At 70.0% G+C, this 56,886-nt stretch carries 59 protein-coding genes and 1 pseudogene (1 of these 60 only partly in view); 20 read left to right on the forward strand and 40 right to left on the reverse strand.

The genetic code is table 11. The features are described 5' to 3' along the window. From Aru02nite_RS28595 to Aru02nite_RS28610, 4 genes are all read left to right on the forward strand, one after another. Positions 1-571: hypothetical protein (locus Aru02nite_RS28595; RefSeq protein WP_203662881.1), on the forward strand; the 571-nt coding region annotated here is incomplete at its 5' end. A gap of 113 nt (positions 572-684) precedes the next feature. Further along, positions 685-1,272, forward strand: a complete 588-nt coding sequence (locus Aru02nite_RS28600) for a hypothetical protein (protein ID WP_203662883.1) — start codon at positions 685-687, stop codon at positions 1,270-1,272. Between the two features lie 140 nt (positions 1,273-1,412). After that, positions 1,413-1,583: a hypothetical protein gene (locus tag Aru02nite_RS28605; RefSeq protein ID WP_203662885.1), complete on the forward strand. Its 171-nt coding sequence runs from the start codon at positions 1,413-1,415 to the stop codon at positions 1,581-1,583. A gap of 82 nt (positions 1,584-1,665) precedes the next feature. Further along, positions 1,666-2,100: a hypothetical protein gene (locus Aru02nite_RS28610; RefSeq protein ID WP_203662887.1), complete on the forward strand. Its 435-nt coding sequence runs from the start codon at positions 1,666-1,668 to the stop codon at positions 2,098-2,100. A 1,108-nt stretch (positions 2,101-3,208) separates the two neighbouring features. Here the strand turns inward: Aru02nite_RS28610 and Aru02nite_RS28615 are convergent. The 16 genes from Aru02nite_RS28615 to Aru02nite_RS28690 form a co-directional block, all read right to left on the reverse strand. Further along, positions 3,209-6,004, reverse strand: coding sequence for an AfsR/SARP family transcriptional regulator (locus Aru02nite_RS28615; RefSeq protein WP_203662889.1), 2,796 nt, complete (start codon positions 6,002-6,004; stop codon positions 3,209-3,211). A 313-nt stretch (positions 6,005-6,317) separates the two neighbouring features. After that, on the reverse strand, positions 6,318-6,758 hold the full coding sequence (locus Aru02nite_RS28620; protein WP_203662891.1) for a pilus assembly protein TadG-related protein: 441 nt from the start codon (positions 6,756-6,758) through the stop codon (positions 6,318-6,320). Then, positions 6,755-7,189, reverse strand: coding sequence for a TadE/TadG family type IV pilus assembly protein (locus tag Aru02nite_RS28625; RefSeq protein WP_203662893.1), 435 nt, complete (start codon positions 7,187-7,189; stop codon positions 6,755-6,757). The genes Aru02nite_RS28620 and Aru02nite_RS28625 overlap by 4 nt, the downstream gene beginning before the upstream one ends. Then, entirely contained in the window at positions 7,186-7,605 is a 420-nt protein-coding gene (locus tag Aru02nite_RS28630; RefSeq protein ID WP_203662895.1) for a TadE/TadG family type IV pilus assembly protein, read from the reverse strand. The genes Aru02nite_RS28625 and Aru02nite_RS28630 overlap by 4 nt, the downstream gene beginning before the upstream one ends. An 18-nt stretch (positions 7,606-7,623) precedes the next feature. Beyond that, positions 7,624-7,860, reverse strand: a complete 237-nt coding sequence (locus Aru02nite_RS28635) for a hypothetical protein (RefSeq protein ID WP_203662897.1) — start codon at positions 7,858-7,860, stop codon at positions 7,624-7,626. A 66-nt stretch (positions 7,861-7,926) separates the two neighbouring features. Continuing rightward, on the reverse strand, positions 7,927-8,634 hold the full coding sequence (locus tag Aru02nite_RS28640; protein ID WP_239077014.1) for a type II secretion system F family protein: 708 nt from the start codon (positions 8,632-8,634) through the stop codon (positions 7,927-7,929). Between the two features lie 194 nt (positions 8,635-8,828). Then, the gene (locus Aru02nite_RS28645) at positions 8,829-9,725 is read right to left on the reverse strand and encodes a type II secretion system F family protein (protein ID WP_239077015.1); all 897 of its coding nucleotides are present in this window, start codon (positions 9,723-9,725) and stop codon (positions 8,829-8,831) included. Continuing rightward, a complete protein-coding gene (locus tag Aru02nite_RS28650; protein WP_203662898.1) occupies positions 9,713-11,086 on the reverse strand; it encodes a TadA family conjugal transfer-associated ATPase in 1,374 nt (457 codons plus the stop codon). Before Aru02nite_RS28650 ends, Aru02nite_RS28645 begins: the two co-directional genes overlap by 13 nt. Next, positions 11,083-11,709: a hypothetical protein gene (locus Aru02nite_RS28655; RefSeq protein ID WP_203662900.1), complete on the reverse strand. Its 627-nt coding sequence runs from the start codon at positions 11,707-11,709 to the stop codon at positions 11,083-11,085. Before Aru02nite_RS28655 ends, Aru02nite_RS28650 begins: the two co-directional genes overlap by 4 nt. 290 nt (positions 11,710-11,999) lie before the next feature. After that, a complete protein-coding gene (locus Aru02nite_RS28660) occupies positions 12,000-12,677 on the reverse strand; it encodes an SAF domain-containing protein (protein WP_203662902.1) in 678 nt (225 codons plus the stop codon). A gap of 74 nt (positions 12,678-12,751) precedes the next feature. Next, positions 12,752-13,393 carry a hypothetical protein gene (locus Aru02nite_RS28665; protein WP_203662904.1) on the reverse strand — a complete coding sequence of 214 codons (642 nt, stop codon included), beginning with the start codon at positions 13,391-13,393 and terminating at the stop codon, positions 12,752-12,754. A gap of 266 nt (positions 13,394-13,659) precedes the next feature. After that, positions 13,660-14,265: a hypothetical protein gene (locus Aru02nite_RS28670; RefSeq protein WP_203662906.1), complete on the reverse strand. Its 606-nt coding sequence runs from the start codon at positions 14,263-14,265 to the stop codon at positions 13,660-13,662. A 62-nt stretch (positions 14,266-14,327) separates the two neighbouring features. Further along, complete coding sequence (locus tag Aru02nite_RS28675) at positions 14,328-15,365, reverse strand: 2-keto-3-deoxygluconate permease (protein WP_275408736.1); 1,038 nt, start codon at positions 15,363-15,365, stop codon at positions 14,328-14,330. Next, positions 15,353-16,525 (reverse strand): 3-deoxy-7-phosphoheptulonate synthase, encoded by a 1,173-nt coding sequence (locus Aru02nite_RS28680; RefSeq protein WP_373325003.1) that lies wholly within the window; start codon positions 16,523-16,525, stop codon positions 15,353-15,355. The genes Aru02nite_RS28675 and Aru02nite_RS28680 overlap by 13 nt, the downstream gene beginning before the upstream one ends. A gap of 367 nt (positions 16,526-16,892) precedes the next feature. Further along, entirely contained in the window at positions 16,893-17,966 is a 1,074-nt protein-coding gene (locus Aru02nite_RS28685; RefSeq protein WP_203662912.1) for a tryptophan dimethylallyltransferase family protein, read from the reverse strand. Positions 17,967-17,978: 12 nt separating this feature from the next. Next, positions 17,979-18,677: a hypothetical protein gene (locus Aru02nite_RS28690; protein ID WP_203662913.1), complete on the reverse strand. Its 699-nt coding sequence runs from the start codon at positions 18,675-18,677 to the stop codon at positions 17,979-17,981. Positions 18,678-18,996: 319 nt separating this feature from the next. Here Aru02nite_RS28690 and Aru02nite_RS28695 point away from each other — a divergent pair, with 319 nt between their 5' ends. Continuing rightward, positions 18,997-21,399 (forward strand): ATP-binding protein, encoded by a 2,403-nt coding sequence (locus Aru02nite_RS28695; protein WP_203662914.1) that lies wholly within the window; start codon positions 18,997-18,999, stop codon positions 21,397-21,399. A 622-nt stretch (positions 21,400-22,021) separates the two neighbouring features. On the opposite strand, the gene Aru02nite_RS28700 is transcribed toward Aru02nite_RS28695, so the two are convergent. From Aru02nite_RS28700 to Aru02nite_RS28725, 6 genes are all read right to left on the reverse strand, one after another. Next, complete coding sequence (locus tag Aru02nite_RS28700) at positions 22,022-22,270, reverse strand: hypothetical protein (RefSeq protein WP_203662915.1); 249 nt, start codon at positions 22,268-22,270, stop codon at positions 22,022-22,024. A gap of 79 nt (positions 22,271-22,349) precedes the next feature. Then, positions 22,350-22,901 carry a hypothetical protein gene (locus Aru02nite_RS28705; RefSeq protein WP_203662916.1) on the reverse strand — a complete coding sequence of 184 codons (552 nt, stop codon included), beginning with the start codon at positions 22,899-22,901 and terminating at the stop codon, positions 22,350-22,352. Between the two features lie 159 nt (positions 22,902-23,060). Continuing rightward, positions 23,061-23,504, reverse strand: a complete 444-nt coding sequence (locus Aru02nite_RS28710) for a hypothetical protein (RefSeq protein ID WP_203662917.1) — start codon at positions 23,502-23,504, stop codon at positions 23,061-23,063. Between the two features lie 65 nt (positions 23,505-23,569). Further along, positions 23,570-24,187 (reverse strand): GNAT family N-acetyltransferase, encoded by a 618-nt coding sequence (locus tag Aru02nite_RS28715; RefSeq protein ID WP_203662919.1) that lies wholly within the window; start codon positions 24,185-24,187, stop codon positions 23,570-23,572. Next, entirely contained in the window at positions 24,184-25,704 is a 1,521-nt protein-coding gene (locus Aru02nite_RS28720; RefSeq protein WP_308446283.1) for an APC family permease, read from the reverse strand. Before Aru02nite_RS28720 ends, Aru02nite_RS28715 begins: the two co-directional genes overlap by 4 nt. A 44-nt stretch (positions 25,705-25,748) precedes the next feature. After that, the gene (locus Aru02nite_RS28725) at positions 25,749-26,741 is read right to left on the reverse strand and encodes a GOLPH3/VPS74 family protein (RefSeq protein WP_203662923.1); all 993 of its coding nucleotides are present in this window, start codon (positions 26,739-26,741) and stop codon (positions 25,749-25,751) included. 1,021 nt (positions 26,742-27,762) lie between these two features. On the opposite strand from Aru02nite_RS28725, the gene Aru02nite_RS28730 reads away from it, so the two are divergent. The 5 genes from Aru02nite_RS28730 (at position 27,763) to Aru02nite_RS28750 (ending at position 32,296) form a co-directional block, all read left to right on the forward strand. After that, positions 27,763-28,653: a helix-turn-helix domain-containing protein gene (locus tag Aru02nite_RS28730; protein ID WP_203662925.1), complete on the forward strand. Its 891-nt coding sequence runs from the start codon at positions 27,763-27,765 to the stop codon at positions 28,651-28,653. Next, positions 28,650-28,859, forward strand: a complete 210-nt coding sequence (locus Aru02nite_RS28735; RefSeq protein ID WP_203662926.1) for a DUF397 domain-containing protein — start codon at positions 28,650-28,652, stop codon at positions 28,857-28,859. Before Aru02nite_RS28730 ends, Aru02nite_RS28735 begins: the two co-directional genes overlap by 4 nt. 883 nt (positions 28,860-29,742) lie before the next feature. Next, positions 29,743-30,168 carry a hypothetical protein gene (locus Aru02nite_RS28740; RefSeq protein WP_203662928.1) on the forward strand — a complete coding sequence of 142 codons (426 nt, stop codon included), beginning with the start codon at positions 29,743-29,745 and terminating at the stop codon, positions 30,166-30,168. 442 nt (positions 30,169-30,610) lie between these two features. Next, positions 30,611-31,186 carry a hypothetical protein gene (locus tag Aru02nite_RS28745; protein ID WP_203662930.1) on the forward strand — a complete coding sequence of 192 codons (576 nt, stop codon included), beginning with the start codon at positions 30,611-30,613 and terminating at the stop codon, positions 31,184-31,186. A 24-nt stretch (positions 31,187-31,210) separates the two neighbouring features. After that, positions 31,211-32,296, forward strand: a complete 1,086-nt coding sequence (locus Aru02nite_RS28750) for a S1 family peptidase (protein WP_203662932.1) — start codon at positions 31,211-31,213, stop codon at positions 32,294-32,296. A gap of 124 nt (positions 32,297-32,420) precedes the next feature. On the opposite strand, the gene Aru02nite_RS28755 is transcribed toward Aru02nite_RS28750, so the two are convergent. Beyond that, positions 32,421-32,633 carry a hypothetical protein gene (locus Aru02nite_RS28755; protein WP_203662934.1) on the reverse strand — a complete coding sequence of 71 codons (213 nt, stop codon included), beginning with the start codon at positions 32,631-32,633 and terminating at the stop codon, positions 32,421-32,423. Between the two features lie 148 nt (positions 32,634-32,781). On the opposite strand from Aru02nite_RS28755, the gene Aru02nite_RS28760 reads away from it, so the two are divergent. The 3 genes from Aru02nite_RS28760 (at position 32,782) to Aru02nite_RS28770 (ending at position 34,453) form a co-directional block, all read left to right on the forward strand. Continuing rightward, positions 32,782-32,961 (forward strand): hypothetical protein, encoded by a 180-nt coding sequence (locus Aru02nite_RS28760; RefSeq protein WP_203662936.1) that lies wholly within the window; start codon positions 32,782-32,784, stop codon positions 32,959-32,961. Positions 32,962-33,015: 54 nt separating this feature from the next. After that, the gene (locus Aru02nite_RS28765) at positions 33,016-33,618 is read left to right on the forward strand and encodes a hypothetical protein (protein WP_203662938.1); all 603 of its coding nucleotides are present in this window, start codon (positions 33,016-33,018) and stop codon (positions 33,616-33,618) included. A 244-nt stretch (positions 33,619-33,862) separates the two neighbouring features. Further along, positions 33,863-34,453, forward strand: a complete 591-nt coding sequence (locus tag Aru02nite_RS28770; RefSeq protein WP_203662940.1) for a hypothetical protein — start codon at positions 33,863-33,865, stop codon at positions 34,451-34,453. A gap of 91 nt (positions 34,454-34,544) precedes the next feature. Here Aru02nite_RS28770 and Aru02nite_RS28775 read toward each other — a convergent pair whose 3' ends face one another. From Aru02nite_RS28775 to Aru02nite_RS28830, 12 genes are all read right to left on the reverse strand, one after another. Further along, entirely contained in the window at positions 34,545-34,967 is a 423-nt protein-coding gene (locus Aru02nite_RS28775; protein WP_203662942.1) for a hypothetical protein, read from the reverse strand. A 329-nt stretch (positions 34,968-35,296) separates the two neighbouring features. Further along, positions 35,297-35,533 (reverse strand): DUF4926 domain-containing protein, encoded by a 237-nt coding sequence (locus tag Aru02nite_RS28780; protein WP_203662944.1) that lies wholly within the window; start codon positions 35,531-35,533, stop codon positions 35,297-35,299. A 33-nt stretch (positions 35,534-35,566) separates the two neighbouring features. Further along, positions 35,567-35,968 carry a hypothetical protein gene (locus Aru02nite_RS28785; RefSeq protein WP_203662946.1) on the reverse strand — a complete coding sequence of 134 codons (402 nt, stop codon included), beginning with the start codon at positions 35,966-35,968 and terminating at the stop codon, positions 35,567-35,569. Positions 35,969-36,072: 104 nt separating this feature from the next. Beyond that, positions 36,073-36,480, reverse strand: coding sequence for a hypothetical protein (locus Aru02nite_RS28790; RefSeq protein WP_203662948.1), 408 nt, complete (start codon positions 36,478-36,480; stop codon positions 36,073-36,075). Positions 36,481-36,892: 412 nt separating this feature from the next. After that, positions 36,893-37,423 (reverse strand): hypothetical protein, encoded by a 531-nt coding sequence (locus Aru02nite_RS28795; RefSeq protein ID WP_203662950.1) that lies wholly within the window; start codon positions 37,421-37,423, stop codon positions 36,893-36,895. Between the two features lie 211 nt (positions 37,424-37,634). Then, positions 37,635-38,117, reverse strand: coding sequence for an SLOG cluster 4 domain-containing protein (locus tag Aru02nite_RS28800; protein ID WP_203662952.1), 483 nt, complete (start codon positions 38,115-38,117; stop codon positions 37,635-37,637). Between the two features lie 220 nt (positions 38,118-38,337). Then, entirely contained in the window at positions 38,338-39,267 is a 930-nt protein-coding gene (locus tag Aru02nite_RS28805) for an inositol monophosphatase family protein (RefSeq protein ID WP_203662954.1), read from the reverse strand. Positions 39,268-39,512: 245 nt separating this feature from the next. Beyond that, positions 39,513-40,676, reverse strand: coding sequence for a methyltransferase domain-containing protein (locus Aru02nite_RS28810; RefSeq protein WP_203662956.1), 1,164 nt, complete (start codon positions 40,674-40,676; stop codon positions 39,513-39,515). Beyond that, positions 40,669-41,631, reverse strand: coding sequence for an ATP-grasp ribosomal peptide maturase (gene tgmB, locus Aru02nite_RS28815; RefSeq protein WP_373325001.1), 963 nt, complete (start codon positions 41,629-41,631; stop codon positions 40,669-40,671). Before tgmB ends, Aru02nite_RS28810 begins: the two co-directional genes overlap by 8 nt. Before the next feature lie 26 nt (positions 41,632-41,657). Then, on the reverse strand, positions 41,658-42,056 hold the full coding sequence (tgmA, locus tag Aru02nite_RS28820; RefSeq protein ID WP_203662960.1) for a putative ATP-grasp-modified RiPP: 399 nt from the start codon (positions 42,054-42,056) through the stop codon (positions 41,658-41,660). A 246-nt stretch (positions 42,057-42,302) separates the two neighbouring features. Further along, on the reverse strand, positions 42,303-42,866 hold the full coding sequence (locus Aru02nite_RS28825; protein WP_203662962.1) for a GNAT family N-acetyltransferase: 564 nt from the start codon (positions 42,864-42,866) through the stop codon (positions 42,303-42,305). An 8-nt stretch (positions 42,867-42,874) separates the two neighbouring features. Further along, positions 42,875-44,194, reverse strand: coding sequence for an NsdA family TPR-like regulatory protein (locus Aru02nite_RS28830; RefSeq protein WP_239077016.1), 1,320 nt, complete (start codon positions 44,192-44,194; stop codon positions 42,875-42,877). A 527-nt stretch (positions 44,195-44,721) separates the two neighbouring features. On the opposite strand from Aru02nite_RS28830, the gene Aru02nite_RS28835 reads away from it, so the two are divergent. The 3 genes from Aru02nite_RS28835 to Aru02nite_RS28845 all read left to right on the forward strand — a co-directional run bounded on the left by Aru02nite_RS28835 (position 44,722) and on the right by Aru02nite_RS28845 (position 47,130). Further along, the gene (locus tag Aru02nite_RS28835) at positions 44,722-45,030 is read left to right on the forward strand and encodes a hypothetical protein (protein WP_203662964.1); all 309 of its coding nucleotides are present in this window, start codon (positions 44,722-44,724) and stop codon (positions 45,028-45,030) included. A 242-nt stretch (positions 45,031-45,272) separates the two neighbouring features. Then, a complete protein-coding gene (locus Aru02nite_RS28840; protein WP_203662966.1) occupies positions 45,273-46,388 on the forward strand; it encodes a methyltransferase domain-containing protein in 1,116 nt (371 codons plus the stop codon). A 175-nt stretch (positions 46,389-46,563) separates the two neighbouring features. After that, positions 46,564-47,130, forward strand: a complete 567-nt coding sequence (locus Aru02nite_RS28845) for an HD domain-containing protein (RefSeq protein ID WP_203662968.1) — start codon at positions 46,564-46,566, stop codon at positions 47,128-47,130. Here Aru02nite_RS28845 and Aru02nite_RS28850 read toward each other — a convergent pair. Both Aru02nite_RS28850 and Aru02nite_RS28855 read right to left on the reverse strand, forming a co-directional pair. Continuing rightward, positions 47,127-47,594, reverse strand: a complete 468-nt coding sequence (locus Aru02nite_RS28850; RefSeq protein WP_203662969.1) for an NUDIX hydrolase — start codon at positions 47,592-47,594, stop codon at positions 47,127-47,129. The genes Aru02nite_RS28845 and Aru02nite_RS28850 overlap by 4 nt on opposite strands. Next, positions 47,591-48,370, reverse strand: a complete 780-nt coding sequence (locus Aru02nite_RS28855; protein ID WP_203662970.1) for a helix-turn-helix domain-containing protein — start codon at positions 48,368-48,370, stop codon at positions 47,591-47,593. Before Aru02nite_RS28855 ends, Aru02nite_RS28850 begins: the two co-directional genes overlap by 4 nt. 247 nt (positions 48,371-48,617) lie before the next feature. Here Aru02nite_RS28855 and Aru02nite_RS28860 point away from each other — a divergent pair, with 247 nt between their 5' ends. Then, positions 48,618-49,016, forward strand: coding sequence for a hypothetical protein (locus Aru02nite_RS28860; RefSeq protein WP_203662971.1), 399 nt, complete (start codon positions 48,618-48,620; stop codon positions 49,014-49,016). A gap of 95 nt (positions 49,017-49,111) precedes the next feature. On the opposite strand, the gene Aru02nite_RS28865 is transcribed toward Aru02nite_RS28860, so the two are convergent. Beyond that, positions 49,112-50,032 (reverse strand): hypothetical protein, encoded by a 921-nt coding sequence (locus tag Aru02nite_RS28865; protein WP_203662972.1) that lies wholly within the window; start codon positions 50,030-50,032, stop codon positions 49,112-49,114. A 231-nt stretch (positions 50,033-50,263) separates the two neighbouring features. After that, complete coding sequence (locus tag Aru02nite_RS28870; protein WP_203662973.1) at positions 50,264-50,542, reverse strand: hypothetical protein; 279 nt, start codon at positions 50,540-50,542, stop codon at positions 50,264-50,266. Positions 50,543-50,951: 409 nt separating this feature from the next. On the opposite strand from Aru02nite_RS28870, the pseudogene Aru02nite_RS37640 reads away from it, so the two are divergent. The 3 genes and pseudogenes from Aru02nite_RS37640 to Aru02nite_RS28880 all read left to right on the forward strand — a co-directional run. After that, positions 50,952-51,206: pseudogene (locus Aru02nite_RS37640) on the forward strand (DUF6283 family protein); the annotation flags it as partial. A gap of 117 nt (positions 51,207-51,323) precedes the next feature. After that, complete coding sequence (locus tag Aru02nite_RS28875; protein WP_203662974.1) at positions 51,324-52,922, forward strand: tetratricopeptide repeat protein; 1,599 nt, start codon at positions 51,324-51,326, stop codon at positions 52,920-52,922. A 584-nt stretch (positions 52,923-53,506) separates the two neighbouring features. Continuing rightward, positions 53,507-55,540, forward strand: a complete 2,034-nt coding sequence (locus Aru02nite_RS28880; RefSeq protein WP_203662975.1) for an Hsp70 family protein — start codon at positions 53,507-53,509, stop codon at positions 55,538-55,540. 1,028 nt (positions 55,541-56,568) lie between these two features. Here the strand turns inward: Aru02nite_RS28880 and Aru02nite_RS28885 are convergent. After that, on the reverse strand, positions 56,569-56,886 hold the 3' portion of the coding sequence (locus tag Aru02nite_RS28885; protein ID WP_203662976.1) for a prepilin peptidase. The gene runs 351 nt beyond the window's last position; 318 of the gene's 669 nt are visible here — the last part of the coding sequence; its start codon lies beyond the right edge, outside the window — the gene reads right to left on this strand; the stop codon is at positions 56,569-56,571.

Genomic DNA, 56,886 nt, shown 5'->3' on the forward strand with positions numbered 1-56,886 from the left:
AACCCCCATGTCGAACCGCGCGGTGCTCCACATCTGCGACGACATCGGCGCCAGTCGCCGGCTCTACGCCGCCTGGGCCAGCCCGCAGTTTCAGGTACCGCTGGTCGCCGAGATGGTGCGTCACCTCGACCAGCACGGCCGGGACCTGACCGTCGCCAACGTCTTGGCGTGGGGCATCAGGCATCCCGGTCTGCCGGACGAGGACATCACCCAGGCGGGCTGGTTCGCCTCCCCGGACGACTGGGGTGATCTCAGCTACCGGTACGAGCTGACGCTGTCGGCCGCCGAGCCGGGCGTCCGCTACCTGATCCGCACGCGGCAGGACAACCCGCTGCTGCCCGCCGGCTTCGAGCTGATCGAGGGCCGCACCGAGCTGTACACACGGGCCGCCGAGTACAGCGAACGCATGATCGGTCACCTGCGCCGCCGGGGCGGCCCGGAGCGGACCTACCTGCCGGAGTGGGAGTCGCGCCGATCGGCCTTCCGCTGGTGGATCCGCACACCCGCCCGCCGCCGCACCGCCCCGTCGCCCGACGACACGGCGCGTCAGGCGGCCGGCCTCGCCGACTGAGTCGCCGTGCACGGCCGCTGGCGGTGCCGCGGTCCCCCGTCTGCCGCTGCACCACGTGCCTTCATCCCACCATCCGCGGCGCCCGCGCTGCACACAGTGAAAGGACATCGACCGTGACCGACTTCTCCCTGCCCCAGCTGCGACTGCTGGCCGGGCACACCAGCCCCGACACCGCCCACAAGGTCGACGACTACCCGTACGGCCGCGTGGCCCGGTGCCAGATCCGGTACTGGGTCGAGACCCCGACACAGGGCGCGCACCGCGGCCGACAACGGTTCGTCTACCAGACCACCAACCCCAACCGCGGGCACCGGTGGAACACCCCGCACGCCGGGACCTACGGCGAACAGGTCCTGCTCTACCTCGACGCCAACACCCACGTGCAGCACGTGAAGCTCAGCGTCTACGACCCGCGACCGGCCACCGACGCGTGGCTTCAACTGACCGGTCTCTACGACCAGCTCGACGAGTCCGCCCGGTCCCAGTACGACGCGCTGCGGCGTATCGCGCAGAAGGCCGACGGCCGGACCTGGCAGCGGTGGGCCGAAGCTGTTGTCCACATTGGACAGCTGATGCGCGACGGGCGGCGGCTCCCGGAACCGGTCAACGGCACCCTCGCCATCGACGACCGGCTGCTGATGGTCAGCGACCGGGACTACGACACCCTGCTCGCCGACGCCGCCGCGCAGGGGTCGGCATGACACCGTCCGATGCGTCGCCCGAATGCGGGTTTCGATGTGGCACCGCACGGCGAGGGCCTGGTCGCGCGCCGCGAACCCCGCGAGGTCGCGTGGCGGACCCGCGCGGTGGCCGGAGTGACGGTCACCGTGGTCGTGCTGCAGTGGCCGACGGCAGGGTCAGCGTCGACGTGTACGACGGTCCGCGGTGCCTGACCGACGACGAGTCCTTCGACGCGGATCCCACCGACGAGCAGATCGCGCTGCTGATCGCCACCGCCACTCCGCCGCTGCTCGACCGGAGCCCGGCATGGGGCACCGACTCGGCTGTCTGACCCGCGCCCGCATGTCCCTGCGCGGCCCGTGCCGCCGCCTCGGTGGCACGTGCCGCGCCCTGTTTGCGAAAGGACCACACTCATGGGAACGTCCGCCCTGCTGGGCATGCACGCCGGGCACAACGCGCTGACAGCGACGTGTCTGCACTTCGACGGGGTCCCGGGCGCGGTCGTGCCGGCCCTACGCCAGATCTGGGCCCACACGTTCAGCCGAGACCTCGACCGCATGCTGGAGGTTCTGTTCACCGGACCGGGATGGCTCTACCTCGATCCCGACACTCCGACACAGCTCGACCCGCCACGGCCCGAGGACATCCCCGTGTGCGGCGTCGGGGTCCGGATGCGGGAGGACAGCGGCCCGTTCACCCTCACCGTCGACAGGTTCCTCGACACCGTCGGCGGGTGGCTGATGGTCCTCGACCCTCAGCCCCTTCCGCGTGTGCTTGCCTACACCGCCGAGTTGCCCGGACCGGTGAGCCTGCCACTCGACGAGAAGGCCTCACCGGCAAGCGTCTGAGCGTGCCCCGGTAGCCGGATTGGCCTGGGGTGGGTCTGCTGGGTTCCAGCAGACCCACCCCAGCGCGACCGGCAACCGGCCGCCGCCGCCCGCGGCGTCGGTGCCCCCGATCGAAGTGTCATCGATCCTCGACTGCGCGCGACGAGTCCTTTTCTCGTGCCCGAATACGCCGCGGTCGCCGGCGCCGAGCCAGTGGCGTACCGCGCTGGTCCCGATCCTCGGGCGTCTCGGGCCCATCCCTCGGGCCCGAGCTGGACCCGGGCTGGGGATCGGCGCGAGCATCGAGCCCCCGCACACGCCCGGGAGGGACGCGGTGCGGCCCCGATCGCTGTCGTCACACCGGAAGGGCATGCCATGACCACAACGCTGACCGCGCCGATGCCCCGCCCGCGCCCGCGCATGGATGCCACGATGAGCCCAGGCACGGTGCGCAGGCCGCCGTCGCCGCCGCCGGAGGTCAGCGACCGGCTGTTAGCCAATCTGGCGGCGGGGGTGTTGGCCGCGCACCAGCGCGACCGCACCGGCCGCTGCGGGAATCTGCAGTGCACCGGCGCACCCTGCTACTCGTGTCGGCCAGCTGCCCTGGCGATGCGCGCTCTGCGCCTGGCCCAGGCAACCGGACCCGCGCCACGACGCGCACCCCGCCAAACACCTACACCACCAGCGGCAGCAGCGGGTCGGCCGCCGTCGCCGTCGCGCCACTCGACGACCGCGCGTCACACGCCGATGCCGAGCGTGCGGCGGCCGGTTCTGTCGGCGCCACAGCCGATCGGGGTGCCACGCACGAGCGGGGTGTCGGAATGGTGCGGGTGGTTCGGGCAGCCGCCTGCACCGCCGAGCGGCCCGGGACCGGCGACACGAGCAGGCAGGATCCGACGGCTGCGGCGTCGAGCGTTCCCGTTGTCCCCGACCGCGGCAGGACACGACCCGGTCTGGCCGTCACCGGCGCAGTCCGGCCGCAGACTCTCGATGCGCCCGGCTGATCCCCAGCACGGCCGTCGGTCCGCGCGGCTTGTCGGCCCGCACCGCCACGCCGCGTCGACGGGGCCGCTGCCCCGTGCGGCGTGATCCCCCGGCCGCCCCGGGCGCCCCGCCGGCCATCGTCGGGTCAGGGGCGGGTGGCCGGTTGCGGCGCCCGATCGGGATGCAGCAGATGCTCGACCAGGTGGCGGGTCTCGCGACTCGGCTGGGTGTTCAGCGAGGCGAGCTGGCGGGTCAGGGCCCGTTCGGCGGCGCGGACGGCGTCGGCGTCGCCGAGCGCGGCGTGGATACGCATCCGCCGCTGGTACAGGGCCTCGGTGAACGGCGCCCAGCCGATCGCATCAGCCAGCATCCGCAGCGCCCGCTGCGGATCGGTCTGCGCGTAGTGATCGGCCACGCTCATCGCCGCATCGAGCGCGGCGGTCAACACCGCCTCGCGCTGTTCCTGTGCCCACAGCTCGTCCATGCCGGTGAGTACCTGCCCGTCGAACCCGGCCAACGCCGTCTCCCACTGCCGGGCCCGTTCCCCCGGATCGGCGCAGCCCGCCGCGGCGTCCAACTCGTCCTGCAGGTGCCACAGGTCCACATCGACACAGGCGGTGTCGATCCGATACCGGCCGCTGGCCCGGTTCAGCACCACCCAGGCGCCTGCGACGCTGTCGGTGACCGCGGCCGAGGTCGCCAGCGCCTTGCGCAGGCTGGCCAGGTCGGTGGCGCGTTTCTGATCACCGCCGCCGCGGTGTTGGTCAGCGCCCATCGTGTGGGCCCGAATCTCATCGGAGGTGGAACCGGTCCGGCGACGCGTCGCCAACCACGCCACGATCGTCAACGCCCGGGCCCGCTCCACCGCGACCACCCGGCCGTCCTGGCCGACGACCGCCGGGACACCCAGCAGCCGCACCCGGGCGTGACCCGCCCGCGGCGGAATCGCCAAGCTCAGCACATCATCCTGCTGCCCCTCGCTCCCCGGCGTGTCCGGGCTGTCCGCGGCCCCAACGGCCGGCAGGTCGACCGGAGGCTGCACCGGTGTGGCCGGGCCGGGCGCCGAGCTCGCAGCATCCGGTGTCGACAGGTCGGGGGCCGGCTGCCGCGATGCTCCTGGGTCCCTGGCCGCAGCTGGATCGGTGCCGGTGTCGATGCCGGGGCCGGGGCTGGTGTCGACGTCGGTGTCGGGGCCGGGGCCGGGGCCGACGTCGGTGTCGGTGCCTGTGATCGCCTCGGCGGCGAGGCCGGTGTGGGTGTCGCTGTCGGGCCGGGTGGTCGGTGACGCCGGCCCGTGTGCCGGTTTCGGGTTCTCGCGATCGGGCTGTTCCGGGCTCGTGGGTGCGGGGCCGGGTGGGACCACGTGGAGGCGCGGCCGGGCCACGCGCTCCGGACGGGTCGAGGCGCTGGCATCGGCGGATTCGTCGGGTGGGCTGTCCATGGGCTGGTCGGGGGCCATCGACAGCGCGGCGAGGATCGTGCGGGCGTCCTCGGCGCTCACCAACTCCGCGCAGTCGTCGGTGTCGTCGACCGTCCCGTCGACATCGATGTCGATCGCGCCGGCGGTGGTCGCGCCGTGCAGGCCGGTCACCGTGAACATGCCGGGCTGGGCGAGCAGCGCCACGCACCGCTGCCAGTGCTCGGCCGGGATCCGGTCGCAGAACAGCACACTGCGTGCCCCGACCGCCGGAAGCCCGCCAGCGTGATCGTCGTCGTCGTGCTCGGCCCGGCGCATCAGGTCGACATCGAGCACCGTCAACGCCTCGGCGACACCGTCCACCACGGTCAGATTCCGTGCCTCCGGCACCGTCTCGTCCGCTCCGGTCTGCAGCAGGTGACGGAGATGGTCGGCGACCGCCACCACATGGGTACTGCCGGCATGCTCGACCAAGCGCCGCACCAACTCCCCCCGTGTCGCATCCGGTGCGCCGGGGCCGGCCAGGACCAGCAGCGGCCGGTCCCGCCAGCCTGCACCCGTCTCGCCGCTGTCCGGACCGGGTGGGCTGGTGGAGGGCTGGTCGAGCAGCTGCTCGCGGAGCTCGCCGACAATCTCCGGCACGACCGGCCCCTCCGGCGACGCCGATCGGGCATCGGCAAGGTCCCGGGACAGTTCACCGGGTTCGGCGCGCCACGGCCGGGGCCGGTAGCTGCGCCGCCAGCGCAGCACCGCCGCCGTGGTCACCGCAGCGACCAGCAGGCCCGCCAGCCCTATCGTGATCGTGCCACCACCCGGGAGAAACACCGGCTCATCCCGGCGCTGCGTACCGCGCTGGCCGTGCCCGGCGTGTGGAGTGGCCGTCGAGCCGCCCCCTTCCGGCGGTGTCGAGCGGTGCGCGGGGCCGGTCCTGTGGTCCCGCCGATGCGGCTCCGGCTGGGTGTGCTGCGGCGGTGTGCTGGTCTGGGCGACGGGCAGCTGCAGCCGCCAGCCCGGCATCAGCCGGTTCGCGTCGGTGAGCATGCCGCCGCCGGGTTGAATGGTGCCGCGGTTGGCCTGCCAGATCTGCCGCCAGTTCAGCGGGTCGCCAGTCATGCGCTCGGCGATGCCCCACAGCGTGTCGCCTTGGCGCACGACATACTCCCGTTCAGCGGCTTGGCTGTGGCGGGCACCGGTGGGGTCAGTGTGCACTGGCGCGCTGGCCGTGTACTGCACTGGCCGCAGGGTGAGCGGGCCGGTGTCGTCGAGCAGATCATGCGGGTTCGCCAACGCGACGGCCGCCGGGGCGGGGCTGGGCGGCCCGGCGGAGGCTTTCGCCGCGCCGCCGAGGCGGGTGGTGATCGCGAGGATGGTGCCGATCAGGAATGCCAGCAGGATGCGGGTGGCGGCGCGGGTGGGGCTGTCGGTGACCTCCAGCGGGATCCGGCGGACGGCGCCGACGATGACGGCGCCGATGGTCCACAGGGTGTCCAGAACGAGGATCGCCCAGGCGATCCAGCAGACCACCGCGGAGATCTCCAGGAAGAAGTGCGGGTCGTTCCAGGCGCCGGAGGTGAAGTAGTACCGGACTTCGACCGTGTCGATGTGGTGCGGGATCGTCACCGGCGGCCAGCTGGCCAGGTGCAGCATGAGGACCGGGATCCCGACCAGGAACGCGCCGAGCAGCAGCAGCGCGCCGATGTCGGCCAGCGCGTTGCGGACCCGCTCACCCATCGTGGGTGCCGGCTGGTAGAGCCACGGCTGGGTCTGCCGGGCGTGCCGGTAGGGGTCGAAGCTCATCGCAATCCACCTCCGCGGTCAGGCTGCGTAGATGAGGACGTCAGGGTTGTTGTTGGGCGGTCGCGGCGCCGGCCGCGCGCACGGTGAAGGTGTCGATGCCGATGACGCCGAGCAGGCGGGTGTGGCCGGTGCCGGTCACCTGCACCCGCACCCGCGTGGGGGTCGCGGTCGCCGTGCCCGACAGCCCGTTGCTGCGGATGACCCGCAGCGCGGCGGCGCGGGCCGCGGCCGGGTCGATCGGAGCTCGGGTGGTGTCGTGGGCGCGTAGGGCGGTCAGGTCGAGTTGCTGGGCTCCGGTGCGGGCGGCGGACTGCGCGAGGTCGACCGCGCGGGTGTGGGCGGTCAGGTAAGCGCCGCCGTCGAACACCAGCCCGCCGAAGACGAGCAGCAGCGGCAGTAGGGCCAGGACGAACACCGTCGCCTGACCGGAGTCATCACGCAGGCGGCGCCAACGCCTGCCGCGGATTGGACGGCCGGTCATGGGGAGACTCCGCGAAATCTGTCGACCGGGCTCGTGGATGAGGCGGTGATCGTTCCGGGAAGCGCTCGGGCGGCCGGCAGATCCGCCAGCCGGATGTGGCAGGTGAGAATGACGGTGACCTGACCGCCGGGCAGAAACCGGCTGGTGTCCACCGCGGTGTGCAGCCGAGGGCAGGCCGCGTGGCCCTGCCGCACCGATGCGGTGGCGCTGCGCTGCGCGTCGGCCCGGGCCGAACCGGGGCTGCGGGCCAGGCTCGCCGCGCGCGCCGCCTCGTGTGCGGCGCTGGTCAGCATGGTGGATGCTCCGGTGGCGCGGCCAAACGCGACGACGATGCCGAGCAGCACCAAGAGGATGACCACGGCGTAGATGGCCTCGATCGTGGTCGCACCACTGTCGCCGCGCAGCCTCGCCCGAAGAGTCTTCGTTTTCATCGCGCACCGTCCGGCGTGTATCGCTCGACCGGGGCTGTGGCCCGGCGCGCGATGTGCAGGTCCAGTAGCGGCAGCAGCGTCGGGACGCGCCCCTCGACGGTCACGGTGACCGTGTCGGTGCCGCGCTGCACCTCCAACCGGGGGTCGCGGATCCGGCCCAGCCCGCCGCCCTGCAGCAACTGCTGGCCGGCCGCGCGGCCGGAGGCGGCGCTGCCGCCGTCCACACGTGCGGAGTCCAGCGCCGCGCTCGCGGCGGCCTGCGCGGTGTGCTGCGCCAGCAGCCACACCGACACCTGGGCGATCAGCACGATCCCGAGCAGCAGCACCGGCATCCAGATCACCGTCTCCACCGTCGACGACCCGCGATCGCCGCCCAGCTGGCCCCGGTGGCAGCGTCGGATCAATCTCACGACCACGGCACTCACCTCCCCCGGTCAGAGGGCCGACAGGGCGGCGGAGGCGATCCGGTGTAGCTCCGGGCCGAGGAACTTCCACACCGCGATCGCCACGCCAGCCGCGAGGGCGATGCCGACGACGATCTCGGCGGTCTCCGCCCCTTGGTCCGGATGAGCACGCAGCCGAGCGATCCGGGCGGCCAGAGCGGCCGTCAGCGCCGCCCACATGCCGATCGCGATGCGAGTCGAGGCGCGGTGTGCTCGATGCTGTGCCATGAGAACCCCCGTTGGTTGATGGCAACTGCCGATGGTGTCCCTACTCGATGTCGATGTCGGTCGCGATCAGGGCAGCCCGGTGCCGATACCGGCGATGCCGGCCAAGGCGGGAAACGCGATCAGCAGCACGAATCCCGCGGCGAGCAGGAACATCGGCAGGGTCATGCGTTCGGTGGCCCGGTTGGCCACCTGCTCGGCGTCGGCAAGCTGCCGAGTGCGGAGTGCTGCGGCGCGGGCCGACAGCGACGTCCGAACCCGCGCACCTTCCGTGCCCGCCAGCGCCGTCGTGGCGGCCAGCTCCACCAGTTCCGGCACCCCGACCCGCTGCCCCAGCTCGTGCAGCGCGCTCCACGGGCTCGTACGGGTCAGCCGGGCAGTGTTGAGCGCGGCGCGGATCTGGCCGGCGGCCCAGCCGCGACACACGTCCGCGGAGTCGGTGAGCGCCTGATCAACACCCGCCCCTCCATCCGCGGCCAACACCACCAGGTCCAGATACGCCGACAGGGTGCTGCGCAGCTCCCGCCGGCGGGAACCAGCCCGTTGCCGGGCCTGCCGGTCAACCAAAAGGAACCCGCCCGCTGCGCCGGCGACAGCGGCGATGACGCTGACGGTCACGCCCAGCCCGGCCAGGGTGGCGAGTAGCGGCGCCAGCACCAGTCCAGCGATCGTGAGGGTGGCCTGTTCGGCGAGGTGCGCGGCTACGTCGGCATTCAGCAGCGCCAGGTCGCGGCGCACGACCGGGCGCGGTAGGCCCAGCCGGGTCAGCAGCGACACGGCCGGTGTGCCGAGTCGCACCACCCACCGGGATCCGGCCGCTGCCAGCGGCCGGCCCGGCGCGGCGGCGGGTTGGGTGAGGGCTGCGAGGTCGTCGGCCAGTGACCGCGGGGCGGGCCGCAGCGTCAGGGCTGCCATCGCGACGCCGGCGCCGATCAGCCCACCGGCCACCATTCCCACACCCGCGACGGCAGTCATGACACGGCCTCCGATTCGGCGACTGCGGGCGCCAGCACCCGCGGAGACGGGTCGGGGGTGGCGAGTCTGTTCAGCCACCACAAACCCAGGCCATAGACACCGCCGACAACCAGCAGCACGACCTGTCCGGCGGCGCTGTGGTACGGGGCGAGGAACGGCCGGTCGGTCAGGATCAGCCCGACCGTGGCGGCCAGCACCGTGGCGGTGATGATCCGTACCGTGGTGTGCGCATGCGCCCGGCTGGTCGCGACCCGTAGTCCGGCCGCGGCGCGGGCCCGTGCGGTGTCGGCCAGCCCGGACAGGACCTGGCTGAGGTGGCGTGCTTCGTTGTCGGCGGCGTGGATCAACGCCGCTGCGGCCAGATCGGCCACCGGGTCGTTGACCTCGGCCGCGAACGCGCGCAGCGCCTCCGACATACGCCGCCCGTCCCGCAGCCGGATAGCGAGAGTGGTCACCGGAGTCGCGATCGGGTCGGGTGCGGCAGGCGCGGTGGCTTGGATCGCCTGCCGCAGGCCGGCGGCGGCCGACAGGGTGTCGCGCAGCGACTCCACCCACGTCGCGACTGCCTCCGTGCGCTCCCGCGCCGCCACACCAGCCCGGTCCGGCCCCAGCAGGCGCGGCAGCCACCACACCCCCGCCCCGGCCAGCAACGCCGCGGCCGGCCACCCGGTCACCACCCACGCCAGCGCACCTGTGACGAACGCACCCGCGATCCGCCACCGGGCACGGCGGTCCTGCCGAATGCGCCCCCACCAGCCCATCACGCGACTGCGCCTGACGTCGGCACCGGAGTCGGGTTGGGCCTGCCAGATCGGCAGAACCAGCACCACGCCAGCAGCAATCAGCCCACCCGCCAGACCCGCGACAGCAGGAGTGTTCATCACGTCCACCACCCGTCGGGGGCATCCAACGCGGCCGGATCGAACCCTGCGGCGGTCAACCGGTCTCGCAGGTCGTTCGACAGTGCGCCGCCGGCCGGCCGGGCGCGCCGGTCGGGGCCGGGGCGGTAGACCTCGTTGCTGATCACCTGCTGCCCGTCGGCGCCGACCACTTCCCGGATCGAGGACACGACCCGGGTGGCCCGATCCGGCGCGAACTCCAGATGCACCACCAGGTGCACGGCGACTCCGATCAGCAGCGCGGAGGCGTCCAACGGCAACCGCTCCTGGCCCTGCGCCGCGTACGCGGCGAGCTTGAGCAGCGCGCCGGCGGAGGTGGAGGCGTGCACGGTGCCCATCGACCCGTCACAGCCCTGCGACATCGCGTTCAGCATCGGGATGACCTCGTCGCCGCGGACCTCACCGACGATCACCCGGTCCGGCGACATCCGCAGCGCCGCCCGCACCAACGCCGCCGCGGGTACTTCTCCCTGGCCCTCGATGTTGGGCTCCCGCGCCTGCAACGCCACCACATCCGCCCGAGTCCGGTCCAAGCCAAGCTCCAGAGCGTCCTCGACAGTGATCAGCCGCTCAGCGTCCGGGATCTCGGCGGCCAACGCCCGCAGCAGGGTCGTCTTGCCCAGCGCAGTGCCCCCGGAGATCAGAATGTTGCGGCGAGCCCGGACCGCCGCGGCCAGGAACGCCCGCAACCCCGCATCCACCGTCCCCAACTCCTGCAGCGACGCCAGCGAGGTCCGGGCGAGACGGAACCGGCGCAGGCTCACGCACACCCGCCTGCTCAGTGCCATCACGGCGAACAGCCGTGAGCCGTCCGGCAACTGCGCGCTGACCGTCGGCGAGCCGCGGTCGAAACGCCGTTCCTCCCCGCCCGCCGAGGCGACCGTCTGCCGCACCCAATCCACCAACTCCTGATCGGATGCCGCCACGGGCGCGACCTGGGCGCTGGTCCCGTCGGCGTAGCGGACGTGCACGTTGTCGCAGCCGTTGACGTTGATCGACTCGATCCGTTCATCCGCCAACAACGCATGCATCGGCCCCAGCCCGGTCAACCGCGCCCGCACCGCCTCGACCAGCCGACCCCGCGTGTCCTGGTCCAGAGGGCGGCTGCCGGCGGCCAGCTGGCGACCGGACTGCGCGTCCACCGCCGCCTCGATCGCCTGCCGGACCGCGGTGTCGTGCTCGGCGGGTCCTGTCGCCTCGCCTGTCCGGAGTTGGTCGGTCAGCAGGGCTGTGGCCTCGGCGTGTACTCGCGCGACCAGATCCGGATCCAGGACCGCGGCCAGGGCCGGAGTCGCCGCGATCGCCGCGCCGTTGACACGGCCACGGTGGATGTTCGGAGTGCTCGGGGTGTTCATGCCCGACCTCCCTGTCGGTGGCCGTGTCCGTTGCTCGACAACGCCCCCTCGTCGGGCGGGTCATACATCTCCAGATAGGCCGGCGCGGCGGGCCGCGACCCGCCCGACGACACCGCGGACCGGGCGAGTACCGATGTCGTCGTGGTCTGGGCGTCGGGGCGCGCCGAGGGCATGGGCAGTTCCCGGGCCAGATGCTCGGCTATCTGACGGACGCCGCGTGTCAGAGCGCTTCGTGGGGGAAGGCCCGCGCCGGTGGCCAGCACCCGCACCGCACGCAGCTCGAACGGGACGTGTCCGATCACCGGGACCGGGTCGACGGTCTGCTGCACATCCCGCAGCCGATACGGCCCCTCCCCGCACACGACCAGCCAGCGCCGTGACACCCCAGCCGCGTCCCGCAGCTCGTCCAGCAACCCGATCCCGGCCGCCAGCCCGTCCAGTGTCGGCGGAGCACACACCAGCACCCCGGCCGCAGCCGCAGCCAACGGCCACGCCACCGAACCGGGCGCCAGGTGCCCCACATCCAACAGCGCGAGCCCAGCTGCGGCGTCGACCCGCTGCGGCGCGGCGGCCACCGCTGTCACCGCCGCGCTCGCCTGCCGAGGCGACACCGGCGCCGCCACCACGTCCACCCCGCAGCCGGGCACCCGCCGCACACACGACCGCAACACCGCCGCGTCGGCGGTACCGGATCCGGCCGAGGCGGCCAACTCGACCAGTCCGGGCCCTGCCGGCAGCCGGAACCGGGCCGCCAGCGACCCGCCCGACGGGTCAGCCTCGACGACCGGTGTCCAGCGTGGGTCCGGCCAACAGGCCGCCACCGCGACCGCGGTCGTTGTTGTCCATCCGCCGGTCTTCGCCCGGCACACCACGATGTTCATCGCACCCCCCGTGCGGTTGATCGAGGCCGCTGTCAGTGCGTGGCGAGTAGCGTCACCGCGGGTGCGGAGGCGATCGCCTGTGCCCCGGCCAGCGGGACCACCAGCTCCACGACCGTGGACCCGTCGCCCGCACCCGACGATCGCAGCGACAGGACCACTCCGGCCACGTCCGGTGCGGTGCCCGAGTCACGGGCGCCGCTGCCGGTGTTCGGACCCGGCACGAATAGCACGTCGACCGGGGAGCCGGCCGCGATGGACGGCGGGAACTGGCCAGGCTTGAGCGTCACCGCCGCCACCGCCTGACCCGGGCCTGGCCAGCGCTGCGGCCCGACCATCCACTCGGCGAACACCGCGCCCGCTGCCAGCGGCACCGACGCCCGTTGACCGATCACGGTGTCGCGCTGATCCCACGACACCGTCGGCACCGAGTCATCCACCGCAACCTTCGCCGACCGTAGGTCCGCCGCGGACACCGTCCGGCCGCTGACGATCGGGCGAGACACGACCACCACATCGGTGCGCGGGTTGGTCGCTGCCGCGACACCGGCCGCGATCCCGGCACCGGCGCCGATCGCCAACACCGCACCTGCCAGCCGCAGACCGTGGCGGCGCAGCCACCGCCGCGGCGCACTCGCTCGCTGCATCGCCGGGCCGGCGGGCGACGCGTCGTTGAGCTGTTTTTGGGTAGCAGGTACCGCCGTGGTAGCCATCGCCCCACTCCTTTGACTCGTTATCGGCTTCTCAGACCAGACAGGCCAACCAGCCTGTCCACAATGGAGCTACGTCACGAGGTGTTGATCGCTTGAGATTCCAGAACTCGTATCCGCGTACTGTCCGATGTGGACAGATCGTTGACGGTTCCCGAGTGTCCGGCGCCGCGCCAACGCACCTGCCACACCATCGTCGCGGTCACCGTGAACCGCCGGCCCGGCTGGGTTGCCGACGAGCGGGTGAACGTGTGCCCGCAGTCCGGACTCGCGGCGGTTGGATCGGTGCCGGCGCGCCACGGTGTTCCCGGTCCGGTACAGGTGATCTGGGCGCCGTCGCTCGACGACCACACCACCCGCACCGGCGACGCCGTCGCCGTCACACGCACCCCACCCGCCGACGCCGTCTTTGACACCGGCGCCCACGCCGTGACCCACCACCACACCGGCACACCCACCAACGTCACCGCCCGCGGATTCATCACCACCCGCGGCGCCGGAATCGCCAGCTGCTCCACCGCGATCGCCGCCAACTCCTGCGGCGACAGTTCAATCTTCTTCGGCGGATTGCCCGGGATCCATTGCGGGCCACCGAACTGCGTGTTCCAGCCGTTGCCGGAGTTCGTGCACACCCGCTCGTACCAGCCACCCCGGCCCTTCGGCTGCTTCCTGCCCGCCGGACGCTTCGTCGGCTTGTAGTAGCAGCCATCGCCACCCACCGAACCCAAGCTCGGGTCATCGCAAGGGATCACTCGTCCTGATGGGTTGCGACACGCCCGCGGGGTGGCGCCGTGACCCGACGCCTGCTGCCGTGGCCCTTGTCTGCCCCTTGACCCCGACTTGCCAGCAGTACCCGCCGAGACCCGACACGCTGCTGGGTGGCGATCGCAGTCAACGCCACCGATGCGGTCGTGGGCAGCGACCGGACCTGCGGCCACTATGGCGACGACCGCAGCCAGAGCCGCACCGATGAGTGTCCGTCGTGTCAGGTGCATGACCCCACCTCATGGGCTGCAAAGTCCGTGACGCGCCAGCCCAGCCCAGGCACGTTCTCGACGACCGCGACGACGAGGTGCTTTCCACCGGGCTCATCGTCGATCAATCCACCCTCCGCGTGGTACACGAGCCAGTGGGAGGCATCAGCGCAGTCCTGAACGTCCACCTCGGCAGGCGTCATGGCCGGCTTGGCACCGGTCACGGTGGGCTTCAGGACGACATTGCCCTTACTCACCTGCATCGCTGCCTTATCCCGCGCCAGCGAGTCGGTGATGGTCTTGCGCGCCTTACCCGCCGTGTACCGGGCGATCAAGGGATCGCGGACATCCGACGTCCTGCTCGCGTGCACGAACGCGTTCCACATGCCGCGGTAGGCAACGAGCGCTTCCCGCTCCGCCTTCGCTCGTGCAGTCACCGACTGCGTGGGCGAGGGCCGACTGGCAGACGGTGTCGGGTCGGCAGCATGCCCACGGTCGGGGCTGCTGCAGGCGGTCAGACCTGTGCACAGCATCCCCGCGGCGAGGACGACGTGGCCGAGGGCGGCCAGGTTCGGGTATCGGCCGGCCCCGGTGCGGTGGGGGTGCTGGTGGGCCATCGTGATCTCCTTGCCCGCGGGTGGTCGGTGGTGGGTCAACGAGTGGGTGGGTGTGTCGGTGTTTACGGGGATTGGTCTACCGCGGTGAGCGTGGCGAGTCGAGCCCGCTCAGTCACCGGCTGAGCCGCTGACCCCGCGCCGCCAGGGTCAAGGTGGTGTTGCCTCCTCGCGTGGTGGCGGGCGGAGAAGGCGGTGAGGGCCGGTGCGGCGAGGGTGGTGACGATCAGGGCGACGCCGGCTTGGGCGGTGGCGGCGGGGACGTAGGGGGTCCAGGTGGGGTCGGTGGTGGCGGCGATCGCGGGGAGCAGGGGTGCGGTGATGGTGCAGGCGGTGGCCGCCCAGCCGACCGTGCCCGGCTGATGCAGGAACAGCCGCCAGCCGGTAACCACCAGACCGCCCGAGACCAGGCCGGCAACCACACCGAGCACGAGGCCGGTTGGCGTCTGCCGGGCGATGAAGTGTAGGTCGAGGCGGCAGCCGAGGCTGAACGCGACGAGTACGACCAGTACCGGTATCGGTGCCCGCAGCATGGTCCGGCATCCGGGGGCCAGGTGGCCGGCGGCTGCACCGATGGCGAGCGGGAGCGTCGCATCGAGCACAGACCGCCAGGCGACGGTGCCGGTGTGGTGGCTGATTGCCAGCAGCAGCAGGATCGGCACGACGGGGGCGGAGTTGAGGGTGGAGGCGACCGATCCGGCCCAGCCGTCCGGTGCAGTGCCGTGGCGGCGGGCGATGGCCAGCCACATGGCCGGTGAGGTCGATACCGCGACCGCGGCGACCGCGAGCGGAGACACGTGCGCGATGCCGTCCGGCCCGGCGGCCACGCCGTAGGCGAGCACGGCGGCGCCGGTGACGACGGTGGCGCCGGTGAGGATGATCCCGACGCGGCCGGCGACCGGTCGCAGGCTGGCGGGGGTGATCTGGGCGCCGACACAGATCAGCAGGATGGTGATGTAGGCGTAGGCGCCGCCGGTGACCGCCCCGGTGAACGGACCCATCCCGCCGCCCGCGGGTCGCCATGTGCCGACGACTGCTCCTGCGGCCAGCGGCAGCAGCACGGGGGCGCCGGGAAGACGAGCCGCAACACTTAGGACACGCATGTCGACGACCCTTCGGTGCTCGTGGCACGCGGTGCGGAGTGCACGGGGCGGGGCGGGGTGCGGCGGGTACGGATGCGGTGGCGTCGGACGCTGGCTGCGAACGCGAGGCTGGTGAGTGCCTTGCGGGTGTCGTCCCAGCCGATGCACGCGTCGGTGATCGACTGCCCGTAGGTCAGCTGGTGCGGGTGTTGCGGGTCGAGGTTCTGGCGGCCGGACAGTAGGTGCGATTCGATCATCACGCCGCGAACATGGTAGGTCGGGTCGCGGAGTTCGTCGGCGATCTGGGCGATGACGCGGTTCTGCTCATGGTGGTCCTTGCCGGAGTTGCCGTGCGCGGCGTCGACCACGACCGTGTCGGGCAATCCCCTAGCGCGCAGCAGATCCGCGGCAGCTACGACATGGTCATGGTCGTAGTTGGGGCCGCGTTCGCCGCCGCGCAGGATCAGGTGGGTGTAAGTGTTGCCGGAGGTCATCACCTGCACCAGATCCCCCGCAGCGTCGACACCGAGGGTGGACTGGGTGGCCGTCGCGCAGGCGATGGCGTTGACCGCGGGCAGGATCGCCCCGTCCAGCCTGTTCTTCATGCCGATCGGCATGGGCAGCGTGGCGGCGAGTTGCCGCAGGATCGGGGTCTCCACGGTGCGGGCGCCGATCGTGGCGTCGGAGACGAGGTCCTGCAGGTAGGCGGCGATCAGCGGATCGCACCACTCGACCGCGACCGGCATCCCCGCCGACAGCAGCGATCGCAGCGTCGAACGCGCCAGCAGCAGCCCGCTGGCCACATCCGCCGTGCCGGTCAGGCCGGGATCACGCACCATTCCCGCCCACCCCAACGCCGTCCGCGGCTTGTCGACGAACGCCCGCATCACCACCAGCAGGTCGCCGGACAGCTGGTCGGCCAGGGCGGCGAGCCGGTGGGCGTACTCCAGCGCGGCGGCCGGGTCGTGCAGCGAGCACGGTCCGACGACCACCAGCAGCCGGTCGTCAGCCCCGGTGAGGGCCTCGATGGTCTGCAGCCGGCCGGCGCGCACGGTGCGGGCCTGGCGAGGGTCGAGCGGCAGGGCGCGGGTCAGATCGCCGGGGGTGGGCAGGCGCCGCCCTGGTCCCCGCTGGGGGTGATCGTCGGGGACCAAACGGAGTGGCCGGGCTGTGGTGGTCATCGAGGTTTCCCCTTTCCGCGGTGCCGGTCGGCGTGTCCGTGCGGGCCGCGAAGGTGTGTCCGAACGGCTGATGCCTGCCTGCTGAGCGTCACCGACGATGACCGTGAGCACATCCGTAGAGGTACGGACAGTGCCCGGTCTCCGTACCGTGCCGCGAGGGTTCCGGTATCGATCGGGTCCGTACCGGTGTCGCGAGTCGCGCGTAACCTCCGTACACTCCGCCCCAAACTCCGTACTGCATCGACGCAGCGTGACCGAAGCTGGCGGGATATCACCGGCTGTGACGAGGGCGGGCGTCGGCGACGAGGTGTCGCACGTTCGGATGACACCTCACCCGCTCGGCCGGCCGATCGAGGTCCGGGGCTGGTCAGGCCGTGGTGAAGCCCGGACGCGGTGCTGTGGCGTGGTACGCCTCCGAGGACAGATACACCGTCAGTCCTGGGGGATGCGCGCCGAGCCGCAGCGACACGTGCGGGATCAGTCCGACCCCGTCTGCCAGGTCGCGGCGGGCCACGCCGGCGATGGCGCGGTCAATCAGGCCGGCGTCGTGCCCGTAGCGGTGGGCCAGGGTGAGGGCCCGGTCGCGGGCCTGTGCGTCGTCGGTGACGTGGCAGCGGATCGGCACGTACAGGCTGTATCCGCTGGGCTGGTCGGTGTCGCTCTGGACGAAGGTGAAGCCCGACACGAGTGGGCGGGCGCCGTGGCCGATGCTGTCGCCGGCGGCGAGGCGGCAGAACTGCGCCACCTCGTCGAGGTCGATGCCCGGCACCGCTACGGCTGCGGCGACGGCGTCTTCGGCGGTGGCGGTGGGGGTGTGCGAGAGGTAGATCTTGATCCGGGACCGGGCGCCGTGGTGCAGGTCGAGTGCGACGAAGCTGAATCCGGCTCCCGGGCGGCGCGCGGCAGAGGCCAGGGTTCGGTGGGCGGCGCCGAGGCCGAGTCGTTGCATCGCCTCGGCGACCAGGTGCCAACTGTGGTGGGCGTCGCGGCACTGCGGGTTGAGGTAGACCTTGATCTGTGGCGGGTGCTGGTGTCGGAACACCAGGGAGAACCAGAGCGCGAAGGGGCTGACCGGGGGTGTGCTGAGGAACAGGTCGGCGATCTTCTCATAGCGCGACAGGTCCAGGTTGTAGCGGCGGGACCACCGCTGCAGGAGTCGTTGCGCGGCAGCAAGGTTGGCCTCACAGCCGGGGTCGTCTGCCACGGCCTCGCCGAGAATCCGGACTGTGGGGCGCTGGCCGTGGTCGAGCGCGACGGAGAACTCGACCGGGGAATGGTCGTCAGAGATGTCCGAGGGCCAGGGCGGCGTCGTCGCATCGCACGCTGCGCCGGTGGCGAGCAGATCGGCGAGTATGTCGTTCACGGCAGTCGTGTCGTCGTAGCCGGCCACGGTCATCAGCGCTGCCGCTTGGGACCTGACGTGGGCGGACAGCGACGCCATCCGCCGATCCCTTCAGCGCCGATGGCGTGCTGGCGCGAGCGCGGCAGACGTGCCCCCAGCGGCATCGGCGACGGCGCGCTCGGCGATCCGGTCGGCCACGATCGTCATCACCTGCCAGGCGTGGTCGAGAAGGGTGACGACCTCGTCTTCGGTCCAGTCGGTGCGCTCGCGCAGCACCTGGTAGCCCATCTCGACGTGCTCGGCGTCGACGTCGTTGTGGTGCTGGAAGTAGATGTCGTCGGGGAAGGTGCTTGCGACGCGGGTGAAGAAGGTCAGTGCGGCGGACTCCACGGCCAGGTGTGCCAGCACCGCGCGCAGCACGCCGGGCAGGGTCCGGAGGGCGTCCACGATCCAGGCGGCACCCATCTCGATGACCGGGTCCCAGACCACAGGCGCATCGACACCGTGGTGGGCTCGGCTGGCGGCCAGGAGCTTGTTGTGGCCGGTCTCGTCGTCGCGATGGTCGATGGCCAGCGCCCGTAGCGACGGGTCCGTCTCGTGCTCGACCCGCACGGTGATCATGCGTTGGAACGCATCCGACCACGGCTGCAGGTAGGTCGTGACCGCCGCCTTGGTTGCCGGATCGGTGGTGTCGTCGGCCAGCAGCCGGCACAGCCGCGACCCGGCGAACGCCTCCTGCTGGCGCCGGTTGTGCTCAGCGACCCGCTCAACCCGCGAGGTACCCGTCAGGTCGTCGACGTTCGTGCTCATCGTGCTCGCCTCATCCCCAGCTCGGACGACATTGCACGGCCACCGCTTGCCCTGTTCATTGCCTCGATGGCCACGGTGCTCCGATATGAGACTCGCGTCGGTTGTACCGGGCGCACGTGGATCGGCGCATCCGTACAGGCGGCTCTCCGTACCGCCTCCGTACCGCCGCAGTACGGAGAGCTGAGGGGCTTGTACGGAGAGAACGACGAATCAGGTCCGTACCCGCCGACAGAACCCCGACCTCCACGACCCGATTTACCCGCTTTGAACCATATCGAGATCGCACAAAGTGACGATAGGGTGGTTTATAGTCAACTCTGTGTCTGATATTGGCCGTTCGGTTGGCCTACCGCTGGACTACGGCCCGCTGATCGGCCGGACACAGGAGGAGCAGCGGGCCGTCAGCATGCTGTCCCGGAGCCGGCTGGTCACGCTGACCGGCACCGGTGGGGTCGGCAAAACGCGGCTGGCGATACGGATTGCCAGCCGGGTCGCGGAGTCGATGCCGGGCGGGGCGTGGATGGTGGAACTGGCGGGCCTGCCACCGCAGACGGCCCTTGAGCAGCTGTGGACCACCATCGCCCGCAGCGTGCACCTGTACTCCCACCAGTCGGGGCTTGATGTCGTCGCGCGACACCTGCGCGATCATCCCTCGCTGCTGGTGCTGGACAACTGCGAGCACCTCCTCGCACCGGTGCGCGAGGCGGTCACCGCGCTGCTCGCCGCCGTGCCAACGCTGCGGGTCCTTGCCACTAGTCGCCAGCCTCTGCACCTGCCCGAGGCTGGTGAACACGTCCTCGATCTGGCTCCGTTGAGCACGGACGATGCGGTGGCCGCGTTCCTCGCCTACGCCCACGCCGGAGGCGCCACGCAGCACCTGGTCCCAGACGCTCGTCAACCTGGGCAGGAGTCCACCGCATCGAACGGGCTGGACCGCCGCCAGATCGCGATGCTGGTGAATGCTGTCGATGGACTGCCACTGGCGGTGGAGATCATCAGCCGGTGGGCGGCCACCCTGCCGCTGGACGAACTGACCGACTCCGTCACGGACAACCCGTGGGTGGTCGTCGACATCGATCCCAGCAGCGACGGCCGCCACAGCACTTTGCGCCGCATCTACGACTGGTCCTGGCGGCTGTGCAGTGACGAAGAGAGAATCCTGTGGCAGTGGATCAGCCTGTTCCCGAAAGCGACTGATCAGTCGACGATTGTCGAGGTGTGCGCGGCCAGCCAAGTCGATCGGCTCGCCATCGCCCGGGCCGTCGCGGGCCTGCGCGACAAGCGGATCCTCGCCGCCGACCTCGACCACACCGGCACCCCGCGGCTCGGCCTTCTGGCCACCGCACGCGCCTACGGCGCCGAGCAACTCCTCGCCTCCGGCCACGACGTGACCGCACGCGCCGCTTACTGCAGCCACTACCGCGCCCTGCTCGCCCACGCCGCAGCCACCTACGCCGCACCTGACGAGATCGCCATCCTGCGCGACGTCAACGAAAAGCTCGACCACATCAGGACCGCGATCGACTACGCCATCACCGACGCGGACCTGACTACAGCGCGCGACATGGTCACCAACATCACCCGCACCAGGGCGCCGTTCCTGCACGGGTGGCTCGGCGACGCGCGGAGCCTGACCGACCGCGTGCTCGACGCCGGCGGACTCGACACCGTCACCACCGCCGACGAGGCGCTGCAACTCGGCGCAGTCATGGCCGCCGATGCCTGGATCACCCTCACACAGGGATACCCGGGCCGGGCACGTGCGCTGATCGCCGACTGCCACCACCTGCACAAGCAGTGGCAGCTGTCTCCCTCCCCACCGCTGCTGTTCGCCGAAGGAGCCGTACTCGCGCTCGGCGTGCCGGATCCCGATCCGCGCGCCGTGGAGCTTCTCACCGCTGCCCGCAATGCATTCGGCGGCGACCCGATGCTGCGCGGTGACCGTCTCATGGTCACCATGATCTGGTCGATGTCGGTCAGCGCCAACGGTTCCCCCGACGCGGAGGACGCCGCGGCGGCGTTCCTCGACGACGCGCACGCGGGCGGCGCTCCGTGGACCGAAGCGTGGGCCGACTGGGACGGCGCGTACGCGGCACTCGTCGGCGGACACTACGACGATGCCAACGACCGGTGCCGGCGTGCCCTCGCTCTGATGGCGAGTATCGGCGACCAGTGGGGACTGACCTGGGCGCTGCTGATGTCCGCCGCGATCAGCGCAGACAGCCTCGACCCGGCCAACCCCAACAAACGCCAAGCCAAACGGGCAGCCTGGCTCGCCGCCGCCGCCGAACAACGCCGCGACACGATCGGTGTCCGCATCGAAGGACTCGCGCCCATGGCCGCGCTCCACCACCGGATCCTGACCCGCGTCGCCGGCATCCTCGACCCAGCCACCTTCGACCGGGCACTGACCGACGGACGACGCCGACACACCGACGCCGTCGAGTACGCCCTCGACGACCGGCTCTCCCGCAGACCATCCCCCACAGACACCCTGACCCGCCGCCAACGCGACGTCGCCACCCTCATGCTGCCCACCGCCGACGGCCACCGCCGCAGCGACCGCGACATCGCCACCGAACTCGGCATCGGTGTCCGCACCGTCGAAACCCACGTCGCGAACATCCTGCGCCAACTCGGCCTACAGAACCGCACCGAGCTGCAACCCCACCACCTCAACCAACCCACCGCTAACGCGGACTCGCCCCCGACCGAACCCTGATCCGAGCCAGCACTCCGAGCCAGCACACTGCAGGACCAGAGACCGCGCCGTTGGGCGGAACGGTCACGACTCACGCGGAGCGATGAGCGCGCAGGCTTCCGCCCGCGTCGGCGGGGCGATCGGGTATCAGCACTCATGGTGCCCGGCCGCTGTCGCCTCCCGCATCGTCGGACCTCCGTCACCGCCCCGCTTCCCGGCGGCACCACGCCCATCGCGGGGCGACGGCGCTAGCGTGTCCGCGGCGCCCGCTGGCGGTAAGCATCGCCTCGGAAGCCGGAGCCGGCAGATACCGGGTACGGTGCGGCTCGTTGGTAGGTTGCGGACGTGACGGACGCGGCGCTGGCGATCGACCTGGGTACGTCGAACACGGTCGCGGCGTTGCGTCGGCCGGACGGGCGTACCGAGCAGGTGTCCTCTGCGGTTCAGATCGAGTGCTTGCGCTTGGCGCGCAACGCATCCGGGTGGTCACGGGACGAGACAGGCGGTGCCCATCAAGCACGCCGGGTGCCGGGGCCGGATACAGGACCGTACGGGATCGATGATGAGACGCCGATGTCCAGCGTCGGCGAGATGCTGCGGCGGTGCTGGCGCAGGGATCGCGGTTCGGGAACGGCTGTCGGTGTTAGGTGATGTGGGTTCCGGTGTAGATGCCGATCACGCCGGCCACGACGGCGCAGCCCAGCGCGGCGATCGCCAGTTTCTTCACCGACCGCACGCGGGCGGCCCAGGCGGCTTTGACGCCGGCTTTCGCACCGGCGTGGTCGCGGGCTGCGCGTTGAGCCACGGCGAACGCGTAGGCGACGGGTGATGCCGCCGCAGCGCCGACCACGGTCCCGAGAGCGAAGGCAGCATGGTCGAGTGCTCTGCTCATCGTCTGCCTCGTCTCGACAGCGCGGTCCGGGCGGTGGGCTCTCCGCGGCGATACTCGAATCGTCGGAGTGGCATCGCTGTCACAGCCTTTCCGGAGTAGTGGTGTAGGCGGGTCCGGCGGGTTGGATCAGCCAGACCAGGTCGGTGTCGGGCCCGTCAGGGCCGCTGGCGTGGCCATGGACGCCCAGGACGTGGTCGAAGGAGTCCCAGAGGGTCAGGCTCCACGCTGCCGGCGTGCTGGCGGCTTCGGCGGCGGCCGGGCGCCAGCAGGTGAAGGTGTCGCCGTTCGGCCGTTCCGGCAGCACGAAGCCCACCGCAACGACCCCGGTGCCGGACTGTGCCTTGCCGTCCTGGTGTCGGTAGAGGACGAACATGCCCGGCATCGTGTCGATGCGCAGCGGCGGCTGATGCCCGGCGGTGTCGAGTGCGGCGAAGGGGATCGGCCAGTCGGCGGCCAGCATCCGGTCGTAGGCGTGCCGGTAGCGTTCGACGGCCGTCACCACGGTGGTGTTCGCGATGGCGAACGCCGCACCGACCTCCTCGTCGAGACGGACGCCCGGCCGTGCGCAGGTCCTGACGAACTGGGCCTGTGCGAGGGTCACGGTCGCGTGGGCTTCCAGCGCATCGGCCAACGCACGTCGCGCCGCCGCTAGTTCGGCGGCAGCCTGGGTCCGTGTCCGGACCGTCGACGGCGCCCTCGGACTCACCCGGTCACCGCCCAGGCGCCGGGGCGGGCGTGAGCCCCCGCCGCGGGTCGTCGCGTCATCGGATCGTGTCCTGCGTGTAAGCCTTCATGCACGGCCCGGCGCCGCGGACCTCGTGCGGCACAGGCGCTGCTTGTCGGTGGCGGACAGGGCGAAGCGGGGCGCGATGGGTGGGATGCCGGTCCATTGCGCTGCTGGGATGGATGCCAGGGGCAGGTAGTCGACCGTCCACTTGTGGTGGGTGGCCTGCCCGGTGGCGTACCAGGTTTCCCAGGCCGTCCAGGCGGTTCCGAAGTCGGGGAAGGTCGCGACCGGCGCCGGACTGAGCTGGCGGGTGTGTAGGTGGGGTTGGGCGAGGCAGTCGAACATGGAGGATGGCTGTTCGGGGCCGCCCCAGAACCCGCCGGGCCGTAGCAGGACCACGTAGCGGCGGCTGCCGCGCATGGTCATGGACAGCGGCGCCCAGTCTCGGGTTGCCGACAGGTTGGTCTCTGGCAGGTGGCTTCGGTGGTGTGGGATAGTCGCGGTCACGGGAAGCGTGCTCCTTCCTGGTTGGGCCGGACCCGCGATTGCAGCGTGGGTCCGGCCGTTCATGTCTACGGCCGGGCGGGCCGGAGCATCGGATACATCAGGACGCCGCGTCCGGCGCGGATCGGGTCGCCGTGGTCGAGGTAGCCGTGCCGCGCATACAGGCGGCGGGATCGGCCGGTGGAGGCGATCAGGAAGCCCGGTGTTCGGGTGGCGTCGAGCCGCTGGTGATGCGATTCGAGCAGTGCAGCGCCACGGCCTTCGCTTTGTGCGGTGGGGTGGGTGGCGAGGAATCCGAGGTAGGCCCAGTCGGTGTGGAGGATCGGCAACGCCTGATGCATCACGTGGTCGAGCTCGACGAAGCGCTCCAGGTAGGGGCCGGTCGCGGCGGCGAGCCGGGTGTCGTAGTCGACTGGGGCGAGGTCGGGGAGCTGCCCGGCCAGTGTTGGGTACCAGATCGCTGCGGCGTGGCCGTCGTCGGTGACCTCGACCAGTGCGCTGGTGTCGGGGTCCAGTGCGTGCGCGACGATGATCGACCAGTAGGCCGGGTAGATCCGTTGCCGGTGCGGGAGACTCGGCACGAGATGATCGGCGAGCTGCCCGGCCAGGAACGCATCCGTCAGCAGCCGGGTCAGGTCCCGCGCGTCGTCGGAGGTGGCGGCGCGGATGGTCGCGGAGGCGGTCATACTTCACCGCCGAGCACGATCGGGTCCGGTGTTCCGGTGCGGCCGGCGGTGCCGGTGCGGCCGGTTGCGGCGAGGTAGACGTCGTCGCCGGTGCGGCCGATCAGGTCGTAGGCGTCCGGAGCGAGGCGACGGCGTACCAGTGCCCAGAACACGGCGGCGGCGATGATGGCCGCGAACGCGGCGAGCATCAGCCGCGCCTGCAGCGAGTCGTCCGGGACGCCCATCAGTGTTCCGAAGGAGGTTGCCGACACGACGACCACCACGGCCAGGCCCAGCCCCGCCAGGCTCGGGCAGATGACCCGCTGCCAGATGGTGGCGCCGCCGTGGCGGGCGAAGTACCGCAGTTGCGCAACACAGCATGCGGTGAGTAGGAGCAGAACCCCGAACCCGGCCCACACGGTGCCGTCGAAGAACAACACGACCTGCGGGTCCGCACCCGAGACAGCGACGGCGATCAGCACCAGCGCGGCGATCGTCGACTGGGTCAGCGAGGCGTACGCGGGTGAGCGGGTGCGGCCCCAGGTGCGAGACAGGCGAGCGGGCAGCACACGGTCACGGCCCATCGCGAACGCGTACCGGTTGAACGTTCCGTGGAAGGCCAGTCCGGCGGCGAACAGGCTCGTGACGAACAGCAGACGCCCCACATCGATCAGGATGTGCGGCACGTACGGGCCGGCCAGATGGAACAGGAACTCGGTGCCGTAGGTTGTGCTGCCGGCGATCACGTTGCCCGGCCCGGCCGCCACCGTCATCGCGAACGACGACACGCTGTAGAGCACGGCGGTGATCGCCAGCGATACGAACACCGCCTTGGTCGTGGCGCCTGCCTTGGCTTCTTCGGCGTAGTTGGGGGCGTCCTCGAAACCGACGAAGCCGGTCAGGGCAATGACGACGGCGACCAGTCCACTCGCCCCGCCGGAGGTCAGCGTCGACGGGTTCATTGCTGCGGCTGACACCGCACCGGCATGCGGATGCGCCAGCTGGACGACGTCGAAGACCAGCACCACAGCGATCTCGACCACCAGCAGCACGAGCAGGACCAGGCCGTTGAAGTCGACCTTCAACACGCCGCAGATCGCGATCACCGCCCAGCCGGCCGCCGCCACCGCGTACCACGGGACCTGCACGCCAAGTACCTGAGCCATCGCATCGGAGCCGACCACGCCCAGCCCGCCGTAGAGGCCGATCTGCATCGCGCAGTACGACGCCAACGCCACCCAGCCCGCGGCGACCCCGGCAGGCCGGCCCAACCCGGCGGTCTGCAGCGTGTAGAACGCGCCCGCGTTCGGCAGCCGGGAAGCCATCGTGGTGTAGCCCACCGCGAACAACGTCAACAGCGCTGCACCGAGCACGTACGCCGCCGGGATGCCCAGCAGCCCGGTCACCGCCCACCCGGTCGTGACCCCGCCGCCGACCACGGTGAGCGGTGCGGCCGAGGCCAGCATCAGCCCACCGAGCAGAAGCCAACCGAGGCGGTTGCGGGCCAGGGATCTACTCACCGCGCTCTGATCGTCCATCACCACGAACCCTTTCGTCAGAGGGTCAACACCTTCGGGTCGTGCTAGCGGCCGTAGCCGCGGGCAGCGGCTGCACGCACGTGATCGACGGCCAGCACCACCGCCTCCTCAGCCGGGGGGAGCCGCAGATCCGCCAAGGTCGGCCACGACCAACCACTGCCAACGCCGGGCTGCCGGCGCCGCCCACGGCGGGCGCGGGGCTTGTCTCCGTACTCGTGCAGCACGCGGTCGGTCAGATCGATCGCGTCGATCAGGCCGAGCAGGAACCGGTCGGTCAGTGTCGCGGCCTGTGCGTCGTGTACGACCCGCGGCAGCCGCATCATCAGGTTGATGGACGCGGTGCGGTCGTTCGACTGCGCGACCACCCACACCTGTTCGGCACGGCCCAACGGCCACGGCCGGCGAGAACCCTCGACCATCGTGCGCTTGGTGACCAGCCGATCCGCCACCCGCGCATAGGCGTCCTTGGCCAGCCACTCCACGACCTCGTGCACCGTCCGGTGTCGCGGCCCGACTGGCCGGGCTGCGTCGTGCGTGTCGTCGACGAGTTGCGCCAGCAGCTGATGCAGCAGCGGATCATCGGGCGGCTTGTCACGCAACGCCCGGGCGTCGGGAAAGGCCCGCATCCGGCCGTCCTGCCCCGCCGCCACCACCAGAAGCGAGCGCTCCCGACCATCGACGTGCGCCGCGGTATGCAGAAGCTCAAACAGCAACGCCCCTGCGCAGCCGATCGACGTCGCCTGACGCGACTTGTAGGTACGACCGTCGTAGGGATCGGTCGCCAGCCGGAAGAACTGATCGCCTGCAGGCCCCAGCTGATACACGGCCTGCTGCGACAGGAACTCTGAGAGCCCGTCAGACCACCGCATCGCGTCGCCCGGATCGACGCGCTCGCGATGACGGTGGTGCGGCGACGGGGGCAGATGGGCAGCCTCGGGCTGCTGATGCTGACCGCTGGATCCGCTGCGATATTCAGCCATCGTGGCTACCACCTGCTGAGACTCTGGTGGGTAGTCCGCCAGGAACAGGCGACTCACCGTCGGCACGCTCCGGCGTGTCCAGTGCGGTTGGCCGGCCGCGTTCGGTCAGTGGGTATCCGACCGGTGAGCGGTCTTGGCCGCTCGGCGGAATCTGATGGCGGTCCCGCCGCCGTTGTGGCCGGCGGCGGACGGGGCGGCCGACAGCCTGTCGACCGTCCCGAATCTGCCTTCGGTGTGCGGTCCCCATCCCCTTACGCCACTCGCCATCTCGGGCTTCGATCAAGACTTCCGCGACGGCCCACGGGGTGAGCGTCCCGTTGCTCAGCTCGTGCTTCGCCAGCAGAGCCATGGTCACCACTCCTGGCATCGACGGAATCGACGCCAGGAGGGCAGGCGTCGCGAGATACCGGGAGGCGGAATGGGCGGAGCCCCAAACTGTGCGCGCACGGCCGCCCGGCCGGCGGCGGTCAGCGCGACCTCGTCGAGATCATTGCGAGGTGCGGGCCCGACCGGCAGTCGCCGCGCTATCCAGCCACGACTCGCGAACCCGTCGAGCAGCCATGCCGCGGTTGCTGGGGGAACCTCAGCGGCCCGAGCGAGCAAGGGGAACGGGACCGGCGAGGCGTTCCTGAGTAGCTCCCACGCCAGTGCCTCGCGATGGTTCTCGACATGGACCGACCGTGGGTCTTGTGATGCGAGTTCAGCCGAACCTGTCATGCCGCCCTCCTGCTACGTGTGGTGGATCCGGCGAGGTGGGATCTGCGGGCCAGGCGTGGCCGATCCACCAAACCAACTCCTGTGCGGCGCCCAGCCCGGCGAGCTGGGCGCCGGAGTCGGTCAGCGCCGGATCCAGGTCGCCACCGCCACAGCACGGGGGATTTGCCCTCCACATGCCGACATGCCGGAGGTAACGACCATGGACGGAGTGAACCATATGATCGTCCACCTGACAACGTTACGGAGTGGACCACTCATGATGGTCGTACCGATGCGGACGTCCGATCGCGTTTGCCCACTCCGGAGCGGTGTTATCTAATGGACGCGATTGCGTCCGTTTCCGAACATCTGGAGGTGAGCGGTGCCGGCCAAGCCCAGGGAGCACGCTGGTTCGACGTTCTGGCTTCGACGCCTCGGCGCGGAGCTGAGGAAGTTGCGCGAGCAGAGCGGCATGACGGCCGATCAAGCGGGCGCAGAGATGGAATGGAACCGCCAGAAGATCTGGCGCATCGAAAAGGGCACACAGGAGGTCCTGCGCACCTGGGACGTCCAGAACATGTGCAAGGTCTACGGCGCAGCCGACTCGCTCACCGAGGCGCTCATTGGCCTGTGCGAAAAGGCAAAGACTGGAGACTGGTGGCAGTCCTTCAGCGAAGTGATCCCTCGATGGTTCAACGTCTACCTCAGCCTCGAAGAAGCAGCGACAAGTATCGACTGGTACACCGCCGAGCTTGTCCCTGGCCTACTCCAGACCGACAACTACGCGAGGGTGGTCTTCAATACCGCTGGCGGAGCCGAGGATTCGAACGAGCTCACCCGGCGCGCCAAGGTGCGGGTCCAACGCCAGGCGGCACTCACACGCCTCGCACCAGACCCGCCCGCGCTCCATGTCGTCCTCAACGAAGCCGTGATCCGACGGCCTGTCGGCGGAGCGAGCGTGATGGCGGAGCAACTGAGGGCCTTGCTCCAGTTCGGAGCCCTACCCAACGTCACCATGCGAATCTTCCCATTCTCCGCCGGTCAACACGGCGGCATGAATGGCGGAGAGTGGGTTCTTCTTCGCTTCCCGCAAGAGTCTTCCGAACCCGAAACAGTATTCCACGAGGCACTGAACGGCGCGGCGTATCTCACCAAGGAGCAGGACGTCATGCAGTACAAGACCGTTCAAGATGATCTCGTCAAGCGTTCCTTGGACGAAGAAACAACCAAGGAATTAATCGCCCGAGCAGTAAAGGAGTTCGAGGAGACATGAGCAACCTCGCTGAGGCTATCTGGATCAAGTCGTCTCGCAGCGGCAACCAGGGCAACTGCATCGAGTACGCACCGAACCTCATGGCGACCGAGGGCGTCGTCGGAGTACGCGACTCGAAGGACCCCGAGGGCCCGAAGATGACCTTCGCACCCGAGTCCTGGACTGCGTTCGTCCGACAGGTGAAGGCAGGCTCACTGAACTCATGACCCCGGATCCGGCCTGTGGAAGGAGGCCGGATCCAGGGCCACAAGGTTCCTAACCCACCAGACATCATGACCGAGGGCGGTCACTACCCGCTAGACCGACCCACGGTAAGTAGCCAACTCTGCACGTCGGAGTTGGCTACTGCCGCTTCTGAGACCAGATGCCCGTTACGCAACAAGGCTGCTGACCACCACGCGCCGTCCCTCACTCACCCCGACATGACGCTTCCGACCCAGCATGGTTAGATGTGCGCCGCGGGCCAGGCACTCGCCCCAGGGGAAGGGTCACTCCCATGCGCCGATCAGCAGCAGCGTCGCAACTGCCGACCACTGCGCCGTCCCGCCGATCAGGAACTCCCGCTGACCGTGGTCCGGGTAGTCCGGCCCGCCCGCTACGTCGCCTCGCGTCTCACCTCGGCGGCCCGTGGCGTCTCAACGCGCAATGCGTGAGGGAAAGCGGCTTAAGACCGGTCGCCTGATCTAGCACGCCACCGACCTCGCTGAGACGGGCGAACACAGAGCCCCTCGACGGGATCGGCTGGCGGAGCGGCGATCCCGACTGCCCGCCGCGGCTTGACGGGTGCGAGCCCTGGCACGGTGTCGGAGATCGCGAATGCCGCCCGTACTCCAGCTGGCGAGGGCCTTCGAGCTCGGCGTGGCACCCGTCGAACTCGCCGTGCCCGACCGGAAACGCGTCGGTGCTCCTGGCTCGTGCCATGACCGCACGCCGCCGCGGCCCCTGCCGCACGTTCATCGATTTCTCCGCTGCCATCGCGTAGTTCCCTGTGCTGGAAAGGATCCCGCCCATGCCTGTGCCGCAGTTCTCCGGAACACCCTCTCCCGGCGCTGCCCGTGCGCAGGCGTCTTGGGCACAGGGAGGCTGGTGATGGACGAGGGCATCGCCATGCCGCACTTTCACTGGGAGAGTGCCTACAGGCACGGTGTCCATGCTCTGGCCCGCGGTCGGAAGCAGCGCGCGATCGAGGATCTGGAGCGGGCGCGGGATCTTGCCGAGCGTGCCGCCCGCCCGGTCTTGTGTGCGCGTGCCGGTCGGGCGTTGGGCGACGCGTACCGGGTGGCTGGCAGAGAACGCGAGGCGGTGACCGCCTACAAGCTGGCCGCGGCGATGGCTCAGACTGCGCACAATCGGCTCGAAATCGGCCTGGCTCACCGGGACTTGGGCGATGTGGCTGCGGCGCGCGGCGATACCGGCACGCCCGTCGCGCTGTGGCGTTGCGCCCTGAACGCGCTGAGTCCGCTGCGGGTGGTGGAGGTCGTCGAGGTGGCGGCGCGGCTGGCGGTGGCCGAGTGATGGCGGCCGAGACGGCCGAACGGCCTCGGCACGCGCTGGATCTGCCCGATGTCAACGGATTGGCGGCGGCGCTGCTGACCGAGGAAGCGGCTTCGGCTGCGTCGTTGGTGCCGCACACGGCGCCTCCGGCATTCGCGGCGGCCTCGTGGGGTTGTCCGGCCGGCTGTGGCCCGGGTGGTCGGGGTGCATCCGATCCCCCGGGATCGGCTCATCGCTCGACAACCGGGCGCCGTTCGCGAGGCGGGGCCACGCATCGGGCCCCGGTGCCGCTCGTGGCGGTACTCGGCCGCGACATGGGCCTGGCGATGCTGCGACACGGCGACACCGGGCGGGAACCGGTCCGATGAGCGAACACCACACCACCAACAGCCCGCCCGCAGGTGTCGCGGCGTCCGCGTCGCGTCATGGCCCGCCGCCTATCACTCTGCGGTCGCGTCACATCATGGCGCTCGTCCTGGCGCTCGGCCGAGTAGCCGTAGGCGGGGCTCCGGGCCTCGTCGCGTGGTTCGCGTTCGCCGCGTTCGGATCGGTCGTGCAGTGGGTAGCGGCGATCGCGGTCAGTGTTCCTGTCGTCGTCTTCCTCGCGCTGGTGACCGTGGTGGATCGCCACAACGAGAAGCAGCAACGCGCACTGTTTCGGCAGATCGAGTCAGCAATGGACGCCGTGCCCGGTGGGCATCATGTCCACTGCGGCAGCGTTCTGATCGGCGTCCGCCGCAACTGGATCGCCCCGCGGGTGCTGCGATGCGATCTGGCCGACGGGGTCACACACGACAGCGACGAGCGCATCGTTGTGCAGCCGGCCGCGGAGTACTGGCTTCCCCCGCTCGGCCGGGTCCTCCGCATCCCGGTGGTCATCCCGACCGAGACGTGCGCCGCCGCGCCGCCCCGACCGACCTTCCGCTCGACGTTGCGCGATGTGCGGCACGGCCTGCTGACCCCAGAACCCGAGCAACTGCACGGGCTGCTGACCGAACTGCGCACCGGAGACGCCTGCTGCAGCAGCCATCCCACGTGACGTCGACCCCGGCAAGCATCGTCTGTGTCCACAGTGGACCTGGCGTTCCCTCGCCCGGTTCACCTCTCACACTCCTCGGCACGTGACCGTCTGAGGACGCGGCAACGCCAACGTTCGCCGCATCGGCGCCACCCGGCGCCGACATCCGCACACCCACACCACCTGGAGGTTTCGTACGTGAAACACCGTCACACGCTGGCCGGCATCGCTGCCGCGATCACCGCCGCGGCGGCCCTGATCGCCACACCCGCGTCGGCCAGCAACGCCGTGGCACCGCAGATCATCGGCGGTGCCCCCGCCACCGGGTACGGGTTCTCCACGTCGCTGCAGATCCTGAACCGGGATGACCCCAACTGGCACACCTGCGGTGGAACCCTGGTCGCGGCAAGGTTTGTCGCGACGAACGCCCACTGCGTGGACAACATGCCGGCCGGTACCGAAGCCGCCACGAGCACCCGGTTCGCCGCGTGGGCCAACGCGGCTCCGCACGCCATCGATCTGTCGGACCCGTCGATCTACCATCTCCGGCTCGGCTCAACCGACCGGCTGCACGGCGGCGTGGTACGACACGTCACCCGCATCGTCACCTACCCCAGCTGGGCATGGGGCCAGCCCGGGCCGTGGGGCGAGATCGGCGACCTGGCCCTGCTCCAGCTCGACCGTCCGGTCACCACGGTGCGGCCCGCACCGATCCTGCCCGCCCGCACCACCATGCCGGCGCGGGAGATCGGCTGGGGCATCACCACTCAACCCGACCAGTGGGACGAGAACACGCCGTCGCCGGCCACGCTGTCGCAGATCGACGCCCCGCTCGCCCCGGCCTCGGCGTGCGCGGAAGCCGGGATCGGCGCCGGGGAACTGTGCCTCGGCGTCCCGGCAAGTGATGGCGGTGTCTGCCTGGGCGACTCCGGATCCCCTGCACTGCAGAGGATCGGCCGCTCCTGGGGTGTGATCGGATCGACCAGCCGGTTGGGCGGCGAACGCTGCGGCGTGCCCAACGTCTACACCGACCTGTCGAACCCGCGCTACCTCGCATGGATGATCCGCACCATCTATCACCTGCCGGCCGGCGCACCCACCGCCGGTAAGTCACTCGCCACCGCGCCCTGACCCGTGCACATGGCCGGTGGCGCGCGCGACGCGCCACCGGCACCCAACAACCCCTCGGAGACCAACGCATGCATCGCATCCCCGCGCAGGCACCGCGGATCGGTGGAGCCATGGTGACCGATCCTCAGCCGTCAGGGTTCCACGCCGGATGAGTGACCGCCATGTCGAGGCGCCCGGCATGCACCTCACCGCAACAGCCGCCGCGTTGACGATCCTGTTGGCAGCGATCGAATCCGTGGCCCGCGACCTCCCCATCTCCCAACCGCTGAAGGTTGCCGCGCAACACGCCCAGACGGTCGTCATCCCCCAAAGCCACCGCCGCGGTCACCACCGCCAAGGCCCTCCTCGCCAGGGTCACCACCCTCGCACCGACCACACCGCGCCACTGAGCCCCAACATCACCCACCACGGAAGGAGATCCCGCCCGTGACACCTCGGACATCACACCGCCAGCACACACCGGCGCAACACAGAAGGAGCGAGGGGTGAAGGCAGCCCTCGTTGTCGTGGCCCTGCTGCTGCTGGCGGCATCGCTCTGGGCCGGCATGCAGTGGATCACCGCCGAACGGACCGGTCGACGGCGCACCGTGCTGGGAGCGCTCGGCACCGCCCTGCTCGTGGCAGCACTGGCTGTCGGCACCGTGGCGTTCGCCGCACCGTTCTGATCGCCGATGCCGACACAGCCCACCACCCACACCGCCCGTGGCGTCAGGAGTCCCATGCCCGACACACCGCACACCGCTCACCGCCGGCGGCCGGCGCCGCTGCTCACCGCCCAGCAGCGCGACACCCTGGCCGCCGCACTACCCGTCCTGCATCACCAATGCCGCTGGTCAGTGGACAAGATCGCCAACGAGACCGGCTGGGATCCCCGCACCGTTCGCCGTTTCCTACGGGAACAGACCACCACACCAGTACGCGGCGCCATGGCCTCCGGCCTCCGGCTGACCGTCAAGCAACGGCGCGAGCTGGCCCGCCGGTACGAGAACGGCGCCACCGTCAACACGCTCGCCGCCGAGTACGACTGCACCTGGATGCGGATGTGGGACACGCTGATCGCGGCCGGTGTCACCCCGCGCGCCAAACGCGGCACCGGCCTCGGCCGCTACACCGGCACCGACCGGGTCCTGCTCCGCGCGAACGTGGTGATCCTCTCCCACGAAGGAGCCACCCCGCAGACCATCGCGGAACGATGCGAGATCGCCGCAACAACCGTGACCAATCTGCTCGACGAAGCCGGCTACCCCCGGCGCGGCGCGCAGCAGGCGCAGCGGCAGGCCCTAGACGTCGCCCAGCACGCCCCGTGCGACACGTCGCCGTGATTACGACCGAACCGGTCGGAGACGATTAGCCGGCACGGACATCCCGTTCCTGGTAGCCGAAACAATCCACGACACGCTACGCCCTCGTCGGCGGTCCCCCGTACGTGCAGAAGACGCGCTGACGGCGCGCGGAGGCACCGACGTCGACTGGTCCCACCGGAACACCCGACGCCGAGTAACCGTCAAGCACCCACCAACCGCCGCAGAGCCTCTAGCCCCACCGCCCCAACGAGAGGGATCAGCTATGAGACACCAGATCCTGCCCGGACTGAGCCTCGACCACACCATGTACGAAGCCGCCGCCGCCGGCCTCACCGCTCACGCCCCTGGCCATGCCTTGACCTGGGCGCAGTTCCTCGACCCCACCGACTGGCGCCTGATCCCCGATCCCGGACCACAGCCCCGCGCGTACAAGGCCGAACGACGACTCGCCATCCGCCCCGACGGACAGATGATCACCCTCCACGCATGGTTGCTACCCGACCGGCGCTCCAACACCGCAACGCCCCACAGCCACCCCTGGCAGTTCCAGTCCCACATCCTGCTCGGCGGCTACACCGAACAGCGCTACCAGCGCATCAACGACCACATCACCGTTGAAGACGCCACCCACCGATACCGCGACACCAACACCGTCGACCTGGCCACCTTCCACGAAGTCGTCGACCTGGAACCCGGACCCACCATCACCCTGATGATCACCGGACCCGCGATCGAACGTGGCCGATGGGGCTACCTCGACCCCGAGACCGGCGAGTTCACCCCCAACCGCCCAGCCCCCGACTTCACCAAACGCCTCGCCGCCCTCAACCCGCACATGCCGCGCACGCAATGACAGAGCAACCCCCGCAGATAGGCATCGCGGCGACCTCTGCAGCGGCAGGCCGGCATCGGGTTGGCGCGTCGAGCTGGACCACCAGCCTGGGCTACTCTGCCGGCTGCTCCCACACGAGACTCGCCGGGTCCTTGTGGTTGAGGCCATGCAGGTCAGCCGGCTGAGAATTGGCCAGCAGCGATGCCATGGAGTCGAGGACGTTGTCGGCGTCGTCGAACCGCGGTTGCTCATTCACCGCGTCGATCACCCGGTTCTCCAGATCACGCAGCGACCGGATGCTGTGATGAACCGCGACCAGCAACCTGCCAAGGTCGTGGAGTGGGCGACGCTCCAGGTCGGCATCCTGCCAAGCACGAGCGATCCCGGGCATCTGGAGGAGCAGGTCCACAACGCCGGGATCACTGTCGGTACGCACGGCGATCGTCACCTCATGCGGCTGCGTGTCGGGCGGAAGCTGAGCCGCAGTGGTCTTGAAGTCCTCCGCAGACCAAGATGCGATGCTGGAGTCGGTCATGACACCTCATGTCCAGTGGGCGACCTGGTGACCGCGACCGTAGCGGCGTCACGCACCTGCAGCAACGGAACTGTCAGATAGTCGCTGCGTCATGGCTCTCGGCGTGTCTCCGCGTGTTCGACCAGACCGAGCTCATGCATCGACTTCCGCGCTGGCGCCAACGAGCAGCGGCAAGTCCCGCGCCTGGTCACCGGCACCCGCGATGTTGCTCCTACTCCGAACTCCCCATCGTGAGGCGGCCGAGGTGAGCTGTGATGTCGAGGACCCAAGGCTCTTCGAACAGCAGGTCGGCGAATCCCGGTGGGTCGGTAACACCGTGGCGTCGGCCATCAGAGCCCGGTCCGGCAACTGCCCGCTTGGGTGTTGCCTGCTTCGCCACCAGTACTGGGCGTCAGCTGATGCGGATGCAAGGTGACTTGGATATCGTCCCCACGCTCGTCGGTGAACTCCACCTCGTACGCCGTGTCAGGCGCGTGGAAGACGTGCACGATGGTGCCCTCGCTACCAGCACTCAGCCGATCTTCGGGCAGATCCTCTGTCAGAAGAACAACATCGAGCTCGTTCACTTCTCCACCTCTTCGCCGACGGGAGTGGCGCGGTCAACCCTCGGAGGGCGCGGGACCGGGATCGAGTTGCACCTGGGGCTCGGAACCCTCGACGGTGATGGTGCCGAAGTCGCCCTCGATCCGTGTCGTTTCGCCGGTGCGCACGAGTTCGTCGATGTTGCCGTAGTCGATCGTGCCGCTTGCGTCAGTGGAGGGCGGCGTGCCTTGGCCGGTCCACGTCAGCGCAGATACACCCGGCAGAGTGATCGTGCCCCTGCGCCAGCAATACGGCTCTTGGTCTGCCGGTGACCGGTACTCAGGATGCTCGGCAGTGAGCACAAGGTCGGCCCGGATCGTGACCACGGCAGGGTGGGCCACAACGTCGAGGACGTAGGACTCTTCGAGCAGCAGATCGCCGAATCCCGGCAGCTCCGTGTACGGCGTGGCGTCAGTCATGGCAGGTCCCAGTGGATCGGCGTGCGGTTCAAATCTCGGCGCCACACCCAGCGGCAGGTCAGCGGCTGAGTGACCGGGTTCCCCGGGTTGCTCCCCTGTCGACGCTAGTTCCCTGGGCTCGCGGGAAGGGGATCGAGCTCCACCTTCGGTGCATCGGACTCGACGAGGAGCGAGCCGAACTCGCCGTCGATTCGCGTCGTGCGCCCGGACCGCACGAACACGTCGATGTTGCCGTAGTCAATGGATCCGTCGGGGTCCACGATTGGCCGTGCTCCTTGGCCCGTCCAGGTCAAGGTCACAACCTCGGGCAGGGTGAGGGTGCCGAACCGTGTGCAGAACTGCTCCTGCGGCCCGGGTGGTGCGTACTCCGGATGCTCAGGCGTAAGGACAAGCTCCGCCCGCAGAGTGATGCGACCGGGGTGTGCTGCGATGTCCAGCACCCAGGATTCCTCAAGCAGCAGGTCGGCGAGTCCAGGCAAGTCGGTGTATGGCGTTGGCGTTGCATCGGTCATGGCAAGTCCCAATGGATCGGTGTGTGGTTGCCGGGGCTCCTGCGTGATACGAGGTTCCCGGATGCGTCGATCCGCCTCCCGGCGGCATTACGCAGCTCGACATGTGGGTGCTCGCTTCCCGGTGTGCGAGCACTTCCCTTTTTGATCGTCATCCGGGCCTCACCATTCTTGTCTATGAACCTCGGCGGCCCGCCCTCGGCCTGCTCACGGGTCCATCCCTGTGCCAGTGCCCACTTCTCAAGCTCGGAGGCCCGCCCGTTCCCTCCGGCCAGCATCGCAGCTAGCTCAGGCTCGATGAGAGGTGGACCTTTTGACTCAGGCTCGATGGGAGGTGGACCTTCTGACCTGGCAGCCGCCGGCAGGGTGCCAGGGGACGTTCCGGGCGGCGGCGTGGATCTGCCGCCGCCCGCGGTCAAAAATTTCCTGTCTGGCGGGTCTGCGTGATCGTCTCATCGACCTTCTGGGTCGCCTGCCCGATCAACCCCAGCACGGTCGGCAAGTGCGAGGAGGCGGTGTTGATCGCAGCAGCCAGCGGCCCAGGGCTAGCGTTGCGCAGCACCCGTTGGACCACGGCCGGCAGCGGCTTCAGCTCCGCGTGCACCGCAGCGACCGTCGTGCTTGCCCGCTCGGCATGGGACTTCGCCTGAACAAGGTGCTGCTGGATGCCGTCGGTGTTGTCGGCGGCTGCCGCCGCGCTGGCTTTGCCCGCCGCGGACTGCAGCGTCGTATTCGCCGCGTCCAGCTTGCTGTACGCGGCCTTCAACTGGCCATGGATCTGACTGGCCTGCGCGAAGACCTGAGCATTACCCAACCTTTGAGCCTGCAGACTGATCTGCTCAGCACCGCCCACCGCGGCCTGCAGCGCCACACGCGCGTCGGCCAGCGGCCTGACCGGTGCAACCAACGACTGCTGCGCCGCGCCGATCACATCGGAACCCGCCACTACCCCTCCAACACGGAAAAGTTACACACGCCGCACGAGCATAGGACCCTGGTCAAGACCCGAATCCAGCCACCAACAGCAACTCAACGATCCGGCGTACGCGGCGACGCCGATCCAGCCGATCCTCTGCGCCAGCCACCTTCGGTGTGGGCGCCTGGCGGTGCGCGGACACGGTCGGCAGGGCAGCTGGGCCGGGCGCCGGCGCGTGCGATCAGCCTGTCTGCGCCGTGCGCAACGCGGCCCGGACAGCCTGATCTGCGGTGTCGACATGCTCCAAGCCGGCGATCTCGTCACCATCTGCGTCCTGCACTCGCCATCCACCAAGACAGATGACCGGCACCCCTCCGCGCCGCTTGGCGAGAGCCACCTCGCTGAGCGTGCCCCACGAGCCGCCGACGACGATCACCGCGTCGGCGCTCCAGATCAGGATCGCGTTGCGGGCCTCGCCCATGTTGGTGACGATTACTGCCGACAGGTCCGGCGAGGCGCCGCTGCGGTCGGCGTTCGGCCGCACCCCGATGACAAGTCCGTTGGCGGAGCGTGCGCCGGATGCTGCTGAGGCCATGACGCCGGTGCCGCCACCGCACAGCACCACAGACCCGGCCTCAGCGAGGAGCCTCCCAACACGCTCAGCGTTGACATGGTCGTCGGGCGTGGCATCGCGGGGTCCGCACACGGCAACCTGAAACGGCACTCGGATCTCCTCATCGTCTGGCGGTCGCAGAAGCCGGGCAGTGATGCAGTGGGCACTCTGAGGCCATCGAATGGCTGTCTGGACGGATGGCGGTCGTGGTTGCGCAAGGTGCTGGGGGTCCGTGGTTCCGGAAGGCAGTCCTCGCCCTCTCGGTCTGAATGATGTGTTGGGCAAGCCTCGTTGGTGATCGACGAACGCGGCGATGGTCCTCCGGGAAGGGCTACAGGAGGTCAAGCACGTTCAGGATGCTGCGTGCCAGTTCGGGAGTCGAGGCGGCGATGAATGTCTGTCGGCGGTTCATGGCCTCGGCGATGTCTGCCATCGAGTTGAGCTGGTGGTCGAGTGGGAGTGGTATGCCGTCGAGGTCGATGACGGTGCCGCCGGCGGCGTGCAGGATGTAGTGGCCGGGGGCGAGGTCCCAGAGGGCGAAGCCTTTCGCGAACTCGATGGTGGCGTCGGTGGCCCCGGTGGCGACGTGACACAGGCTCACCGATCCGAAGTCGACGCCAACGCGCCCGCGGCTCTTCGCACCCGGTGGTCGTGTGCCGAGTGCCTCGATAAGCCGAGTCTGGTTGGCGAGTGGAAGCAGGCGCTCGGTCGGGCGCATCAGGTAGTTCGTGACGAGCGCATCCGATAGTGCCGTGCCGTGGTGCACGGCAACGCCTTGCGGCTGGCCGCCGTCTGTCGCGACGTAGGCGTGGTCGTCGCCGTGGGCGTCGCGCGCGGCGATGTAGAGCTGGATGTGGTGGAACAGGTCGCCGACGACGGCCGCGACCGGTCGGGCCAGGAACCGCGAGTACGCCATGACGTGGGTGTAGCCGAGGATCCCGCGGACTGCGAGTTCGCTGGTGTCCAACGGATCGACCAACACGACCAGGTCGGGATCCGGGTCGCTGCCGACGATCTCCGGGTCCGCCTCCTCCGAGGCGTAGACGAACCCGGGCAGCTGCGCGCGCAGTAGCTCCTTGTATCGGTCGTGGAGCCAGAGATCGTGCGAGGACAAGAAGTTGTCCTCGTGGCGCTGGTTCTCGCGTTCGCCGTGGCTGCCGGACAACGCCGAAGAGATCAGCCGGGGCCGGATCTCAGGGATGATGGTGCGGACCACGCCGACGAGAGTGGTCGCGACATCGGGCAGGCTGCCGGTACTCACAGAGGTTCCTTTCTGCGTGTCAGCTCGCGACCCCAGCCCGCGATCCATCTCGGCGGCGAACAGGCAGGCAAGCCTGCGCCCGTCCGCGCAGTCGGCCTCGGAGCAGGCGAGCTGGTATTGGCCCGGTCGAGGGCTGTGCGGTCGTAGAGATGTGCATGCTGGCCTCGGTCCGGAGCTGCGCGAGATGCTGGAGATGGTGGTCTGCCGACCCCGGCAGGCCCGTCAATGCTGATCAACAACCCGCGTCATCGTGGTGACCGTGTCGTCGAATGTATGGGTTGGTGTGGGTGATCGAGCCAGAGGGCGTGGTTGCCGCTGGTGTCGACGGTGAGGCCGAGCCGGTCGCGGGTGGGTTGGCCGAGCCGGCGCCAGGTGCGGTGTGCGGCGGTGAGTTCGTCCGCGATGCGGCGCGTGCCCCGTTGCTCGGTGTCGCCGTTCGCATCGATCAGGGCCCATGAGCCGTCGGCGCCAACCAGCCAGAGCTGTTCGGGTGCGCCGTCGGGGGTGAAGGTGATCCATCCGACGTCGGGGACAAGCAGCGCGGCGAGCATCGCGAAGTCGAGGTCGCCGAGCGTGCGGGAGGTCACGTCGACGTGGCCGCGGTCGCCGGCAGGGGCGTGGAGCGCGGCGTCGAACCGTTCTTGGGTGGTGCGGTCGGGTTGTTCGTCGCGGGTCGGCATGAAGTCGCCGTAGTCGGCGAGGAAGTGCCCGTGGGCGCGGTCGCCGTCAACGTCGAGCAGGGCCAGGGCGCCGCCGCCGAGTTCGGCGTAGAGGTTGAGCAGGATCCGGCCACCGGTGCGGGTCTGTCGGATCCACGCGGGCGGGACGGTAGGCGCGCTGACCGTGGCGATGATCCTGTCGTATCGCGCCCGGTCGGGCACGCCGTCGCGGCCGTCGCCGGTCACGATCGTCGGCGCGCGGCCGACCGCGGCGACCGCGGCGCGGGCCTGGTCGGCGAGGACAGGGTCGACCTCGACGCTGGTCACCAGATCATCGCCGAGCCGCTCGGCCAGGAGAGCGGCGTTGTACCCCGTGCCTGCGCCGATCTCCAACACCCGCTGCCCGTCGTGGACGTCGAGAGCTTCGAGCATCGTAGCCATCAGACCCGGGTCGGAACTCGACGAGGTCGGCGTACCCGGGCGCGGCGCGTGCCGGGCGTGGCCCCAGGCGGCAGGGTCGTTGTCGAGCTGCGTGACGACGCTGGTCACCGTGTACACCCGGTCGATCCACTCGGAATCGCTGGCGTCGACGGCGGCCCACTTCCCCGTCGGGGTCGGCCAGTAGAACCGGGGCAGGAACGGGTGCCGGGGCACCGTACGGAACGCGTGGATCCATGGCGCGGTGCGGAGGTTGCCGGCGTCGATGAGCTGGTCGACCATCCGGGTGTGCGCGGCTGCCGGGTCAGTCATGATGTCCTCGTTCTTGCTCGACGGTCAAGGCGTCCGCGATGGCCGCGGCGATCGGAAGGCCGGTGGCGTCTTCGATCCAACCCCACTGGCCGTTGGGGTTCACCTCCAAGAACACGTGCCGGCCGTCGGGGGTAACGACCAGGTCGAGCGCGCCGAACCGCAGGTTCAACGCGTCCATGAGACGGCACACCGCGGCGGCGACGGGCGGGGGCAGTTCGGTCACGCTGTAGGTGAGGTTCTCGTAGTCGGCGCGCCAGTCGGTACGGCCGGTGTCGCTCGTGGCATCGATTTGCGCGGTGTACATGCGGCCGTCGACGTAGGTGACGCGCAGCTCGTGAGACTTCGACACGGGCTCCTGGAACAGGTGTGCGGCGAGCCGGACGCCGGCCGGGTCGAGCTGCTCGGCCGCGACGGGCGTGCTGTACAGGATGCGGGGCGCGTCGCCGTCAGGGCCGCGGATGATGCTGGTGGACAGCGACTTGTACATCACCCGGCCGCCCAGTTCGGCAGCGAAGGTCGCAGCTCGCTTGTGGTCGTTGGTGATCAGCGTTCGCGGCACGTCGAGTCCAACCCGGCGCGCGGTGTCGAGCTGGATCGGCTTGTACTCGGCGCGGCCGATCGCGGCTGGGTGATTCAGCCACCGCGGGATCAGGTGCAGCACACCACCAAGCCCGCGCAGGCTTTCACGACTGGCCCATCGCTGGTCTGCGTCGGTGAGCCCTGCCGGGTACCGGAACCGGGCCGGCCGCCGGTAGTACGCACAGCTCACTTCGGCCAAGTCGAGCGTGCGGCCGGTGTCGAGGCGAAGATTGCCGGCCCAGCCCATGCCAAGCTCCGCGTTCAGTGTGAGCCGTTGGGGGAGGTCTCCCGGGTCGCAGCGGAAGACCGGTACGCCGCGCCGGTTCAGCTCGTCGACCACCATGTCGGCGGTCGGGTCGAACCACTGGGTGAGCACCAGAACCGTCCCGGGAGACCCCATCGTCAGTCCTCCCGCGTGTCTTCGTCGCCGTCCTGTGGCGTGCCGTCCCGGCTGGCCGTCGTGGTACTCGTCCGGCCGTCCGTATGCCGCGCCAGCGGCACCAGCTCCTCACCGTCACGGATCATCCCGACCTGCCGGTGGGTGTCGTAGCTCAGCGCGTTGACGTCAATCGGTTCGACCGTCGTCGGCTCGACGGCCAGCGTGACACCGAACGGCCGGGCAGCCGTTGGCATCTCGTTGTCGCCAAGCGGCAGCGCCGGGCGACCGAGCGGGAACTCATCGGTGACCGTGGACAGCGGGTCGCAGGTGGGGGTCAGTACGTGCACGTCGTACTCCGATCGTGGGGAACCGGGATGGGCACAACGGCCTTCCTTCTGGAAGAGCCAGTCCGGCCGGAACACCGGCGCGGACGCGGTGGGCGTGGCTGGCACCGCTGGACGTGGCAGCGTTCGGCAGCGGCGCGGATCGCCCGCACCACGCGGTCAGGGGCAAACCGTGGGGCAGCCCGCCGCGTAGGGTTCATCCGACGGGCATCTCTGGGCCCTGCCGACGCCGATGTGCCGCGGAGGTGCTCAACGCGACGGCGGTGAGGAGGGCAGCGCGGTTGGCCGCGGGCGCTGGGACGTGTACCGCGCCCCGCCTCGTCGCTACCCCTCAACACCGGACGATGCAGCCTGGGTTTCTCGCCACTCGGGGGCAATGAGTGAGTAGAGCAAGCTGTCACGCCATGCGCCGTTGGTGAAGACGTGGTCGCGGAGGCGGCCCTCGTAGGTGAAGCCCAGGTGTTTGACGACCGCGACCGACGCGCGGTTGTCCGGTCCGATGGCGGCGCTGATGCGTCGTAGGTTCAGGTGACCAAAGCCGAACCGGATCGCAGTTCGGGCTGCGTCGGTGGCGTAGCCACAGCCCCAGTACTTGGCGCCGATCGCGTAGCCCAGCTTCGCAGCACGCACGCCGGCCAGGCCGAGCCGCACAAATCCGACCAGCTCATTGGCGACGTCCACGGCGAAGTAGTACTCGACTCGATCCGGGCTCTGCGCCCGGTCGAGGGCGCCACGGATCATGGCCTCGGCCTGGGCACGGTTTCTGCTGTCGAACGACAGCCAGGTCGTCACCCGGTGGTCGCCGATGATGCGGTGCACAGCGTCAACATCGGTGAGGGCAAACTCTCGCAGAATGACGGATTCGCCGACAAGCCTGATCGGGTCCACGGCGTCTCCTATCGGCTGTGGCTGGAGGCGGCGACCACACGAGTGAACGTTTCGATTTGCTCTTGCAGTTGCTGGGCGAGTGGATCGGCCGCATGGGGGGAACGGGACAAGGCATCGTGGACGCGGTACACGGAGCGCACGATCCCGTTGATCCGCTGGGCTGGGGGCAGTTCCAGCACGGGGGCAAGCGCGTCTGCCGCGCCCTCCAGATCGGGTCGTGCGCCCTGGATCCGCGCAACAGCAAGGTCGGTGGCGCTTCCCGCCGAGTCGCCGAACGCCCATTCCTGCGGGTGCTCGCGGTACGCCGCGACCGCCTCGGTGCCGTAGTGCTCGGCGGATGCCTCTTCGGCCGGTAGCCATGCGTAGGCGTCGGCGGTGTAGTACAGCTGCCGCGCCCGGCCAAAGGTGCAGATGCCCCCCAGCTCGTCCAGCTCGTCGGCCTGCACGCGGTTGGCTGCTTCCTCAGCACGTTGGATCGCGCCCTTGGCGGCCTCGGCGTTTCCGAGCGCAGCCCAGCTTCGCGCTTCACTGACCGGCAGCCACACCGAGGCGGAACCGCGGCTGAGTGCAGCATTCTGTTGGCCGTGCTGGGCGTAGCGGATCGCTTCGTGGTGCCGGCCCGCCCAATAGGCGATCAATGCCTGCATGCCGCGCAGCCACGCCCGCAATCCATGGTGGTCAGCGCTGTCTGCGCACACGTAGGCCGTACGGGCCTGGGTCGCTGCGGCGTGCGGTTCGGCCACATCGTGTGACGCCTTGGCCAGCAGCCCACCGACGACGCCGCCAGCCAGAAACAGTTGCCGGGCGTCCTGCGGTCGCTGCCGCTGTTCGAGCAGCGTGAAGATGGTGTCCTGAAGATCGACCAGATCACCGAGGATCACATGGAGGGGCTGGACCTGGTAGTCGAGGGCGAGACGGCGTAGATCGTCGAGGATCTGTTCCATCGTCTCCGCCGGCAGCGCGCCGTTGTTCAGGGTCGAGAACTTCCGTGCGCGTTGGGCCGCCATGCTGACCATCGCTTTCTCTGCTCCGGCGCCAGCTATGGCAGGGCCTGGGGCAGGGTTGGTCTGGGGGAGGGTAGTCAGAGCGCCGTGAACGATCTCGTCGGTGTAGGGCTGAAGCAGCTGATCGACTGACACACCGAACATGCGCTGCAGAACCCGCCGGGTCGGCGCCGACACGGTGCGACGCTGCCCAGACGCGAGCCGGCTCAGATGCCGGGCACCAAGCGTGACGTCGGTGTTCAGCTCCCGGGCAGTGGCCTCGAAGCTACGAACGATGTCGTCGTAGGTGTCCTCCTGCCGCTGCCACAGCAGATACTCCAGCACCGTCCGAGGCTTCCGGGTCCGGTTGCTGCGACCTGCCACATCGGCCCCCTTCCTCCACGGTCACGACCGACTGTCGCGCCCCAGACCCCCCGAAGCAACAGAGGTCCGCCTTTGGTCCGGTAGCGGTCGCAAAAGGGACCGAACCAAACCGTCGCATGGCCCAGGGCACCTCACACACCCTTCATGGTGACTCAACACATCTCGCCCGTCACAGTGGGGAGCCCGGCATGACCACCCGAACTGCACAAACACCCGAGAGTCGCCTGATAGGCGGCGCGGAGCCGCTGACAAACACCCGGCCCGGTAACCGGCCCGACGCCGTCATCGGCGTCAGCGCATGCCGCCGCACGGCCGCCCGCGGCCGATCCACCAACCAGGCGGGCGCCGTCCCCGGCTTCGAGCCTGCCCCGCCATGGCCAACACCGAGCCTCCGGACCAGTGCCTCCATGAACAGCGAGTCGGTCAGCACGCCGGCCCACCCAGCGCCATCGCCTTCCACAACCACAGAGAGGCAGGCATCAGCGCCCATGATCAAGCTTGTCGATGTCCCGACCGAAGACACCGCTCGCGCCGACGTCGCCCCATCCGAGGAAGACCGGGCCTACTGGCAACGACGCCTTGAGTGCCTGACCGAGGCATGGCTGGGCGTGCGCTGCGAGCGTGACCTTGCCATCTACCGGCTGCACCAGCACGGCATGCCGGTGCGTGAGATCGCCCGACTGGCAGACGAGTCTTCCCACGTTGTCGCAGACACCATCGCCGCCGCGGCGGGCGATCCCAACATGGCCGACTACCAGCCCGGCCCGCTCTGGCACGAGTTCTGGCCGAAGTACTGACGACCGCCGATCCACGACGGCGACCAGGACCCGACAGCTGGCAGCTACCCGGCGCGACGATCTGCCACGATCTATCAGGTCTGCTGACGATCCTGCGACGCACCGGACTTCCTGGTCCGGCCCGACGGACAGTGGGTGTGCCTCGAACTGGACCCCAACGGCCAATGGGCCTGGACCGAACAGTCCGCCGGACTATCGATCAGCAGCGCGCTGGCCGACCTGCTGGAAAGGGGCAGCATCACGTGACCACCACCGACGCCAACCACATGCCTGTGGAACAGCGTGCCTCACAACTTCGGCGCCGGATGGTGGACGCCCTGCTCGCCTCCGGTGACCTGGTCAGCCCCGAGTGGCAGGCGGCGTTCACCGTCGTGCCCCGCCACGTGTTTGTGCCCGAGTTCTGGCAGCAGGGCCCAGGCGGCCAGCAGCATGTCGGCGCGCACACAGCAGACGCCTGGCTGACCGGCGTCTACGACGACCGGGTCCTGATGATCCGGCCCGACGGCGGCTCGTCGTCTACCGTGCCGAGTCTCATGGCCGTGATGCTGGAGGCCCTGGACGTCACCGACGGGCAGCGGGTCTTGGAGATCGGTACCGGGTCCGGGTACAACGCCGCCCTGCTGTGTCACCGGCTCGGCGGCCAGAACGTCACCACCGTCGACATCAACCCCGAACTGGTCACCGACGTTCGCGTTCGGCTCTCCGAGGCCGGATACCGTCCGACCGTCGCGGTCGGCGACGGCGCGGCGGGCTGGGCCGACGGCGCCCCCTATGACCGGCTGATCGCAACCTGCGCGGTCGACACCATCCCACCGGCCTGGCTGGAACAGGTCCGCTCCGGCGGCCGGATCATCGTCCCGATCGCCACCGGAATCGCCGCACTCACCGTTACCCGGCCCGGCGGAGCGGACGGACCGTTCCTCGCGATCTCGGCGTACTTCATGCCGCTCCGCGGCGCCGACGAACCCGCCGCGGTCGACACGATCCTGGCCGTCGCAGCCGACCCCACCCTCCCGGCACGCGCAACGACACTCGGCGCCGATGTGTGGTTCGACAACGCATTCCGGTTCCTGCTCGCCGCTACCCTTCCCGGGCTACGACTGCTCACCAGCGACCCCGCACAACAGACCGCGATCGTCACCCACCCCGACGGATCCTGGGCTCGTCTGGCCGACGGGAAAGTCACCCAGGGCGGCCCGCGCGACATCTGGGCCATCGTCGAACGCACGCGTCGCCAATGGGATCGGCTCGGTCACCCCAACCGCGAACGCTTCACCCTCACGGCCACCGGCAACCACCAACACATCCGCCTCGCCAACACCGCCCTGGCCTGGCGCCTGCCGACCACAGCGCCGTAACGACTCGTCGACCAGACCGGATCGAGCGGTCACCGCCTGCCCATCCAGCCGCAGTTCGCCGATCCGCATCTATCACGCACCCACGCTCCCCGGGGGGTCGGGGACGCTTGAGACGCGTAGGCGTCCCGCGGGTGTGGTACCGCCGTCCGGCGTGGTCTGCCTACGGTGACCTGCCATGGACGACCTTGTGGGCTGGGCGGCGGGAATCGCGCGTCGGTATCTCACGACGCCGGAGTTCACCGAGCGGCGGTGGCGGCATGTGCAGGCAGTAGCGGCAAAGGGTGAACGGCTGCGGCCGGTGGCCGGCGGCTCGGCGGACCTGTTGCACGCGGCGTGTTGGGTGCACGACATCGGCTACGCGCCGCAGCTGCACGACACCGGCTTCCATCCCGTTGACGGTGCGCGCGCGTTGCGCCGGTGGGGTGCCAGCGAGCAGTTGTGTGGCCTGGTGGCGCATCACTCGGGTGCCCGGCATGAGGCGCAGCTGCGTGGCCTGGGAGCAGAGCTTGCCGAGTTTCGTGACGAGCCCGGGCAGGCCCGCGACGGGTTGTGGTTCTGCGACATGACCACCGGCCCTGCCGGGGCGGAGCTGAGTTTCGAGGCGCGGCTTTGTGAGATCCGGCAACGCTACGGCGCCGATCACACCGTGCCGCGGGCGATCGCGGCGGCGGCGCCGGAGATCCGAGCCGCGATCCACGCGGTGCAGCAGCGCGCCGCGCAGGTGGGCGTGCGGCTGGGTTAGCGCAGCGCGGCGGTGACGCCGGCGAGGTAGTCGTCGATGCGGGCCCGGATGCGGGGGTGCATGGCCAGCGATCCGATCTGCTCGGGGCTGAACCAGCCGACCTCGTGCGATTCGCTGCTGACCTGCAGGCTGCCGCCGACCGGGCGGGCGGCGACACAGACGGAGAACTCCTGCCGGACCTCCCCGTCGCTATAGGCGAACACGTGGCCGGGGTCGGTGTAGACGCCGATCACGTAGCGGGGCGTGACCTGCAGGCCGGTCTCCTCGCGGACTTCCCGCATCACGGTCTGCGCGATCGACTCACCGAGTTCCATGCCGCCGCCGGGCAGCGCCCACAGGTCGTTGTCGACCCTGCGCTGCAGCAGGATGCGGCCGTCTTCGCCGGCGACCACCGCGGAGGCCGCCGGGACCAGCGAGTTCGCGGCCGGCGCCGCCGGGTCGTTGTAGTAGTCGATCCGGCTCACGCGCTGTCCCGATCCTGCGGTCGCGACTGGTCGACCGACGCCGGAGTGGCGTGCTGCCAGATGCTGTCGAAGTGACCGGCGAACTGGCCGAACAACCCTCCGGGCCGCACCTTGCGCAGATGCAGCAGCGGGGCTTTCGCGCCGGTCGTCGCGTACAGGTGCGGGGTGACGAGCATCTGATCATCGAACCGGAAGATCGAGTTGTACAGCGGGGTGTCCTGGAACCGCAACTCGAAGCCAGGGCAGCCGAACAGGCCATCGAGCATGCTCAGCGTGGTGTTGATCCGCACCACCAATGTCAGCGGCGTGCCCTCCTCGGCATCCCGGTACCGGACATGCTCAGAGTCCGGGTCGGCGATCACCGCACGGATCCGGCACCCGTCCTCGCACTTCGACCGCAGCGTCTCAACCAGCTCCGGGTGTTGCAGAGCAAGGAAGTAGAGGGTGTAGCCGAGCAGATCGATCCGGTCGCTGGCGCGACTGATCAGATCCCACCATCGCTGGGTCGGCAGATCGGAGCGGTAGGTGTAGGCGGCGACGATCTCGGCATCGACCGGCGCCGCGGCAGGGGCCCGGCCGATCGTCGGCCACAACCAGCTGTCGTCTTGCTGCAGGAGTCCCGCCACCAGCCGCCTGGTCTCTGGCCTCTTCGGTGGCCGTCCACGCGACAGCCATCGATACACGGTCTTGGGATCGACCTCGGCAGCCTGCGCCAGACGTTCGACGCCGATACCGGCCTGATTCATGGCGGCACGTAGACGTTCGTTGGCTGCCACCACTCCTCCATGCGGCGAGGACGGCTGGGACGCCACGAAGACTACGGCAAGCGTCCCAACCGTCACCGCAACGCGGTCGCCGTGTCGGGCCCGGCACGATCCACTGTTCTCACCACGGCCGACGCCGACCCGCGCCGCACGCACGGGCCCCCACGGCGTCGGCCGTGACCGACCCGCCGCGGCACGCTCCGCGGCCTGCCGGATCACCGCTGACCGTTCCCACCACCGCAGCGAAAGGACCGCCGCCGTGACCGTCACCCTTCCCGACACCACCCTCACCAGCTCACCGCTCGACGCCGGCCACGCCTCGGCCGACCCGGAACAGCAGCCCTCGGTTCCGTGTCGCACCACCGATGTCCCGGCCGAGGGCACTGCGTCCGCCGCGGCCGTCGGCACCGAGGAGGAGCGGGCCTACTGGCAGCGACGCCTGGAGCGTCTGACCGAGGCATGGCAGGGCGTGCGCTGCGAGCGCGACGTCGCCATCTACCGGCTGCATCAGCAGGGCGTGCCGGTCCGCGAGATCGCCCGCGTGGCCGACGAGTCGCCCCACGTTGTCGCGGACATGATCGCCACCGCGGCGGGCGATCCGAACATGGCCGACTACCCGCCCGGCCCGCTCTGGCACGAGTTCTGGCCGAAGTACTGACCACCGCCGATCCACGACCGTCCACACAGGACTGGAGGGAACTGCCTTGTGCGGTGGGTGTGGTACCTCCTTGTGGTGGCGTCGATCGCCGGGACTCAGCGTGCGACAGCGATCGGCGGCAGCGCCTCGCGCGGCGCGTACCGCAGCTGGGCCAGTGGTTCGCCGCTCGCCCAGGCGTTGAACGCCTTCACATACAACGCCACGTGTTCCCGCGTGTCACGTCGGCGTTGGACCTGACCGGCCTGCTTGCGGGCCATCGTCAACATCAGGTTCCGGAACCTCAACCGCGGATCGGCACGCGCCAGCCCGGCACCGTCAATAATCCCGTCGAACCACGGCTCCAGCCGCTTCGGCTTGTTCACCCGCCCCAGCAGGTAACTCGCCGCCCCGGCCGCGCTCTTGATCATGCCGGTTGCCGCCGCGATCTGATCCCCCACCGCGACCGCATCCCGCAGCCCCGGATTCGCGGCGAGGGTTTCCAGGATCTGATGGTTCGTGACCGCAGCGCTACCACCCGACCAGGCACCGTCGGGACGGTTGTCGTACAGCCACACGGTGCGCACCATCGACGCCAACTGGACGGTCGACTTCTCCCCCTCGATCGCCAACACGTCTGCGGCGTTACGGCGCCGGCCGGTGTCCAGCACGTCGAACGTGTCAGCGTCCACGTCGGTGAACACCAGCATCTCCACCGGCACACCGGCCTCCACCACCGCGGCAAGCCGATGCTGCCCGTCGACCAGACGGCCGTCGGCGCCGACCGCGATGCCCTGATGCGTCACCTGCCAGTCCCCACGCCGCATCGCCTCCGCGAACGTGCGCACCAGCGACGCCGACAACGGCCGGTTGCTCGTGTTGGCCTTCAACAGCGTTGCGGCCTTCTCCGGGGTGATCTTCTGAACCCTGCTACGCATCGAGCAGTACTCCTGTCTCCCGCTCACCGCCGTACCACGGGGCCGGGGATCGATAACCCGACCATTATCCCCACCGACCTCAGCACCCACGACATCCGTCACCAGAACAAAGCACACCGGCCCGCCGACGACAGGCCGGACGCAATGGTGCTGCCGACTCTGCGGTGCACCAAGTCACTCCGGGACGGAGCCAGGGTGGTTTCCAGCGGTCATCGCGACCCCGGGTGGTTCGGCGAGGTTAACAGCGCGGTGAAGAGTGCGGCTGGTGGGCGGTGTCCGAATAGCTCGGGGCCGGTGGCGGTGGACGGCCCGCAGAACTCGAAAGCGGCCATGTCAGCGCGCCTTCCCGCCGAGCAGATCCGCTTCCTGGAGTGTCCGGAGCAGCCGCTCCGCGGCAGTCCGTGCCGCGTCGTGCTCGCCCGGATGGGTGAGCGGCCCGGTCTGCTCGATCGTCCATTCGAAGATGGTGTCCAGCGGGTCCGTGCCGCCTGTGAGGCGGGCCGCCAGATCGGCGGCTTGCGCGTCGACAGCACCGCCCCGGTAGTCACCGACGGTCTGTGCGATGACTGCTCCGATGACCTCGGCGCGCTGCATCTCCAACGACTGGTTCACGTCAGCTCCTTGCTGGTGCGCATCGATTCGGCCCGGGCAGTGAGTCGCCACCGTACGCGGAGGGCGCGTTGGAAGGCGTCCGGTGTCTCGGCCATGGTTCAGTTCTCCTGCTCCTGGTCTGGGGTGCCCGGCGGCGCGGCGCTGGTCGTCGCGGACGGCGGCGCCGTACGTGCGGGTCATGTTCTTCGGGTCGACGCCGGAGTTTGTCGGCGAGCCGGGTCCAGGGGTAGCCAACCAGACAGGTGGGCGACCTTCCGGGAGGTGAAGGCCGTGCGCGGCAGCATCTCGCTCCGACCCCGCGAGCATCGCGCCGTCGCACAGGTGGCCTTGGATCCTGCATGATGAGGCCGTGACGCAGACGATGGGCGGTCCGGCACCCCGGCCCTGCGAGTCCTGACCGTACCGCCAGGACGTCCCGTCAGGCATCTGGGCACACGATGAGTACGAGCGGCTCCGCGCCTACGACGCCGAGACTGCTGTCCTACCCGTGGGCCTCTTCCAGTGCCACCAGCGACAGTCCGCAGACCCCAGGGCTCAGCTCTGTGCCGGATGGGTCGGCTGTCATGGCGACAAGCTCCTCAGTTCCGCATCGCCGTCGGCTCCGGGCGACTTAAGTGACCCGGGTCGTTGCCCGGATCAGGGCCGTCCGCTGCTGAACAGGTGAAACGGCTGGTCGTCGTTGGCGATCTGTCGTGGTCCGATGTCGTATGACGAGCATGTCGGGCGATGATGTCGTAGGCGGCTCATAGGGTGTTCCTTTCGTTGTGATCGGAGGCCCCCGATGTCGTCGACAGAGCCCGCCCGCACCGACACGGACCTGCGTACCGCGGCCGAGACCGGTGACCTGGATGCCATGTGCGGATTGGGGATCCTGACCGAGGAGCAGGGTGATTCCGACGAGGCCGAGCGCTGGTTCCGGCGCGCCGCGGTGGCCGGGCATGGGCAGGCCATGTGCCGACTGGCTTCACTGCTGGATGACCGCGACGAGTTTCGGGCGGCCGAGCCGTGGTACCGGCGCGCGATCGACACCGGCCACACGCACGCGGCGCTCGCGCTGGCCGTCAGCTACGAGAATGCCGGCCGTACGGACGAGGCCGAGCGGTGCTTCCGGCGCGCCGCCGACACGGGTGATCTGCCCGCGGAGACGATGTACCTGCTGGGGTTGCGCCGTGAAGGGCACGGCTTGGACGGTGAAGCCGAGCGCTGGTACCGGGCCGCGGCCGAGGGCGGTGACCTGGACGCCATGCACCGCTTGGCGGTCCTGTTGGACATCCGGGGCGACAGGTCAGAGGCTCTCCAGTGGTACCAGCGCCGCTTCCGGCGGGATGCCGACGCCGGTGGCGTGAGCGCGATGGTCCGTCTGGGAGACACGCTGTGCAGGGCCGACGAACCGCAGGAGGCCCAGCAGTGGTACCGGCGCGCGGCCGACGTCGGCGACGTCGACGCGATGCGGAAGCTGGGAGACCTGCTCCGCAGGGCCGACGACACGCACGGGGCTGAGCGGTGGTACCGGCGTGCGATCGAGGCCGGTGCGACGGAAGCGATGCCGGAACTGGCCGACCTGCTGGCCCGGCGCAGTGTTGCCGAGGGAGCCGAGTGGTGGTACCGCTGCGCGATCGGCGCCCGCGAGGAGGACGCGATGTTCCGGCTGGGGTCGATGCTTGCCGACGACTCGATTGCCTTCGCCTGGGACAAGGAGAAGGACGACGACCCAGTCGACGAGATCAGGGCCGCGCTCGACAGGCTGCCGCTGGCGCAGGTCATGCCCTTGGTGCACGCCGCCCGGGAGCGCGATCCGGAGGCGGGACGCACGCTGGGGTCGCTGCTGATCGCGCGGGGCTACCGCAAGGAGGGCACGCGGTGCTACTGGACCGCTGCCCGGCATGGTTACCTGCCAGCCGTGTCCGAGCTGGCGGAGCTGCTGCGTGCGGAGGCCCCGCGGGAGACCGAGTCGGACGACGACGATGCGGACGACGAGCTGGACGAGACCGACCGTGCGTGCCGGCTGGAGCAGGTCCTTGCCGCATGGGACGACCGCGACGCGGGTGAGCCGCGGTACCGGCGCGCGGCCGCCAGCGGTCGCCCGGTCGCGATGAACTGGCTGGGCGTTCTGCTGGTCCATTGGGGCGACACCGGCGAGGCCGAGCAGTGGTTCCGACGCGCCGGCGCTCAGGACCGCTGCGTCGGGCCGCGCCTCAACCTGGCGGTCCTGCTGGACGACCAGGGCCGGCAGGAAGAGGCGCGCCAGTGGCGCCAGCGCGTCGCGGACCGCTTCGCTCAGGAAGTGGCCGAGAGCGAGGCCGAGGCCCTGGAGGATCGAGGGCTCACCCGTTACGACGACAGGACCTACCGGGAGCGGGCCCGGAAAGCGGTGCAGTGACAGGGGACGGCGAGCCTGGGCGACTCGTTGTCGCCCCTGGCTGCTGTACCTCGCGGCTGGCTGTTCGCCTGTGGCGCGGCTAGTTTCCGGCGGTTATCGCAACACCGAGTGGTTCGGCGAGGTTACAGCGCGGTGAAGAGCGCGGCCGGTCTCGGCGGTGTCCAGACGGTCGATGTGGATACTGGCCCAGTGCCACCTCGTGCTGTCTTGCTGATCGGGATGACAGGATCCGGAAGACGGTCCTCTCCCAAGCCCTCACCCGGCGCGGCTTCGTGCGCCTCTCCGCGGATGAGGACCTCCACAGGCTGCACAGCAGATACGGCGTCGACTGCCCCGAGCACGAGTACGTCCAACGTCAACGACCAGTCGTCGATCAGGTACGCGGGCAGCTGGCCGCCCAGCTTGCCGGCCGGAGTGACGTGGTCCTGGACTACGGCCTCTGGCTACGCTCGGAACGAGAATCGTGGAAGGCCACCGTTCGGGAAGCGGCCTCCCACCCCGGATCGCCACCGCGCTTGTTCTCGGCGTCGACCGCCACCACGCGACGCCATCCGGCCCGGCGCGGCGGACCCTAGACTCGCGGCATGCACTCCCCCCGCCTCACCGTCGACTTCGGCACGTCCAACACCGCCGCCGTCCTGACGCACCCGACGGGGCGTACGCCGCTGCTGTTCGAGGGCTCACCGTTGCTGCCGTCCGCGGTGTACCTGCCGGACGACGGGGAACTGTTGGTGGGTCGGGACGCCGAGCGTTCGGCGGGCGTGGCGCCGGAGCGCCTGGAACCCAACCCGAAGCGGCGGATCGACGACGGTACGTTGTGGCTCGGTGACCGAGAACTGCCCGTCGCTGACGCCATCGCGGCGGTGGTGCGGCGCGCGGTCGACGAGGCGGGCCGGGTGGCCGGCGCCTCGGTCACCGAGGCGATCCTCACCCACCCCGCGCAGTGGTCGCGCCCGCGGCTGGCGGTGCTCACCGAGGCCGCCCACACGGCCGGCCTGCCCGACGTACGACTGGTCCCCGAGCCGGTCGCCGCCGCCGCGTACTTCGTGACCGTGCTCGGTCACCAGGTGCCCGTCGGTCGCTGCATCATCGTGTACGACCTCGGCGGCGGAACGTTCGACGCCGCGGTCGTACGCCGCGGCGACACCGGTTTCGAGGTGCTGGCCGCTGCCGGCCTGCCGGACGTCGGCGGTCTGGACCTCGACGCGGCGATCGTCGGCCACCTGCGGTCGGTCGTCGGCACGGACAGCTGGAGCCGCCTCGACTGGCCCGACTCCCCCGCCGACCGCCGTGCGCGTCGGCTGCTCTGGCAGGACGCGCGCGCGGCGAAGGAGCAGCTCACCCGCCACTCACGCGCCGAGCTGCACGTCCCGCTCGCCGAAACGGACGTGCACCTGACCCGCGACGAGTTCGAGACGCTCGCCCGGCCGCTGCTCGACCGTACGGTCGAGCAGACCATGGCGACGCTGCGCGCCGCGCGCATCGGCCGCGAGTCGGTCGCCGGTGTGTTCCTCGTCGGTGGCGCCAGCCGCGTCCCACTCGCGGCAAGCCTGCTGCACCGCACGCTCGGGATCGCACCGACGGTGCTCGACCAACCGGAACTGGTCGTCGCCACCGGCGCCCACACCGTCCCGTCCGCGGCCGGTGTTCCGATGCCGCCGCTCACCCCGCCCGCCGCTCTGACGGCCACCGCACCGGCGTCCTCCTCCCGTCCCACCGCTGCCGCGTCGGCTACCGGCGCAGCCGGATTCGGTTCCGGCCCGGAGGCGGGAGCGCACGCCATACCGCCGCGGGCGATCGACCTGGTCGAGTCGACGCGCACGTCCGGCGCCGCGCCGGACGATACTCCGCTGCCGGCAGATCCGGTGTCCCACAACAGATCCGAGGCACCTATCGGCGTGTCGTACGGGCCGCCGGCGACCGCCACCGGAACGCCGGTGGCCGATCCGCGCACCGGACGCACCGAGCGACGGCTCGCCACCGCCGCGGGCTGGACGGCGATCGCCGCCGGCATCGCGTACGACGGCTGGCGGCTGGCCCTCATGCCGACGGTGCCGCTGGCACTGGTGTTGGCGCTGTACCTCGCGGCCGGGATCCTCGCGCTGAGTCGCCGTCGCTGGGCGGGCCTCGGCCTGCTCGTCGGATACGCGGGGTTCGATCTGCTCGCCACACTTCCGACCGGGGCAGCGGCCTTTCAGATCCCGCCGTGGATGCTCGTCTGTCACATCGCGCTGTACGCGGCCGGAGTCATCGCGGCGGTCGCCATCGTCCGGCAGGTCCGGGCGACGGGGCTGCACCGCCCCGCCCACCCGCGGCTGGCGGCGGCGGTGACGGTGACGGGGCTGGCCATGGCCGTGGCGTACCTGCCGCTCGGCTACTGGCCGTACGACCTGCCGGTGGTGGTGGGTGCCGCCGCGCTGGTTGTCCTCGCGCCCCGGGTGCGGCCCGTCGGGCTCGCGGTCGGGCTCGGTGCGAGCTGGGCGGCGGTCGGCGTCGGCGTGCTTCTCCAGATGGCGGCCGGGGAGATCGGGCTCGGCATCCATCTCCTCTTCGCCGCGCTGTCCGTGGTGTTCCTGGCGCTCGCCGGCACGTACGCCGGCCGACTCCGCCACCCCTGACCGTCGAGCCCTCCGGACGGCGGCACGCGTCGCGTCCACAACCAGCCCTATGGCAAGCGGCCGGTGTGCGGGCAGCGGCGGAGATGCGCCGAAGGAGCCGGGGACACGAACGGCGCCGGAGCGTCGAACCGACTCGAACACAGTGCGCCTCGGCGAGCGTCCAGCAGCCGCCATCATCTGCGGCTGCGAACTCGGCCGACGCTCGGCCACACAATCGGAGCAGCGCAACAGAGAACGCAAGACCCTCACGCATCAGCAGCGCAAGCCGGCCCGCGACGCCTCGTACCTCGGGCGCTTCCTCGGTGATCATCGAACAGCCAGAGGCCAAGAAGATGATCTCCGAACAAGCAAGAGACCAGGTCAGACGCGGTGCCTAACCTGGTCTTGATGGTGCGCCGCCAGGGACTCGAACCCCGAACCCGCTGATTAGGAGAACTCAATCTCCTGATCGGAAATGCCAGCAGCTACCCCCCACTACAGCACCTTCCGGTCCTCCACCCGTGGCCAGCCACACCCACCCGACCGACGCCACGGCATCGACAGCAATGGCTCGATACGTTCCCACAACTGGCCGGAGACGATCCACCGCGGCTGTTGACCCCTGCGCGCATGCCTGTCGTACCGACCAAGATCAACAACACAGTCCAGAACCCAAGATCAATTTTGTTAGAACCTCTTACTCCAGAGACCTACCGCAATGCCCTCGACTACACCTCACCCATCCCTCTGTTTGCTACCGGCACAGCTGCCGCGGACCACGGCCAAGCCGCCATCACCACGCCGAGCCCTGCCGCGGTGCGCTCCATCGACAAGATCCTCCGCGCCCGCGGTGACATCGCTGACTCGTCGCCCGGCCACAACCCGGCTGAGGGCTCCGATAGCACGACGGTGACGACGGTGGCGACGCCCGCGACGACGTCCGCCTGGTTGAGGCCAGCTACGACGAACGACCGGCAGCGGACCGATCCCCGTGACCTCGCCCGGCCCTGTACGGCTGACCTGGTTGCTGCGGCACGTTCTGCGGCCGGTCAGATGAGCATGGCGACGAGCGCACCCGCCAGCAGAGCAGGCCCAATCCCGATACCCGTGCTCCGCCTTGCTCGACCGGCCAGGACCAGCCCGACAGCGGCGGCGGCAGCGATGCCGTATGCGAGCAGCAGCCCAAGGATGACGCGATCCCAGCTGAACCAGGCGCTCAGCCCTCCGGTCACCGCAAGCAGCTTCACATCGCCGTACCCAGTCGTGCCGGTGGCGAGCACCAGCACCGTTCCTGCGACGAGGATCGCGCCCGCGGCGATCAGGAGCCGCGCTATGCCCGCTCGGGCGCCCGGTGTTCCCGCCGCCCA

Source organism: Actinocatenispora rupis, from assembly GCF_016861975.1.
Taxonomy (GTDB): Bacteria; Actinomycetota; Actinomycetes; order Mycobacteriales; family Micromonosporaceae; genus Actinocatenispora; species Actinocatenispora rupis.

Bases quoted from the DNA above. Each gene is read 5' to 3' on its own strand.
- Aru02nite_RS28610 (WP_203662887.1), top strand. From the start codon at position 1,666: ATGGGAACGTCCGCCCTGCTGGGCATGCACGCCGGGCACAACGCGCTG.
- Aru02nite_RS28620 (WP_203662891.1), bottom strand. From the start codon at position 6,758: ATGACCGGCCGTCCAATCCGCGGCAGGCGTTGGCGCCGCCTGCGTGAT.
- Aru02nite_RS28625 (WP_203662893.1), bottom strand. From the start codon at position 7,189: ATGAAAACGAAGACTCTTCGGGCGAGGCTGCGCGGCGACAGTGGTGCG.
- Aru02nite_RS28635 (WP_203662897.1), bottom strand. From the start codon at position 7,860: ATGGCACAGCATCGAGCACACCGCGCCTCGACTCGCATCGCGATCGGC.
- Aru02nite_RS28650 (WP_203662898.1), bottom strand. From the start codon at position 11,086: ATGAACACCCCGAGCACTCCGAACATCCACCGTGGCCGTGTCAACGGC.
- Aru02nite_RS28660 (WP_203662902.1), bottom strand. From the start codon at position 12,677: ATGGCTACCACGGCGGTACCTGCTACCCAAAAACAGCTCAACGACGCG.
- Aru02nite_RS28670 (WP_203662906.1), bottom strand. From the start codon at position 14,265: ATGGCCCACCAGCACCCCCACCGCACCGGGGCCGGCCGATACCCGAAC.
- Aru02nite_RS28675 (WP_275408736.1), bottom strand. From the start codon at position 15,365: ATGCGTGTCCTAAGTGTTGCGGCTCGTCTTCCCGGCGCCCCCGTGCTG.
- Aru02nite_RS28680 (WP_373325003.1), bottom strand. From the start codon at position 16,525: ATGACCACCACAGCCCGGCCACTCCGTTTGGTCCCCGACGATCACCCC.
- Aru02nite_RS28685 (WP_203662912.1), bottom strand. From the start codon at position 17,966: ATGGCGTCGCTGTCCGCCCACGTCAGGTCCCAAGCGGCAGCGCTGATG.
- Aru02nite_RS28690 (WP_203662913.1), bottom strand. From the start codon at position 18,677: ATGAGCACGAACGTCGACGACCTGACGGGTACCTCGCGGGTTGAGCGG.
- Aru02nite_RS28700 (WP_203662915.1), bottom strand. From the start codon at position 22,270: ATGAGCAGAGCACTCGACCATGCTGCCTTCGCTCTCGGGACCGTGGTC.
- Aru02nite_RS28715 (WP_203662919.1), bottom strand. From the start codon at position 24,187: ATGACCGCCTCCGCGACCATCCGCGCCGCCACCTCCGACGACGCGCGG.
- Aru02nite_RS28720 (WP_308446283.1), bottom strand. From the start codon at position 25,704: ATGGACGATCAGAGCGCGGTGAGTAGATCCCTGGCCCGCAACCGCCTC.
- Aru02nite_RS28735 (WP_203662926.1), top strand. From the start codon at position 28,650: ATGAGCAACCTCGCTGAGGCTATCTGGATCAAGTCGTCTCGCAGCGGC.
- Aru02nite_RS28740 (WP_203662928.1), top strand. From the start codon at position 29,743: ATGGACGAGGGCATCGCCATGCCGCACTTTCACTGGGAGAGTGCCTAC.
- Aru02nite_RS28745 (WP_203662930.1), top strand. From the start codon at position 30,611: ATGGCGCTCGTCCTGGCGCTCGGCCGAGTAGCCGTAGGCGGGGCTCCG.
- Aru02nite_RS28765 (WP_203662938.1), top strand. From the start codon at position 33,016: ATGCCCGACACACCGCACACCGCTCACCGCCGGCGGCCGGCGCCGCTG.
- Aru02nite_RS28770 (WP_203662940.1), top strand. From the start codon at position 33,863: ATGAGACACCAGATCCTGCCCGGACTGAGCCTCGACCACACCATGTAC.
- Aru02nite_RS28775 (WP_203662942.1), bottom strand. From the start codon at position 34,967: ATGACCGACTCCAGCATCGCATCTTGGTCTGCGGAGGACTTCAAGACC.
- Aru02nite_RS28785 (WP_203662946.1), bottom strand. From the start codon at position 35,968: ATGACTGACGCCACGCCGTACACGGAGCTGCCGGGATTCGGCGATCTG.
- Aru02nite_RS28790 (WP_203662948.1), bottom strand. From the start codon at position 36,480: ATGACCGATGCAACGCCAACGCCATACACCGACTTGCCTGGACTCGCC.
- Aru02nite_RS28810 (WP_203662956.1), bottom strand. From the start codon at position 40,676: ATGACTGACCCGGCAGCCGCGCACACCCGGATGGTCGACCAGCTCATC.
- Aru02nite_RS28835 (WP_203662964.1), top strand. From the start codon at position 44,722: ATGATCAAGCTTGTCGATGTCCCGACCGAAGACACCGCTCGCGCCGAC.
- Aru02nite_RS28845 (WP_203662968.1), top strand. From the start codon at position 46,564: ATGGACGACCTTGTGGGCTGGGCGGCGGGAATCGCGCGTCGGTATCTC.
- Aru02nite_RS28875 (WP_203662974.1), top strand. From the start codon at position 51,324: ATGTCGTCGACAGAGCCCGCCCGCACCGACACGGACCTGCGTACCGCG.
- Aru02nite_RS28880 (WP_203662975.1), top strand. From the start codon at position 53,507: ATGCACTCCCCCCGCCTCACCGTCGACTTCGGCACGTCCAACACCGCC.